Source organism: Serratia sp. Sp408, from assembly GCF_057180665.1.
The window spans coordinates 57,672-113,433 of the sequence record NZ_JBXUFT010000010.1 but is presented as its reverse complement, the minus strand read 5'-3'; the positions used below and the strand labels follow the sequence as shown (position 1 = coordinate 113,433).

Sequence of the window (55,762 nt, the reverse complement as noted above, 5' to 3'; positions counted from 1 at the left end):
GCTCAACGCCGGCCAAGGCGCCGATCTGCGTGGCGGAATAGTCACTGCCGTTGCGCCCCAACAGCACGGTTTCACCGGCGTCGTTGCGCGAAATAAACCCGGTCACCACCAGGCGTCGGCCCGGATGCTGTGCCATCAACTGCTGCAATAGCGGGTAGGAGCGTCCTTCATCCACCTGCGGCTGCGCCGCACGTTCAGCGCGCAGAAAATCGCGCGCATCCAGCCAGGCCGCTTGCATATCCAGTTTCTTCAGCACTTCCGCCATCAGGCGCGCCGACCAGATTTCACCGTGCCCCACCACTTCGGCGTAGGTCACGTCATCGACGTTGCCGTCCAGCAGCACCGCCAGACGCTCCAGATCGTGAATAAATGCCGCAATCAACGGCTCGGCGGTTTCCGGCGGTAACAGGCCGCTAATCAGCTCGCTATGGTAGCGGCGCAGCGCCTGTTGAACCTGATGCGCGGAAAGGCGATCGCTCTGGCTCAGCTTGAGCCAGTTAATCAGTTGGTTAGTGGTGCTGCCGGCCGCCGATACCACCATCAGATCGCCCGGCTGGCTGTATTCGGCCATAATTCCGGCCACCCGCAGATAACACTTCACATCCGCCAGGCTGCTGCCGCCAAATTTGTGCAGTTGACGCCCGCTGACCGGCCCTGCTACCGCAATTGCATTCATGCTTACCTCGTTGCCGCCGCCTGGAAAGCGCGTTCCAGATCGGCAATCAAATCTTCACTGTCTTCAATACCCACGGAAATACGCAGCAGGCTTTCGGAAATGCCAGCCGCCGCTCGCGCATCCGCCGCCATGCCGGCGTGGGTCATGGTCGCCGCATGCGAGATCAGGCTTTCCACCCCACCCAGCGATTCCGCCAATGTGAACAACTCCAGAGCCGACAGGAAGCGGCGCAGTACTGCCTCGTCCCCGTCCAGCTCAAAACTGAGCATCGCGCCAAAACCGCGTTGTTGCCGGCGCGCAATCTCATGGCCTGGGTTTTCCGGCAGGGAAGGATGATACAGCTTTTTGACCAAAGGTTGCTGCTGTAAATAACCGACAATCGCATCGGCGTTGTGTTGCGCCGCCTTGATGCGCGGCGACAGCGTGCGCATACCGCGCAGCAGCAGGTAGCTGTCAAACGCGCCGCCGGTGACGCCGATATTGTTCGCCCACCACGCCAGCTCCACCGCCAGCTCGGCGTCTTTGGCAATCACCGCGCCGGCAACCACGTCGGAGTGACCGTTAAGGTATTTGGTGCAGGAATGAACCACCAGATCCGCCCCCAGCGCAATCGGCTGCTGCAGCGCCGGGCTGAGGAAGGTGTTATCCACCACCGCCAGCGCACCGGCGGCATGCGCCGCCTGACAGATGGCGGCAATATCCACCACCCGCAACAGCGGGTTGCTCGGGCTTTCGATCAGCACCAACTTTGGTTTTTGCGCTAACGCCTGTTGCAACGCAGCCTCGTCGCTCTGATCGACAAACAGCACCCGATAGGCGCCACGCTTGCTCAGGCTGTCAAACAGCCGATAGCTGCCGCCGTAGCAGTCGTGCGGTGCCACCAGCAGATCGCCGGGTTGCAGTAGTACCGTCGTCACCAGATGGATCGCCGACATGCCACTGCCGGTCATCACCGCACCAGCACCGCCTTCCAGCTCGGCCAGCGCACGCTGTACCACGTCACGCGTCGGGTTGCCGCGCCGCGAATAATCATGGGCTCGCGGCTGGTTAAAGTCGGTGAAGTTATAGGTGCTGGACAGATGAATCGGCGGAACAACGCAGCCAAACTGTTGGTCATCGTTCAGGCCGCTGCGCACGGCGATGGTGGCGGGTTTACGCGTCATTAGGGGGCTCGGCTCTCGAATACGGTGAATGAGGCCTAAAGATTAATCGCAAGAAGGATGGACGTCAATACATCTGGACATCTAAACTTCTTTGCGTATAGATTGAGCATCGGCATAATACCCGCTAAAATTATGGCGATTTGATATGACGTTAAGATGTTGTTGCGCTAAGCATAGTCTAAAGCTATCGAACGACAGCAATCAGTGACTTTGGTCGCGTAAAGTTGACATTTATTTAGTGAGAACAGTGAAGATCGGGCATAATTAGCCGGTTTTTAGAATTTTGTAATTTTTCTGACAAATTTAAGGTGTCCCATGGCTGAGTGGAACGGCGAGTATGTCAGCCCTTACGCTGAACACGGTAAAAAAAGCGAGCAAGTAAAAAAAATCACGGTATCCATTCCGCTGAAGGTTCTTAAGATCCTCACCGATGAACGGACCCGTCGCCAGGTGAATAACCTGCGCCACGCCACTAACAGTGAATTACTGTGCGAAGCGTTCCTGCATGCCTTTACCGGCCAGCCGCTGCCGAACGATGAAGACCTGCGCAAAGAGCGCAACGATGAAATCCCGGAAGCCGCGAAAGTGCTGATGCGCGAACTGGGTGTGGATCCCGATACCTGGGAATATTGAATGCCGTCTGCCAACGCAGGCGACAAAAACAAAAAAGGCGCCTGAGGCGCCTTTTTTATCGGACGATAAGAAATCTTATTTCTTAGCGCCTGGTACGCTGAAACGCTTGTTGAAGCGGTCAACGCGGCCACCGGTAGCAACGTCACGCTGCTTGCCAGTGTAGAACGGGTGGCATTGACCACACACGTCCAGGTTCAGATCGTGACCCACTGTAGAGCGGATAGTGATCACGTTACCGCAAGAGCAGTTTGCAGTAACAACGTCGTATTTTGGGTGGATACCTTGTTTCATGGGGAAACCTCAGTTAAGGCCGTGTCGCTATCCAGCCCTGTTTCGCCAGACACCACACGTGATTGATGATAATTTTTTGGTATCGAATTATACCAAAGGCGGCAAATTATACAGAATAATATCACCCGCGCAATCGGATCCGTACATTTGAACGGCTAGCGTGTAAACTAGCCGACAATCTTTACCTCCTGGATGACCTCATGCCCGTTGTTCACGTTGCTTTACCGGTTCCTCTCGCTCGTACCTTCGACTATCTGTTGCCGCATGGCGTGCAACCGGTCATGGGTGCACGCGTCAGCGTTCCCTGGGGACGGCAACGCTCGATCGGCATCGTAACCGGCTGCAGTGAAGCCAGCGAGGTACCGCTGGAAAAACTGAAGCCGATCGACAGCGTCATCGATCACACCTCGCTGTTTTCACCCAGCCTGTGGCGTATTCTCAACTGGGCCAGCGAGTACTACCACTACCCGCTTGGCGAAGTGCTGTCTCATGCGCTACCGATCCTGCTGCGTCAGGGCAAACCCGCAGAGGCCGCCCCGCTATGGCAATGGTTCGCCACCGAGCAGGGGCGCGCCACCCCGCCGGAAAGCCTGAAACGCGCGCCCAAGCAGCAACAGGCGCTGGCTGCGCTACTGCAGCGGCCGGTTTACCGTCATCAGGTCAGCGAACTGGAACTGAGCGAGCCTGCGCTCCAGGCGCTGCGCGCCAAGGGGCTGGTTGACCTGCGTGCTCAGGCCGTCGCCACACAGGACTGGCGGCGCGATTTCGCCGTGTTGGGCGAGCGACTTCGGCTGAATACCGAGCAGGCCACCGCCGTCGGTGCCATACGCAGCGAGGATCAACAGTTTGCCGCCTGGCTGTTGGCAGGCGTCACCGGATCCGGCAAAACGGAAGTCTATCTCAGCGTGCTGGAAAACATTCTGGCCAAGGGCCGCCAAGCGCTGGTACTGGTGCCGGAAATCGGCCTGACGCCACAAACTATTGCCCGCTTTCGCGAACGCTTCAATGCGCCGGTCGAGGTTCTGCACTCCGGCCTCAACGACAGCGAACGTCTGGCGGTATGGCTGCGGGCGCGCAGCGGCGAAGCGGCGATTGTCATCGGCACGCGCTCTGCCCTGTTTACGCCGTTTGCCCGCTTGGGCGTGATCATCATCGACGAAGAGCACGACAGTTCGTACAAACAGCAGGAAGGCTGGCGCTATCACGCACGTGACCTGGCCGTGTTTCGCGCGCACGCAGAAAACATTCCGATGGTGATGGGCTCCGCCACCCCAGCGCTGGAAACGCTGCACAATGTGCAGTTGGGGAAATACCGCCAGTTAAAATTAACCCAGCGCGCCGGCAACGCCAAACCGGCGGCGCAGCATCTGATTGACCTGAAAGGCCTGCCATTGAAAGTCGGCCTGTCGCAGCCGTTGTTGAAAAGCATGCAGCATCATCTCAAGAACGGCAATCAGGTCATGCTGTTCCTCAACCGTCGCGGTTACGCGCCGGCGTTGCTATGCCACGAGTGTGGCTGGATAGCCGAATGCCAGCGCTGTGACCGCTATTACACGCTGCACCAGAATCATCGCCAACTGCGTTGCCACCACTGCGACAGCCAGCGCCCGGTGCCGCACCAGTGTCCACAATGCGGCTCAACCCACCTGGTATCGGTCGGCGTCGGCACCGAGCAGTTGGAAAATGAACTGACGCCGCTGTTCCCGGACACGCCAATTACCCGCATCGATCGCGATACCACCAGTCGCAAAGGCTCGCTGGAACAGCATCTGGCGGATATCCACCGCGGTGGCGCACGTATTCTGATCGGCACCCAGATGCTGGCCAAGGGGCACCACTTCCCGGACGTCACGCTGGTGGCGCTGCTGGACGTGGACGGCGCGCTGTTTTCCGCCGACTTTCGCTCCGCCGAGCGCTTTGCCCAGCTGTATACCCAGGTGTCCGGCCGAGCCGGCCGCGCCGGCAAACAGGGCGAAGTGTTGCTGCAAACCCACCACCCGGAGCACCCGTTGCTGCAAATCCTGCTGCAACAGGGTTACGACGCCTTTGCCAAACAGGCGCTGGCGGAGCGTAACAGCGTGTTTCTACCACCGTATACCAGCCATATTCTGCTGCGTTCGGACGATCACGATAATCAGCAGGCGCCGCTATTCCTCCAGCAGCTGCGCAACTTACTGGAAGCCAGCCCGCTAAAGGACGAGTCGCTGTGGATCATGGGTCCAGTGCCGGCGCTGCAATCCAAGCGCGGCGGCCGTTTCCGCTGGCAGTTGCTGTTGCAGCACCCGTCGCGACGCGTGTTGCAGCAACTGATGAAAAGTTCGCTGCCGCTGATCGGGACGCTGCCGCAGGCACGCAAAGTAAAATGGACGCTGGATGTCGATCCCATCGACAGTTGAACCCAGAAAAGTCTGATTCAGTTCCTGTTAAGCAAACGTTTACCCTTGAATTTGCGAGCGAACGCGAAAAAACCTTCCTAAGTCACATTTTTTATGCAAATTAGGTAACAAAAGCAGAACGTAATCTGTTTAGAATGTCTGCTAAGGTTTTTTGTCATTTGTGAGCATACCTGCCCGCCAACGCTGAACAGGCGACGTCAGCGAGGTCGGGTATTGCAGTAGTCGCGTTGGCATGGGGCTGGCGCAAGGAGAAAGGCGTTGGAACACAAGAAAGAACTATCCATGGCGACCATGAAAGACGTTGCCGAAATGGCGGGCGTTTCAACGGCTACCGTATCGCGTGCGTTGATGAACCCGGAAAAGGTGTCAACGCCGACGCGTCAGAAAGTGGAACAGGCCGTACTGGCCGTGGGCTACTCTCCCCATGCACTCTCACGCAACATCAAGCGCAACGAATCCCGCACCATCCTGGTGATCGTGCCGGACATCTGCGACCCGTTTTTCGCCGACGTGATCCAGGGGATCGAGCAGACCGCTGCGCAGCAGGGTTACCTGGTGCTGATCGGCGACTGCGCGCAGCAAAATCAGCAGGAACGCACCTTCGTTAACCTGATAATCACCAAACAGATTGACGGTATGCTGCTGTTGGGCTCCAACCTGCCGTTCGACGCCAGCAAGGAAGAGCAGCGCAACCTGCCGCCGATGGTGATGGCCAATGAATTTGCACCTGAACTGGAATTGCCGACGGTGCACATCGACAACCTCACTGCCGCCTTCGAAGCGGTGCACTATCTGCATCAGCTCGGCCACACGCACATCGCCTGTATCGCCGGGCCGGAGCAGATGCCACTCAGCCATTATCGTCTGCAAGGTTACATTCAGGCATTACGTCGTAATGGCATTACCGTCGAAAGCAGCTATATTACCCGGGGTGATTTCACCTACGAGGCAGGCGCGCAAGCGCTGGCGGCGCTGATGGCGCTGCCAAAACCGCCAACGGCGGTATTCTGTCACAGCGATGTGATGGCGATCGGCGTGTTGTCGCAGGCGAAGCGATTGGGCCTGCGCGTACCGCAGGATCTGTCGATTGTCGGGTTCGACGACATCAAGCTGGTGCAGTATTGCGACCCGCCATTGACCACGGTGGCGCAACCGCGCTATCAGATTGGTCAGCAGGCCATGTTACTGCTGCTGGAACAACTGCACGGACAGGCAGTCGCCAGCGGTTCCCGCTTATTGGACAGCGAACTGATCGTCAGAGGCAGCACCGCTGCTCCTAAACGCTAGTCAAATATTTTAGGGTTCAGTAACATGACGGACTTAATTCCTTATAAAGACACAGCGGAAGAATAGTGGCACAGAAAGACTATGTAAGCCGCGGGCGCTCTGGAGCGCGGCGCAAAACCCCCAGCCGTAAAAAAAGCAGTTCTCCGAAGGTATCTAAAACCGTGGTGGCGCTTGCTGTTGCCCTGCTGGTGATCTTTGTCGGTGGCCTTTATTTCATTACGCACAACAAACCGGACGACGCACCGCTGTTGCCTACGCACAGCAGCCGGCCGGGCAATGGCCTGCCACCGAAGCCGGAAGAACGCTGGCGTTATATCAAAGAGCTGGAAAACCGCCAGATTGGCGTACAGGCCCCGACCGAACCAACGGCCGGCGGTGAAGTGAACTCCAAAACCCAACTGACGCCAGAACAGCGCCAACTGCTGGAGCAGATGCAGGCAGATATGCAGCAACGGCCGACCCAACTGAACGAAGTGCCGTACAACGATGCGATGGCGGCGCAGGGCAGTAGCCGCCAGCAGATGCAGCAACGGCAACAACAGCAGCAACAGCAGCAACAGCAGCAGGTGAACCAGCCACGTAATCCGTTCAACAGCGGTTCGGCTCCGGTGCAGCAACAGCCCAAGCCGGCCGTCACGCCGCCGGTGCAGACCAAACAGCCTGAAGCAAAACCGCAGCCTAAACCGGAAGCGAAGCAGGAAACCGCCAAGCAGGAATCGAAACAGCGCTGGATGGTGCAGTGCGGCTCGTTCCGCGCCACCGATCAGGCAGAATCGGTACGTGCCCGGCTGGCGTTTGAAGGCATTGAAAGTCGCATTACCAATGGCGGCGGCTGGAATCGCGTGGTGCTCGGGCCGTTCAGCAGCCGCGCTGCAGCCGATAAAACACTTTCGCGCCTGAAGGGCGTTGGCATGTCAAGTTGCATTCCCCTCTCCGTTGGGGGTTGAAAAGCGTTAATCCTCCCCCATCTATACTCTCAATATGCCTCGTAGTGCCGGTGCCGACCGGCGCTGCGAGGGCTTCTTTCCGTCTGCAACGAGGGTCTGCTCGTGACAACAATTGTAAGCGTACGTCGCAACGGCCAGGTGGTCATCGGTGGTGATGGCCAGGCAACATTGGGAAATACGGTGATGAAGGGCAACGTCAAGAAAGTACGTCGCCTGTACAACGATAAAGTGATCGCCGGTTTCGCCGGGGGCACCGCTGACGCCTTCACGCTGTTTGAGCTCTTCGAACGTAAACTGGAAATGCACCAGGGCCACCTGGTGAAAGCCGCCGTGGAGCTGGCAAAAGACTGGCGTACCGACCGTATGCTGCGTCGTCTGGAGGCCTTGCTGGCCGTCGCCGACGAGAACGCCTCGCTGATCATCACCGGCAACGGTGACGTAGTACAGCCTGAAAATGATTTGATCGCGATCGGTTCCGGCGGCCCGTACGCCCAGTCTGCCGCTCGCGCGTTGTTGGAAAATACCGATCTGGGCGCCCGCGACATCGTCGAGAAATCCCTCGGCATCGCCGGTGACATCTGTATCTACACCAACCATTTCCTCACTATCGAAGAATTGCCTTCCAAAGCGTAAGGACCGAATACTATGTCTGAAATGACTCCGCGCGAGATCGTCAGCGAACTGGACGGTTACATTATCGGCCAGAGCAAGGCCAAACGTGCCGTCGCCATTGCCCTGCGCAACCGCTGGCGCCGCATGCAGCTCAACGAAGAGCTGCGCCATGAAGTAACGCCAAAAAATATTTTGATGATCGGCCCGACCGGCGTCGGTAAAACCGAAATCGCCCGTCGCCTGGCTAAACTGGCCAATGCGCCATTCATCAAGGTTGAAGCGACAAAATTCACCGAAGTGGGCTATGTTGGTAAAGAAGTGGATTCGATTATCCGCGATCTGACCGATTCTGCGATCAAAATGGTACGCCTGCAATCGATCGAAAGAAACCGCACCCGCGCCGAAGAAATGGCCGAAGAACGCATTCTCGACGTGCTGATCCCGCCGGCCAAGAATAACTGGGGCCAGCCGGAAGAACACCAGGAACCGTCCGCCGCGCGCCAGGCCTTCCGCAAGAAACTGCGTGAAGGCCAACTGGACGACAAGGAAATCGAGATCGATCTGGCGGCTGCGCCGATGGGTGTCGAAATCATGGCGCCTCCAGGCATGGAAGAGATGACCAACCAGTTGCAGTCGATGTTCCAAAACCTCGGCGGCCAAAAGCAGAAACCACGTAAGCTGAAGATCAAAGAAGCCTTCAAACTGCTGGTGGAAGAAGAAGCGGCCAAGCTGGTGAACCCGGAAGAGCTGAAAGAACAGGCGATCGAAGCGGTGGAACAGCACGGTATCGTGTTTATCGACGAGATCGACAAAATCTGTAAGCGCGGCGAATCTTCAGGTCCGGACGTGTCCCGTGAAGGGGTGCAGCGCGATCTGCTGCCGCTGGTTGAAGGCAGCACCGTGTCGACCAAGCACGGCATGGTGAAAACCGACCACATTCTGTTTATCGCCTCCGGCGCATTCCAGGTGGCCAGCCCGTCGGATCTGATCCCGGAATTGCAGGGTCGTTTGCCGATCCGCGTTGAACTGCAGGCGTTGAGCACTGAAGACTTCGAGCGCATCCTCACCGAGCCGAACGCCTCGCTGACCGAGCAGTACAAAGCGCTGATGGCGACCGAAGGCGTGACCATCGACTTTACCGCCGACGGCATCCGCCGCATCGCAGAGGCGGCGTGGCAGGTCAACGAAAGCACCGAGAACATCGGCGCGCGCCGTTTGCACACCGTACTGGAACGTCTGATGGAAGATATCTCCTACGATGCCAGCGAAAGTAGCGGCCAGAGCATCACCATTGATGCGCAATATGTCGGTAATCATCTGGATGAGCTGGTAGCAGATGAAGATTTGAGTCGTTTTATCCTATAATCGCTCTATCATTGTCCTGTCAGTCAATTATATGGGAGGCATCGCCTCCCATTTTTTGGCCGGGACACCGCCACCTGACCTGCTGAAGCGAAAAATGAGCTCATCTATCACTACCACCCCGGCCCGAGCCTGGTTGGAAAGTTTACGACCACGTACCCTGCCGCTGGCTTTTGCCTCCATCGTTGTCGGTTCGGCGATCGCCGCCTGGCAAGACAGCCTGAAACCGGGTGTGGCGCTGCTTGCGCTGCTGACCGCCGGTCTGTTGCAAATCCTCTCCAATCTGGCCAATGACTACGGCGACGCGGTCAAGGGCAGCGATAACGAAGATCGCATCGGGCCGTTGCGTGGCATGCAAAAAGGCATGATTAGCCAGGCGCAGATGAAACGGGCGTTGGTGATTACCGTGGTGCTCATCGCCATTGCCGGCAGTTCGCTGATTGCGCTGGCCTGCGAAAAACCGAGCGACGTGGTCGGGTTCCTGGTATTGGGTGCGTTGGCGATCGTTGCAGCGATCACCTACACCGTGGGCAATAAGCCCTATGGTTATCTGGGGTTGGGCGACATTTCGGTGCTGGTGTTCTTCGGCTGGCTCAGCGTCGCTGGCACCTATTACCTGCAAACCCACCATTTCGACAGCGTCATTATGCTGCCGGCCACCGCCTGCGGTTTATTGGCGGCGGCGGTACTGAACATCAATAATCTGCGCGATATCGAAAGCGACCGTGCCAACGGCAAAAACACGCTAGCGGTACGTTTGGGGCCGACCAATGCCCGACGCTATCATGCGCTGTTGCTGGCCGGCTCAGTGCTGTGCTTCGCCCTGTTTACCCTGTTCAACCTCAGCGGCCCATGGGGCTGGCTGTTCGTACTGGCGGTGCCGCTGCTGTGGCGTCATGCCTTGCGCGTCGTGCGCGATCCGTCGCCGGCCGGTATGCGCCCGATGTTGGAACACATGGTCAAGGCCGCGCTGCTGGCCAATGTACTGTTCGCCATCGGCGTGGTGCTCAGTTAAAAACCGATGATTTTGCCAACATGGCAAATAAAGGGATATACTGGTTATTCCAGCGGCAAACAGACGTAAAATCCTATGAAATACGATACTTCCGAACTTTGCGACATCTATCATGAAGAGGTTAACGTAGTTGAACCTCTATTCTCCAATTTTGGCGGGCGTACTTCATTTGGCGGGCAGATCACTACGGTGAAATGCTTCGAGGATAACGGCCTGCTTTTTGACCTGCTTGAAGAAAACGGCCGTGGCCGGGTGCTGTTGATCGACGGCGGTGGTTCGGTACGCCGGGCGCTGATCAACGCAGAACTGGCGCGTCTGGCAACCCAGAACGAATGGGAAGGCATCGTGGTTTACGGTGCTGTGCGTCAGGTAGACGATTTGGAAGAGCTGGATATCGGCATCCAGGCGATGGCGGCCATTCCGGCCGGCGCGCCGAGCGAAGGCGTCGGTGAAAGCGATATCCGGGTTAATTTCGGCGGCGTCACCTTCTTCTCCGGTGACCATCTGTACGCTGACAATACCGGCATTATTCTTTCCGAAGATCCGCTCGATATCGAATAAGCAGCATCCCACCATGAAAAAGGGCGCCAAAGGCGCCCTTTCTGTATTGCCGAATAATCAGACTTCTTCCATCTTGCCCAGCAGCGCGCGCAGGCGGTCTTGCCATACGTGCTGTTCTTCTTTCAGCTGTTGGTTCTCACGTACCAGCGCATCGTGATTACCGCTGGCGTTCTGAACTTCCTGAGACAGGGTATTATTCTTCTCTTTCAGCTCTTCAATTTCCATCTGCAACAGCGTGATGGTATCGATCGCCTGCTGAACTTTTGCTTCCAGTTTTTCAAATACTTCAAATGACATTCTTCAGTCCCCTCATGATAGCAAGGCGTACATCTATAAGTAGCGGCCGCAGCAAAGGCTTGCAGCTACTGCGAATATGCATCGCGCCAAGTGACACGCGCTTTTATGGAAAACGCGCCTGTCTCGATAAAACGCTCTTTCGATAAAAACGATTGTAAGTAGCCTGCCTCTCACTGTCTAGCAACATACCGGCTCATCACGCAGTCTGTTGCAAATTTCCTACCGCTACCATCAGCAAAAACTGAAAAAAACGCCGCTCCGGGTTGGTGGTTTGTTAACAACCGACTAGGAAAAAGGAATAAGCACTGTGCTTTTTGGCCTAGAAAGAACACTAAACGACGCGAATTCGCTCAATTTTATGACGAAGCACACACATTTTGATTTCGCTATTTCTCGTTTATGTTCGTTAACGATAAATTTACATCACGTCCTCCGAATAAAATTGGACGAGATAAAAAAAACTGTACCCTAGGCTACCTGGCGCCACGCGCAGAGCCTATAAACCTCTAACCGCTGTTTGCAGGACAACAACATTATGAGCCAAACCACCAGTCCGACCTTAAAAGGCCAGTGCATTGCTGAATTCCTCGGCACCGGTCTGTTGATCTTTTTTGGCGTAGGCTGCGTTGCCGCATTGAAACTGGCCGGCGCCAGCTTCGGCCAATGGGAAATCAGCGTCATCTGGGGCTTCGGGGTCGCCATGGCGATTTATCTGACCGCCGCGATCTCCGGCGCTCACCTGAACCCGGCAGTCACGCTCGCACTGTGGCTGTTCGCCTGCTTTGATGGACGCAAAGTACTCCCCTACATCGTTGCTCAGGTGGCTGGAGCCTTCTGCGCCGCAGCGCTGGTCTACGGGTTGTATTACAACCTGTTCTTTGATTTTGAAGCGGCCCACCACATGGTGCGTGGCAGCAACGAAAGCCTGGATCTGGCCGGCATTTTCTCCACCTATCCAAACCCGCATATTTCCGTGATGCAGGCGTTCCTGGTGGAAACCGTCATTACCGCGATCCTGATGTGCCTGATCCTGGCGCTGACCGACGATGGCAACGGCGTGCCGCGCGGCCCGCTGGCGCCTTTATTGATCGGTATTCTGATTGCCGTTATCGGCGCGTCTATGGGACCATTGACCGGCTTCGCGCTCAACCCGGCGCGTGACTTCGGTCCGAAAATGTTCGCCTACATCGCCGGTTGGGGTGAGGTGGCCTTCACTGGCGCACGTGACATCCCTTACTTCCTGGTGCCAATCTTTGGCCCAATCCTTGGCGCAGGTCTGGGTGCCTTCGGCTACCGCGCATTGATTGGTCGTCATCTGCCTTGCGATGTTTGCATCGAGGAAGACGAGCCCGCCGCCAAGACCCAGCAGCGCAAAGCGTGATTGGCGCAGTTTTAAATGGTTAACAACAGCAGGAATAAACCATGACCACAGCTAAAAAATTTATTGTCGCTCTCGACCAGGGAACCACCAGCTCACGCGCCGTCGTGATGGATCATGACGCCAATATCGTGGCAGTCTCACAGCGCGAATTCACCCAGGTGTACCCGAAAGCGGGCTGGGTAGAACACGACCCGATGGAAATCTGGGCGTCACAAAGCTCAACGCTGGTTGAAGTACTGGCCAAGGCCGATATCAGTTCCGATCAGATTGCCGGCATCGGCATCACCAACCAGCGCGAAACCACCATCGTCTGGGAAAAGGACACCGGCAAGCCGATCTATAACGCCATTGTCTGGCAGTGTCGCCGTACTGCAGAAATCTGCGAACAGCTCAAGCGCGACGGCCTGGAAGAGTACATTCGCCATAACACCGGTCTGGTGGTTGACCCCTACTTTTCCGGCACCAAGGTAAAATGGATCCTCGACCACGTCGAAGGGGCACGCGAACGCGCCAAGCGCGGCGAACTGCTGTTCGGTACCGTCGACACCTGGCTGGTGTGGAAAATGACTCAGGGTCGGGTGCACGTTACCGATTATACCAATGCCTCGCGCACCATGATGTTCAACATTCATGAGCTGGACTGGGACGATCGCATGTTGCAGGCGCTGGATATTCCGCGCGCCATGCTACCGAAAGTGCGCCCGTCTTCTGAAATCTACGGCCAGACCAACATCGGCGGCAAAGGCGGCACGCGCATCCCAATCGCCGGCATTGCCGGTGACCAGCAGGCAGCGCTGTACGGCCAACTGTGCGTTCAACCGGGCATGGCCAAGAATACCTACGGCACCGGCTGCTTCCTGTTAATGAACACCGGCACCGAAGCGGTAAGCTCCAGCCACGGCCTGCTGACCACCATCGCCTGCGGCCCGCGCGGCGAAGTGAACTATGCGCTGGAAGGCGCGGTGTTCATCGGCGGTGCCTCCATCCAGTGGCTGCGTGACGAGCTGAAGCTGATCAGCGACGCCACCGACTCCGAATACTTCGCCAGCAAGGTGAAGGACAGTAACGGCGTATACGTGGTGCCGGCCTTCACCGGCCTCGGCGCGCCTTACTGGGATCCGTACGCCCGCGGCGCCATCTTTGGCCTGACTCGCGGCGTGAACAGCAACCACATCATCCGTGCGACGCTGGAATCCATCGCCTACCAAACCCGCGACGTGCTGGACGCCATGCAGGCAGACTCCAACACCCGTCTGCAATCGCTGCGCGTCGACGGTGGCGCGGTGGCCAACAACTTCCTGATGCAGTTCCAGTCAGATATTCTCGGCACCCGCGTAGAGCGCCCTGAAGTACGGGAAGTTACCGCGCTGGGTGCTGCCTTCCTCGCCGGTCTGGCGGTCGGGTTCTGGAACGATCTGGACGAAGTGAAGAGCAAGGCGGTCATTGAACGCGAGTTCCGCCCAAGCATCGAAACCACCGAGCGTAACTACCGCTATAGCGGTTGGAAGAAAGCGGTGGCACGTGCCCAGGCATGGGAAGAACACGAATAAGCGCCACGGCGTATCCTTCTGAACAAACGCTGCCTGCGGGCGGCGTTTTTTTTGCCTCGCCCCGCCGGCACCCCGCTGTGGTAGACTTTGTCGATATTTTCTTCCTTCTCACTGACAGGTTCTGCCATGAAACGTGAATTAGCCATCGAATTTTCCCGCGTGACCGAAGCTGCCGCTCTGGCCGGCTACAAGTGGCTGGGGCGCGGCGACAAAAATGCCGCCGACGGCGCCGCCGTCAACGCCATGCGCATTATGCTCAATAAGGTGGATATCGATGGACGCATCGTGATCGGCGAAGGGGAAATCGATGAGGCACCAATGCTGTATATCGGCGAACAGGTTGGCAGCGGCTACGGCGACGCGGTGGATATCGCCGTCGATCCCATCGAAGGCACCCGCATGACCGCCATGGGCCAGTCCAACGCGTTGGCGGTGCTGGCGGTGGGCGATCGCGGCACGTTTCTGCACGCGCCGGACATGTACATGGAAAAGCTGGTAGTAGGGCCGGCCGCACACGGTGCCATTGACCTCAACCTGCCGCTGGCGGAAAACCTGAAAAACGTCGCCGCGCGCCTGGCCAAGCCTCTGGCACAGCTGACGGTGATTACGCTGGCGAAACCACGCCATGAGGCGGTTATTGCGCAAATGCAGCAACTGGGCGTCAAAGTGTTCGCCATTCCCGACGGTGACGTGGCGGCATCGATTCTCACCTGCATGCCGGAAAGCGAAGTGGATGTGATGTACGGTATTGGTGGCGCACCGGAAGGGGTTATTTCGGCGGCGGTGATCCGCGCGCTGGATGGCGATATGCAGGCTCGCCTGCTGCCGCGCCATCAGGTGAAGGGCGACAGCGCGGAAAACCGGCGCATCGGTGAAGAAGAGCTGACACGCTGCAAGGAAATGGGCATCGAAGCTGGCAAGCTCCTGCGGCTGGACGACATGGCGCGCAACGATAATGTGATTTTCGCCGCTACCGGCATCACCAAAGGCGATCTGTTGGAAGGCATTAGCCGCAAGGGCAATATGGCCACCACGGAAACGCTGCTGATTCGGGGCAAGTCCCGTACCATCCGCCGTATTCGCTCGACCCATTACCTCGATCGCAAAGACCCGGCGCTGCACCCGTTCCTACTGTAGTCAGCGGCCACCGCCGCCCCTGGGCCAGGCCTGCCTGGCCTGCCAGCATCAGGCGGTGTGCCCCTGGTGCTGCATCCGATTGGACAGCGGCCACCAGCACAGCAAAATCAGCAGCGCCATGGCAAACATCAACAGACCCAGACTGAACTGCCCGGTCTGCGGCAGCATGGCGGACAGCCATGTCGCCAGCCCGGACCCCATGTTTTGCATACCGCCCACCAACGCGCCCGCGGCACCGGCCAGATAGGGGAACGGCTCCATCGCGCCGGTGGTTGCCAGCGGGAACAGCATGCCGGCACCAAAGAAGAACAGCGCCGCCGGTACGATCAATGTCCAGATGTTCATCACCCCGAACCAACCGGGGATCCACATCATCAGGCCTGCCAGCAGACAGCTGATCACCGAATGCCACATCAGGCTGTGGAAGGTCTTGCCGTCACGGCCGGCATACCAGGCGCCAAAAAAGGCCGCCGGGATCGGCAGAATAAACAGAATGCTAACGGTCAGCCCGCTCAGCCCCAGCACCCCGCCCATCAATACGCCGCAGCTGGCCTCAAACACCGCAATACCCGCCAGCGCGCCAATCAGCATCACCAAGTAACAGCTGAAGGTACCATCACCCAGCAGTTGGCGAAAACTGGCCAGCATGCGGCGCTTTTCCGTTTGTTGCGGCCGCGTTTCCGGCAACCAGCGCAACATGGCAAACGCCACGCCGACGCACAGCACCAGTAGAAACGCGTAGCAGGCACGCCAACCGAACATCATCGCCAGCGCACCGCCGATCACCGGTGCCAACAACGGGCTGACCAGAATCCCCATATTCAGTAAGCTGTTGGCGTAGCGCAGCGCGCTGCCGGCATACAGATCGCGCGGCATGGTGCGCGCCATCACCCCGGCAACGCCGGTGCCCATCCCCTGGATCGCGCTGGCGGCCACCAGCATCGTCAGGCTACTGGCCATCAAGGCACCCGTCGCGCCGACGATAAATATCACCATCCCCGCCAAAATCACCGGGCGGCGACCAATACGGTCCGACAGCGGGCCGTAAATCAGCTGGGAAAACCCGTAGGTCATCAGATAAGCCGCCATCACCCGCTGTACTGCACCGTTAGGTACCGACAGGTCGTGAGCGATATCGGCAATGGTAGGAACATAAATGGTTTGCGCCATCTGACCGACGGCCACCAGCAGGATCAACATCACCAACAGGTGAAAATTTTCTAATTTTCTCATTATCTTCGTTAACGTATTAACTCGCCAAAACCGCCTGTGCAGGTATCGTTGTCCGACGCCGATGCCGCCAGCCCTTTATCGCGGCATAAGCTAACAAATCTATTTTTTTTAGCGAGTTTCCAGCAAACTTTGATCGCGCTCACACTGGCAGCAATGCCGACCAGCGTCGTAAATTAAACTGTACGACTCGCCCCGGCCGATACCCATGCCACACTTGCAGTAGCTCCGCTTTAGCATTTAATCGATAATTCTTTTCATCATCTTGAAATAAAATAACGCCATAGGGATTGGGTAGATGAAAACACCAGCGCTGATTTTATTGCAGTTAAAAACCCTGGGGCCGCACTCGGCCAAGATGCTCGCACAGCATCTGGGTATCACCCCGATGGGCATTCGCCAGCATCTGCAATCCCTGGAGCAACGCGAGCTGGTTTGCTACGAGGAAGCGCGCAGCAAAGTGGGGCGTCCGACACGCTATTGGTCGCTCACCCGCTCAGGGCACGCGCAATTTGCCGATCGGCACGCTGAGCTGGCGCAGGCGTTACTCACCACCGCCCATACGCTGTTTGGTGGTGCGGGGCTGAGCACGCTGATTGGCGCTCGTGAAGACGACCTGTTCCAGCGCTACGCCGCAGAGCTGGCGCAAGAAAGCGATCATCAGGGTAGACTGGCCCGGTTGGTGCACCTGCGGCGGCACGATGGCTATATGGCTGAACTGCTGGGGCACCCGCTCGGCACGCTGCTGGTGGAAAACCACTGCCCGATTGGCGTTGCCGCCAATAGCTGCAGCAGTTTGTGCAATTCAGAGTTACGCCTGTTTCATCGGCTGTTGGGTGGCGATTACCACATTGAGCGTACCGCGCACGCCATCGCCGGCTCGCGGCATTGCGCTTATTTGATTCAACCACGGGAGCTTTAAGATATGGCCGAATGGGTTAAAGGCAAGGTTACTCACCTGGAACAGTGGACCGACGGTCTATTCAGCCTCACCGTCGATGCACCGATTGACCCGTTCATCGCCGGGCAATTTGCCAAATTGGCGCTGGAAATTGACGGCGAACGGGTGCAGCGCGCCTATTCTTACGTGAATGCGCCGAGCGATAGCAATCTCGAGTTCTATCTGGTCACCGTGCCGGAGGGTAAACTCAGCCCACGGCTGAACCAGTTGGCGCCAGGCGCCGAGATCATGGTAACCAAACAGGCTGCCGGGTTCTTCGTACTGGATGAAGTGCCTGATTGTGACACCCTGTGGATGCTGGCTACCGGCACCGCCATTGGCCCATACCTGTCGATGTTGCAGGAAGGCAAAGGACTGGAGCGTTTTAGCAATCTGGTGCTGGTGCATGCCGCCCGCTTTGCGCGCGATTTGAGTTATCTGCCGCTGATGCAACAGCTTCAACAGCGCTACAACGGCAAATTACGTATCCAGACCATCGTCAGTCGGGAAGAGATCGCCGGCTCGCTGACCGGTCGCGTACCGGCGCTGATAGCCGATGGACAGTTGGAGTCGGCGATCGGTTTGCCGCTCGATGCCGAAACCAGCCATGTGATGCTGTGCGGCAACCCGCAAATGGTGCGCGATACCCAGCAGACGCTCAAGGATCTGCACGGCATGCGCAAGCACCTGCGGCGCAAACCCGGGCATATGACCAGCGAGCATTACTGGTAATCCATCATTCACTCGGCGCGGAACTTCACCGGCTCGGGCGGCGGGCCAAAACGGTTATCTTCAGGCGTGCCGACGAACGCCCCCAGATCGATAACCATCATCACGATAATCAACGTCGGGATAAAACGCCCGACGCCCCACTGCCAGAGCGGCGCCAGCATCTGCCAGTTGCCTGCCGCCAACATCCAGGCAAGGATCAGCAGCAACGCCCACCAACCGGCTTTGTTGCGGTCATGCAACCGCTTCACCAGCACCGCCGCCGTTGGCCACAGCAGCGCCACAATGAAAAATGCAATGGTCTGAATCGCCACCCACTGGTAATTGGCCAAGGTGAAGGCTATCGCCATCAGCACCAGCCACAACCCTATCCAGATCCAGAAGTCACGCCGTCCAATGCGCCCCTTAAACGAAAAACACCACTGTTGTATTGTCATTGAATCCTGCATCGTTAACCTGCCCATATTCTGCGCCGCAGTGTAACATAGGCAACGCAGCGGCGAGGTTTTCGCCATGCAGAATGCGTAATACCACGCAGTCTCGCTGTCAGTTGGCGTTAATCCTGCGGGATCTTTGACAAGCCCCCTCGGTTATCGCTTTAATCGGAGTCCGCTTTGCTATTGATGCCGCTACTATCATGCTGAGAAAAATCACCCTTATTGCCTGTCTGGCATATGGAATGGGCGCTGCCTGGGCCGATCCGCCAGCCGCTGCGGATGCACCACCGACGGCGCCATACCTGTTGGCCGGCGCGCCGACGTTCGATCTGACGGTGGTGAAATTCCGCGAAAAATACAACCGCGACAATCCGACGTTGCCGATTGGCGAATTCCGCGCCATCGCCGCCAGCGAAGACGATACGCCGTTGCTGACCCGCGCCGCCAGCAAACTGAATGAAAACCTGTACGCTTCCACCGCATTGGAAAAAGGTACGGGTAAAATCAAAACGTTGCAGATAACCCATCTGCCGTTGCAGGGCAACGACGCAAAAACCGCCCGAGCCATCGCGGTTAACTATATGGCGGCGCTGATGCGCCAGTTCGAACCGACGCTGTCGGTCGAACAAAGCATCATCAAGGTTAATTCGCTGCTGGAGAAAGGCAAAGGCTCCCACTTTTACTCGCAGCAGGTGGGTGCCATCCGCTACGTGGTGGCGGACAACGGCGACCAGGGCCTGACCTTTGCGGTTGAACCGGTAAAATTAACGCTGGCGGAACCGTGATTGCCGGGTAATTAATGACGAAAAGCAAAGCCTTCTCATCTTTTCATCTCTATACTGTTGGGCAGGTTGACTGCCGGTCCGGCAGTATTAATTTCGACTCTCGCGTTCCCTTGTTGGAGGAAAAAACATGCGTCATCCATTAGTTATGGGTAACTGGAAGCTTAACGGCAGCACTCACATGGTTAACGAGCTGATCGCCGGCTTGCGCAGCGAACTGAGCAGCGTAGAAGGCTGCGGCGTAGCCATCGCCCCACCGGTAATGTACCTGGATCAAGCCAAACATCAGCTGGCCGGCAGCCGTATCGCGCTGGGTGCGCAAAACGTGGACATCAACCTGTCCGGCGCTTTCACCGGCGAAGTTTCCGCCAACATGCTGAAGGACGTTGGTGCGCAATACATCATTATCGGCCACTCCGAGCGTCGCACTTATCACAAGGAAACCGATGAAGCGATCGCAGAGAAGTTTGCCGTACTGAAAGAAGCTGGTCTGATCCCGGTGCTGTGCATCGGCGAGACCGAAGCAGAAAATGAAGCGGGTAAAACCGAAGAAGTCTGTGCACGCCAGATCGATGCCGTATTGAAAACCCTGGGCGCACCGGCAATGAAAGACACCGTTATCGCCTATGAGCCAGTGTGGGCCATCGGTACCGGCAAATCTGCTACCCCTGCGCAAGCACAGGCGGTACACAAATTCATTCGTGACCACATCGCCAAGCACGACGCCGACGTTGCGGCAGGCGTGATCATCCAGTACGGCGGCTCGGTCAATGATAAAAATGCCGCAGAACTGTTCGCACAGCCGGACATCGACGGTGCACTGGTTGGCGGCGCGTCGCTGAAAGCCGACGCGTTCGCGGTGATCGTCAAGGCCGCGGCCGCAGCGAAAAAAGCCTGATAACCTACAGCGCTGAATGACAAAACCCCGGCATGCCGGGGTTTTTTATTGCGCTAACTGGCTTAACGCTTGCTGATTTCGTCGAATTTTCCGCCGCTGGCGAAGTGTTCTTTCTGCGCTTTGGTCCAACCGCCGAAGGTATCATCCACGGTGAACAGTTTCAGTTTCGGGAACTGCGTGGCAAATTTGGCCTCGACCGCCGGATCGCGTGGACGATAATAATTTTTCGCCGCGATGGTTTGGCCTTCCGGCGTGTACAGATATTTCAGATAGGCGTTTGCAACGTCTCGAGTCCCACGCTTATCGACCACCCGATCGACAACCGACACCGTCGGTTCTGCCAGAATCGACTCGCTCGGAGTGACAATTTCGAACTTATCCTTGCCCAACTCCTTTTCCGCCAGCAACGCTTCGTTTTCCCAGGCGATCAATACGTCGCCGATGCCGCGCTCAACAAAGGTGTTGGTTGAACCACGCGCGCCGGAATCCAGCACTTCGACGTTTTTATACAGGTTTTTGACAAATTCCTGCGCCTTGGCCTGATCGTTATTGTTGTGGTGCAGCGCATAGCCCCACGCCGCCAGGTAGTTCCAGCGTGCGCCACCGGAGGTTTTCGGGTTAGGTGTGATGACGGAAACGCCTGGTTTCACCAAATCCGGCCAGTCGTGAATCTGCTTCGGGTTGCCTTTGCGTACCAGGAAAACGATGGTGGAGGTATAAGGTGCGGAGTTATCCGGCAGCCGCTTGATCCAGTTTTTATCAATACGGCCACGCTCGGCAATCGCATCAACGTCATAGGCCAGCGCCAGCGTCACCACATCGGCTTCGATACCGTTAATCACCGAGGTCGCCTGCTTGCCGGAGCCACCGTGCGACTGGCGCACGGTGACGCTGTCGCCGCTCTGCTGCTGCCAGTATTTGCTGAATGCGGCATTATATTCCTGATAAAACTCACGCGTCGGGTCATACGAAACGTTCAGTAATTGAATGTCTTTCGCCACCGCCCCGGTGGTCAATAACAACAATGACAGCCCTACACCCCATTTACGCATCGCACGCTCTCCCAGGAAAATAATCGCAACCTCAATCGGTTGATATAGCCCAGAGCCTGCCAGAAACTGGCCTGATGATTAAAGACTAAAAAATTTATGACTAGACGATTCTGGAATATGCCAGCGTGAAAGCATAAAAAACCCCCGTAAACGGGGGCTTTAGGCGATAGCACCGAAAGATCAGTACAGTTTTTTGGCAGTATCCAGCCAATCACCACGGAACGGACGCTTCATGTTTTCAATCGCGTCAATGATGTCATGGTGCACCATTTTCTCGTTTTGGATGCCCACGCAACGGCCGCCATAACCTTTCAGCAGCAGTTCGATGGAATACGCACCCATGCGCGAAGCCAGGATACGGTCATACGCCACTGGGGAGCCGCCGCGTTGAATGTGGCCCAGCACGGTGGCACGGGTTTCACGCTTGGTTTCCTGCTCAATGTAAGCCGCCAGCTCATCGATGTCGCAGATGTGCTCGGTAATGGCCACGATGGCGTGTTTCTTGCCTTTGGCGATACCGGCCTTGATTTCACATACCAGATCTTCGCGGTTGAATTCTATTTCCGGCAATACGATGAATTCGCAACCACCGGCGATGGCCGCCGCCAGCGTCAAATCGCCGCAGTAACGCCCCATCACTTCTACGATGGAAATACGCTGATGTGAAGAGGAGGTATCACGCAGTCGGTCAATCGCTTCCACCACGGTTTCCAACGCGGTGAAGTAACCGATGGTGTAATCGGTACCGGCCACGTCGTTATCGATGGTGCCAGGCAGGCCGATGCATGGGAAACCTTCTTCGGTCAGGCGCTTGGCGCCCATATACGACCCATCGCCGCCGATCACTACCAGCGCATCAATGCCGCGTTTTTTCAGGTTTTCGATGGCCTTGGCGCGTACGTTTTCATCTCTGAATTCCGGGAAGCGAGCCGACCCCAGGAAGGTACCGCCACGATTGATCATATCGGACACGCTGTAGCGGTCCAACTGCTCCATGCGATCTTCGTACAAGCCAAGGTAGCCGTCGTAAATACCAAAAACGTCCAGACCTTCCGTAAGCGCGGCGCGCACAACACCACGGATCGCAGCGTTCATACCTGGCGCGTCACCGCCACTCGTCAGTACACCGATTTTCTTGATCATGACTACCTCTGAACTTGTAGATGCAATTTCTTAAGAATTTTGTATTCGCCGATTGCGCCTTCCGCGTCTCCGGTTGCAGCAACCCCGCTTTACGGATTTTATTGCTGGATATTATAACAAAAACACCCAGCTGAATTGATTCAGGTCACACTAAATCAAGGTAAAAAACCTCATCGCACGCTGAGTTAAAGCCATCTAGCCCAACGTCATATCAGCCATGCCGCATAGGCTGATTATAGCTCCCATTGCCCCTGGCGACCCGGGGGAACTACAGAGCAAGGATCCTGGTGAATAATGACATCCGCACCGGGAAAACGCTCCAGCAGGGTTTTTTCTACTCGTTCGGCCAATATGTGCGCCTGCATCAGCGGCAGATTGTCTTCCATTTCCAAATGCAGCTGGATGAACTTGGTCGGGCCGGATTGGCGAGTGCGTAAATCATGGGCGCCTTTTATCCCCGGCAATGACGATACCACCTCGATGATCGCCTGCCGCTCTTCATCCGGCAATGCGCGATCGAGCAATGATTGCACCGCTTCATAACCCATGCGCAACGCGCTGTAGAGAATGTAAACGCCAATACCCAGCGCAAACAGCGCATCTGCTCGCTGAAAGCCGTACCAGCTTAGACCAAGCGCTATAAGAATAGCACCATTCATCATGACATCTGACTGATAATGCAGCATATCTGCTCTTACCGCCTGACTGCGAGTTTTTCTTACCACCCATCGTTGATAAGTCACCAGCATCAGGGTACTGAGCAGCGCCACCAGCGTGACGGCAATGCCGACGCCAGGCTCGCGCATCGTCTGCGGGGAATAGAGATGTTGAAAGCCGGTAAGAAACAGGAACAGCGCGGAGCCGGAGATAAACATGCTTTGCGCCAGCGCAGCCAATGACTCGGCCTTACCGTGTCCGAAGGTGTGTTCCTGGTCGGCCGGCTGCAGGGAATAGCGCACCACCAGCAGATTGGTCAGCGAAGCGGCGATATCCACCAGTGAATCCACCAGCGCAGCCAACACGCTTACCGACCCGGTGATATACCAGGCAACGATTTTGATCAGCAGTAACGTTGCGGCCAATACGGTGGCGGCCAGGGCGGCAGACTTCACCAGGCGCGCATATTGCTGTTGCATAACCAGTCCCGATTGATTTTTCTCGGTTCAGTATAACGGAATGTCAGGCAAAAAAAGCCCCGCCATCATGGCGGGGAAGACAGGGATGGTGTCTATGGCAAGGAAAAACAGGGTACTACTCAGTCGCACTCAACTTCTGGGCAGAAGTTTGTTGCAAACCAGAAATCTGTTGCTCCATCTGCTGCATACGCTGCTGATGCTTCTGGTCTAAAACACTTTTTTGCTTAGGCGTCAGCAGGTTATACATCTGGTTGCGCACTCGGGCCATTTCGACCTGTCGCTTGACCTGTTCCTGAGCCATTCTTTCCGCCTGTGCATGCACGGCGGCTTCATCAAATTTGTCTGCGGTTACCAGCTTATGCATGGCTTCCATTTCAGCTACATTGACACCAGGCAGATCGTTGCGAGCCTGGCGCATCAAGTCGCGCATTTGCTGGCGCTGCTGTTCAGTCAGGCTGACACCATCAAACATGTGGTGTTGGCCGGGAAGCGTGTTGATCGCAACATGCGTAGCAGACGGGAGCGTTTCCGATATAGTCTCGGCAGCAGTGGCGGCGGAAGAACCTATCGCCAGCATTGATGCCATAACTAATGCGGTCACCTTACGCATTTTTACTCCTCGTTCTTTCCACTTTGCGAATCGACGAAGAGCAGTGTACTGCCGCACCTGCAAACATCCGTCAGGGCATGTAAAACTACGTAAAGTCATGGAATACCAACGGTTGATGACGTATTTTGCGTCAGGAGGTAAATCATAATGAACAAGATTCTGTTAGTGGACGACGACCGCGAGCTGACCTCGCTGTTGAAAGAGTTGCTTGAAATGGAAGGCTTTACCATTGTCGTTGCTCATGACGGCGAACAGGCGTTGTCACTGCTGGACAGCTCCATCGATCTCCTGCTTCTCGATATCATGATGCCGAAGAAAAATGGTATCGACACCCTGAAAGAATTACGCCAACACCATCAAACGCCAGTAATTATGCTGACCGCACGCGGTAGCGAACTGGATCGCGTACTCGGTCTGGAGCTCGGCGCTGACGACTACCTGCCGAAACCGTTCAACGATCGCGAGCTGGTGGCACGCATCCGCGCCATTTTGCGCCGTTCCAACTGGAGCGAGCAGCAACAAAACGTTGATACCAGCGCACCAACGCTGGATGTCGACGGCCTGCAGCTCAATCCGGGGCGTCAGGAAGCCAGTTTCGACGGCCAGGTGCTTGATCTGACCGGTACCGAATTTACGCTGCTCTATCTGCTGGCCCAGCATCTTGGCCAGGTGGTATCACGCGAATTGCTGAGCCAGGAAGTATTGGGCAAGCGCCTGACGCCGTTCGATCGCGCCATCGACATGCATATTTCCAACCTGCGACGTAAACTGCCCGACCGTAAAGACGGCCACCCATGGTTCAAAACCCTGCGTGGCCGCGGCTATTTAATGGTATCTGCAACATGATCAACAGTTTGACGGCACGCATCTTCGCCATTTTCTGGTTTACATTAGCGCTGGTGCTAATGCTGGTGTTGATGGTGCCCAAGCTCGACTCCCGCCAAATGACTTCGCTGCTGGACAGCGAACAACGGCAGGGGCTGATGCTGGAACAGCATGTCGAGGCCGAATTGCAACAGGATCCGGCCAACGACCTGATGTGGTGGCGGCGCCTGTTTCGCGCCATCGACAAGTGGGCACCGCCCGGCCAGCGTTTGCTGCTGGTGACCAGCGAAGGCCGCGTTATTGGCGCACAGCGCAATGAAATGCAAATCGTGCGTAATTTCATTGGCCAGTCCGACAACTCCGATCATCCCAAGAAGAAAAAGTATGGTCGCGTCGAGCTGGTCGGCCCCTTCTCGGTGCGCGACGGGGAAGACAACTATCAACTGTACCTGATTCGTCCTGCCAACAGCCCGCAATCCGACTTTATCAATCTGATGTTCGACCGACCCTTGCTGCTGCTGATTGTCACCATGCTGATCAGCGCGCCGCTGCTGCTGTGGTTGGCCTGGAGCCTGGCAAAACCGGCGCGCAAATTGAAAAACGCCGCGGATGACGTGGCGCGCGGCAACCTGAAGCAGCATCCGGAACTGGAGGCTGGGCCGCAGGAGTTCCTGGCTACCGGCGCCAGTTTCAACCAGATGGTCAGCGCGCTGGAGCGCATGATGACCGCCCAGCAGCGGCTGATTTCCGATATTTCCCACGAGCTGCGCACGCCGTTGACGCGCCTGCAATTGGCCACAGCCCTGATGCGCCGCCGTCACGGCGAAGGTCATGAATTGGCACGTATCGAAACCGAAGCGCAGCGACTGGATTCGATGATTAACGACCTGCTGGTCTTGTCCCGCGGGCAGCAAAAAAGCGAGCTGGTACGCGAATTGCTCAAGGCCAATGAACTGTGGGCCGATGTGCTGGATAACGCCGGCTTTGAAGCCGAACAGATGGGTAAACAGCTAGAGGTCGCGTCACCACCGGGGCCATGGACGCTGTTTGGCAACGCAGGCGCCCTGGACAGCGCGCTGGAAAACATTGTGCGTAATGCCCTACGTTACTCGCATACGCGCATCGTGGTGGCATTCAGCGCCGATAATCAGGGTATTACCATCGTGGTTGACGATGACGGCCCGGGCGTCAGCCCGGAAGACCGTGAGCAAATCTTCCGGCCGTTCTACCGTACCGATGAAGCACGCGATCGAGAATCCGGTGGTACCGGCCTGGGGCTGGCGATCGTCGAAGCGGCGGTCACGCAGCACCGCGGCTGGGTGAAAGCCGAAGACAGCCCGTTCGGCGGCCTGCGTCTGATCCTGTGGTTACCGTTGCACCAGCGTAAATCATCGCGCGATCATTAACCGGCGCGCGCCGCTCCGCGACAAACCCCGCTTGGATTTGCTATTCTGCGCCCCTCTCATGAGGGGCTTTTACCATGCTGAACATCGTTTTATTTGAACCCGAAATCCCACCCAATACCGGCAATATCATCCGCCTGTGCGCCAATACCGGCTTTCAGTTGCACGTGATTGAACCCATGGGCTTCCCATGGGACGACAAACGCCTGCGCCGCGCCGGGCTCGATTACCATGAGTTTACTCGCGTCAAGCGCCACGCCGATTATGCGGCATTCATGGCCAGCGAACAGCCGCAGCGCCTGTTTGCCCTGACCACCAAAGGCACACCGGCGCACAGCGCGGTCAATTATCAGCAAGGGGATTATTTGCTGTTTGGGCCGGAAACGCGCGGCCTGCCGGCGGAGATCCTCAATGCCTTGCCGCCACAGCAAAAAATCCGCATTCCCATGCAGGCGCAAAGCCGTAGCATGAACTTATCCAATGCGGTTGCGGTGGTGGTATACGAAGCCTGGCGTCAGTTGGATTATGCCGGAGCGCTGATCAAGCAATAACAAAAAGGCCGCGCTGATGGCGGCCTGAAAAGTCTGACGTCCGGTTGGCGCTCAAATGCCGTCGCCGTATTCAAACCCATGATTGGAACCGTTGAAATACTGGTCCATATCCATCGACGGTTTATCGCTTTCCGGTCTGCCGACGATGCGCGCCGGCACCCCAGCGGCCGTGGTATGCGCAGGTACCGGTTGCAATACCACCGAACCGGCGCCGATTTTTGCCCCTTTGCCGACTTCGATATTGCCGAGGATTTTCGCACCCGCGCCAATCATCACCCCTTCACGGATTTTGGGATGGCGATCGCCGCTGGTTTTGCCGGTACCGCCCAGTGTGACAGACTGCAAAATGGAAACGTCATTTTCCACCACGGCGGTTTCGCCGATGACGATACCGGTCGCATGATCGAGCATGATGCCGCAGCCGATATTCGCCGCCGGGTGAATATCCACGCCAAAAGCAACGGAGATCTGGTTTTGCAGGTAAATTGCCAGCGCCTCACGGCCTTGCAGCCACAGCCAGTGGCCGATACGGTAAGCCTGCAAGGCGTGGAAGCCTTTCAAGTACAGCAGCGGCGTAGAGTATTTGTCCACCGCCGGGTCACGCAACCGCACGGCGAGAATGTCGCGCGCCGCTGAGGCAATCATCTGCGCATCGGCACGATAGGCGTCTTCCACCACTTCGCGCACCGCAATCGCCGGCATGATCGGATTGGCCAGCTTGTTGGCCAGTATGTAACTGAGCGCGCTGCCCAGGTTTTCGTGCTTGAGCAACGTCGCATGGAAAAAGCTAGCCAGCATCGGTTCACAATCAGCCAGCGCCCGCGCCTCTGATTTAATGCAGCTCCAGACCTGTTCTAACTCTTCTGACGACATCGTTTTCCTCTCTGCCTTACAAAAACAGGCAACCCCGCCGACGCCGGCAAGGCAGCCAATTATACGTAACAGGCGCGATAATCGCGCCCGGTGGGCTCAGCGTACTGCGCCCATTGCCAGATCAGGCACTGTGTTTTTCGTCTTTCCGTGTACGCCCTAGCAGGCTCAGCGCTGCTTCGCGGGCATTTTTATTACAGTACAACACCTGGTAAATCTGTTCGGTGATGGGCATTTCCACCCCGTGACGCTGCGCCAGCGCCAGCACTTCTTTGGTATTGCGATAGCCTTCGACCACCTGGCCGATGCTCTGCTGCGCTTCTTCCACACCCTTCCCCTGCCCCAGCATAATACCGAAGCGGCGATTGCGTGATTGATTATCCGTGCAGGTTAACACCAGATCGCCCAGCCCGGCCATGCCCATAAAGGTCGACGGATCGGCACCCAGCGCGGAGCCCAGTCGGCTCATTTCTGCCAGGCCACGGGTAATCAGCGCGGTGCGGGCGTTGGCGCCAAAACCAATGCCGTCAGACATCCCGGCACCGATGGCAATCACGTTTTTAACCGCACCACCCAGTTGCACGCCGATAAAGTCCGGGTTGCTGTAAACGCGGAAACTTTTGCCGCAGTGCAGCAACTGCTGCAGATCGTCGGCAAATTGTTCGTCCGTCGCCGCCAGCGCAATGGCGGTCGGCAGGCCAGCCGCCAGCTCTTTGGCAAACGTCGGCCCGGACACCACCGCCAATGGAATGGTATCGCCAAGCGCTTCGCGTGCAACGTCCTGCAATAGCCGGCCGGTTTCCGCCTCCAGTCCCTTGGTTGCCCATACGATGCGCGCATCGGTACGCAACAGCGGCTTCAACTGGCGTAATACGTCGCCGAAGACGTGGCTTGGCACCACCACCAACACATCGCGGCTGGCCGCCAGTGCACGTGCCAAATCGGCTTCGAGCAGCAAAGTATCGGGAAACGGCACATCGGGAAGGAACGTCTGATTGCAGCGTTCGCGTTGCAGTGTGGCTATCTGGTCGGGGTTATGGCCCCATAGCACTACCGTGTGGCCGTTACGTGCCAGCGTAATGGCTAAAGCGGTGCCGTACGAGCCGGCACCGATAACGGTCATTGAAGCATTGACGGTATTCATCAGGCATCCTGATGTGGTGCGGCACCTTCGCCTTCGGCCTGCTGTTGCAGATAGTTCATGAACAGCGCATCAAAGTTGACCGGTGCCAGGTTCAACTGCGGGAACGTACCACGGGAAACCAGAGCGGTGATGCACTCGCGCGCATACGGGAACAGAATGTTCGGGCAATATGCACCCAGGCAATGCGCCAGTTGCGTACCATCGATACCGGCCACGGAGAAGATACCCGCCTGCTGCACTTCGCACAGGAATGCGGTTTCTTCGCCCAGCGACGCGGTCACGGTTACGCGCAGTACCACTTCATATACCTCATCTGCCAATTGGCTGGATGCGGTATCAAGATCAAGTTTAACTTCTGGCTGCCATTCCTGCTGGAAAACCTGTGGTGCATTTGGCGCTTCAAAAGAGATGTCTTTGGTGTAGATACGCTGGATCTGGAAAGCCATCTCGGTACTGTTTTGTTCTGACATGTGTGTAATACCCTTAGTTAAATGTCCTTATATACCCGTCATGCTTCACGCCGCCCGTTGATAGCGGTCGGCCACTCGACCGCATAGCCTGACGGCGCCAGACTGGCAAGGCGCCGTTCAGATGCCGCCCTGAGGCAACGTGAATAATGTGAGTATGAATACGCTGTTACGGCCTGCCGTCTAGAGCAGCGGGTCCAGGCCGCCACGTGCATCGAGTGCATATAAATCATCACAGCCGCCAATATGCTGACCGTCGATGAATACTTGAGGCACGGTAGTGCGCCCACTGCGCGCAATCATCTCTTCACGCTTTACGTTGTCGCCGTCGATAGCGATCTCGTTGAAAGCCGCGCCCTTGCTGTTCAGCAGCGCCTTGGCGCGATGGCAGAACGGGCAAGTCGCCTTGGTGTAGATGTCGATGTTAGCCATGGGAACCACCTCTACTACGTTAAAGAATTATTTACCGCGTGCCAAAGGCAGATTTTCACCACTCCAACCGGCAATACCGTCTTTCAGAGTCGTAACGTTGTCAAACCCGGCTTTGCTCAGGTTTTCTGCCGGCTCGCGCGACGTTGTACCGTTAGCGCACACCACAATCACCGGCTGCGCCTTGTGTTTTTCCAGCTCGCCCAGGCTGCCGCTCTTGATTTCGCTCGCCGTCAGGTTGATGGCATTGGCAATGTGACCCTTGCGGAAATCTTCACGGCTGCGGGTATCGACCACCACCGCATCTTCTTTGTTAATCAAGCGGGTAGCTTCACCACGGGTGATCTCTTTAACCTTGGAGAAACGGCTTTTGAAGGTCATCACAATCACCGCGACCAGCAGGGCAATCCAGGCCAGGCTAAGTATGGGATGATTGCTAACGAATTGCATAATTTCTTGCAGCATGGGGTGTAACAACTCCCGTCAGTTAAGGGAAAATAAGTCAAGGCTCCAGAGTATACCTGCCGAATGCGGCAATTACAGCCAATTAGCGGCTGTGATTGCAGAAACTGCGGGCTACGATAAAAAATTGTCATGTCAGCACAAAAAAGTTGCCGACAGTTCAACGCAACTTTGATCTCTCTGGGCTCTTTTTAACCCGCCGCGCGCTAGAATCCCCCGCTTTGCAGCGTGCATAGCCATCATCCCCCGCGGGCAGATGGCTATTCATACTTTATGAGGTTAATACCATGTCGAGCAATAAAAAGCCTATGGTGCTGGTGATTCTGGACGGCTATGGCCACCGGGAAGAACCGCAGGACAACGCAATTCTCAACGCCTGTACGCCGGTAATGGATCGCCTGTGGCAACAGCAGCCACATACGTTGATTGCCGCATCCGGCCTGGACGTCGGCCTGCCGGACGGACAAATGGGCAACTCCGAAGTCGGCCACGTCAATCTGGGCGCCGGACGCATCGTCTATCAGGATTTGACTCGCCTGGATAAAGACATTCAAGACGGCGGCTTCTATACCAACCCGACGCTGACGGCAGCGGTAGACAACGCCGTTCAGGCCGGTAAAGCGGTGCACATCATGGGTCTGTTGTCGCCGGGTGGCGTACACAGCCATGAAGAGCACATCCTGGCAATGGTGCAACTGGCCGCACAACGTGGCGCCAAAGCGGTTTACCTGCACGCCTTTCTGGACGGTCGCGATACCCCGCCACGCAGCGCCGAAGACTCTCTGCAACGCTTTAGCGACGCATTCGACGCGCTGGGAACCGGGCGCATTGCGTCGATCGTCGGCCGTTACTTCGCCATGGATCGCGACAACCGCTGGGATCGCGTGCAATTGGCCTATGACCTGCTGACTCAGGCAAAAGGCGAGTTTCATGCCGACAGCGCCGTCGCCGGGCTGCAAGCCGCCTACGCTCGCAATGAAAACGACGAATTCGTCAAACCCACGGTGATTCGCGCAGCCGGTGAAGCCAGCGCGGAAATGCAGGATGGCGACGCGTTGATTTTCATGAACTTCCGCGCCGACCGCGCACGCCAGATCGCTCGCGCCTTTGTCAACGCCGACTTCAACGGCTTTCCTCGTGCCAAAATCGTCAAGCTCGCGGATTTCGTGATGCTGACCGAATACGCCGCCGACATCCACACCGCCTGCGCCTATCCGCCAGCGTCGCTGGTGAATACCTTTGGTGAATGGCTGATGAAGCACGACAAAACCCAGCTGCGCATCTCCGAAACCGAAAAGTACGCCCATGTTACGTTCTTCTATAACGGCGGCGTGGAACAACCGTTCACCGGTGAAGATCGGGTGCTGATCAATTCGCCGCAGGTCGCCACCTACGATCTGCAACCGGAAATGAGCTCGGCCGAATTGACCGACAAGCTGTTGAATGCCATCGCCAGCGGTAAATACGACGCCATTATCTGCAACTACCCGAACGGCGACATGGTCGGCCACACCGGTATCTATGACGCCGCAATCCAGGCGGTTGAAACACTGGACGGCTGCATGGCAAAAATCGTCGACGCGGTAAAAGCCGTTGACGGCCAACTGCTGATCACCGCCGATCACGGCAACGCCGAGCAAATGCGGGACCCGGCCACCGGCCAGGCACACACCGCGCATACCAGTCTGCCGGTGCCGCTGATTTACGTTGGCAAACCGGCCACGGCAGTCAGTGGCGGCAAGCTTTCGGATATCGCGCCGACCATGCTGACGCTGATGGGAATGGAAATCCCGCAAGAGATGACTGGTAAGCCGCTGTTCATCGTGGAATAATCCCTCTCCATGAGGGAAAAGGCGTATTTTGCACTATCAAGGGTAACCCGAAGCGCAAACGCAGGCAGCCAATCGCTGCCGCTTCGCAGTGCGCCAAGGAAGTTGACCACACTGTGCGCCAGCGTATTTTGCGCTGGCGTCTTGTTGTTGCCGCTATTCGGCCATGCTGCCAACGACAGCAAATCCGAGCTGAAAGACATTCAGCAAAGCATTGCTGAAAAAGAAAAAGCGGTTAAGCAACAGCAACAACAACGCAACACGTTGCAGGATCAACTCAAGTCACAGGAAAAAACCATCGCGCAGGCCAGTCGTTCTCTGCGTGATACCCAGAGCTCGTTAAACGCCCTGGGCAAGGATATTTCCGGCTTGAATGCCTCGATCGCCAAACTGCAGCAACAACAAAGCACGCAACAAGACATACTGGCCAAACAGCTGGATGCCGCCTTCCGTCAAGGGCAGCACAGTGCGGTGCAGTTGATCCTCAGCGGTGAAGAAAGCCAGCGCAGCGAGCGCATTTTGGCTTACTTTGGCTATCTGAACGAAGCACGCCAAAAAACCATCGAGCAGTTGAAGCAAACGCGCATCGAGCTGGCCGCACAAAAGACCACGCTGGTCGCCAAGCAGAACCAGCAAAAAACCTTGTTAAGCGCCCAACAGACACAGCAGCAAAAGCTGGAACAGGCGCGCAGCGCACGTAAGAAAACCCTGACCGCACTCGAAGCGTCGCTGGATAAAGATCAGCAACGTCTGAGCGAGCTACGCCAGAACGAAAGCCGTTTGCGCGACAAAATCGCCCGTGCCGAACGTGAAGCCCGCGCCCGTGCCGAACGCGAAGCGCGCGAAGCCGCCCGAGTACGTGAGCAGGTACGCAAGAAAGAGCAACAGGCGAAGAAAACCGGCTCCAGCTACAAGCCAAGCGAAAGCGAACGCTCGCTGATGGCCCGCACCGGCGGCCTTGGCCGACCAAATGGCCAAGACTACTGGCCGGTACGCGGCAGCACCCTGCACCGCTTTGGCGAAACGCAGCAAGGTGAGTTACGCTGGAAAGGCATGGTGATTTCTGCACCTGAAGGCAGCGAAGTCAAAGCCATCGCCGATGGTCGTGTGCTGATGGCCGACTGGCTGCAAGGCTACGGCCTGGTGGTGGTGGTCGAGCACGGCAAGGGTGACATGAGCCTGTACGGCTACAACCAGAGTGCGCTGGTCAACGTCGGTGCCCAGGTACGCGCCGGCCAGCCAATCGCCTTGGTGGGTACCAGCGGAGGCCAGGGATCGCCTGCGCTCTATTTCGAAATTCGCCGCCAGGGTCAGGCGGTTAACCCACTGCCGTGGTTGGGAAAATAAGATTTGCATTACATCAAAACGCGAAGCGCCGCACTGATTGGCGCCCTGCTGCTGGCCAGTGCCGCACAGGCAGGTAAACTGTCGATTGTGATTGATGATGTGGGCTACCGCCCACATGAAGAAAACGCCGTGTTGCAGATGCCGCTGGCCATTTCGGTAGCAGTGCTGCCCAATGCGCCACACGCGCATTTAATGGCGACCCGCGCCCACAGCCAGGGCCGGGAAGTGCTGATTCATATGCCGATGGCGCCGCTCAGCAAGCAGCCATTGGAACGCGACACGCTGCAACCCTCGATGAGCAGCGACGAGGTACAGCGCATCATTCGCAATGCGGTTAATAACGTGCCATATGCGGTTGGCATGAACAACCACATGGGCAGCGCCATGACCTCCAGCCTGCCGGCAATGCAAAAAGTGATGCAGGCGCTGGAAAGCTACAACCTCTATTTTCTCGACAGCATGACCATCGGCAACAGCCAGGCAACCCGTGCGGCCGCCGGTACCGGCGTGAAAGTGATCAAACGTCGGGTATTTCTTGACGACACTGCGAGCGAAGCCGATATTCGCCATCAGTTCAACCGGGCGGTAGAGCTTGCGCGACGCAACGGTTCGGCCATCGCCATCGGTCACCCTCGGCCGGCGACCGTCAAGGTACTCCGGCAGATGCTGGCAACCCTGCCGTCCGATATCGTGCTGGTGCGGCCAAGCTCGCTGCTCAATGCGCCGCAGTCAGGCGGTAGCGGTTATCTGCCGCCGGCCAAGCCACAGCATCCACAGTCGAAGAACCCGTTCAAGGGCGGTATCAAACAGTGCAAGGTGAAACTGCCGCAGGAAAAAGCCAACGCCGGCAGCGCGTTGAAGGTGATTGGTGAAAGCCTGGCGCAATCACCGGCCGTAACGTTCATCAAAAATCAGTGGCAGCGCTGGGTGACAACGCCGGAGCGGAAATCATAGGGTCCGGCGAGCCGGACCCTGAGGACAAATCGCCGGAATTAATCCCAGCTTAACACCACTTTCCCGGACTGGCCGGAGCGCATGGCGTCGAAGCCCTGCTGGAACTCGTCAATCGAAAAGCGGTGGGTGATGATTGGCGTCAGATCCAGTCCTGACTGGATCAGCGCCGCCATCTTGTACCAGGTTTCAAACATCTCACGACCGTAAATCCCTTTGATAAACAGCCCTTTGAAGATCACCTGATTCCAGTCGATCGACATGTCGGACGGCGGAATGCCAAGCATGGCGATACGCCCACCGTGGTTCATGGCGTTGAGCAACGTACGGAACGCCGGTGGAGCACCTGACATTTCCAGCCCGACATCAAAACCTTCGGTCATACCCAGCTCGGTCATCACGTCGCTGAGATTTTCCTTGCTCACATTGACCGCGCGGGTGACGCCCATTTTGCGCGCCAGATCCAGCCGGTATTCGTTAACGTCGGTAATCACCACATGACGTGCGCCCACGTGCTTGCAAACCGCGGCCGCCATGATGCCGATCGGGCCGGCGCCGGACACCAGCACGTCTTCGCCGACCAGGTCAAACGACAGCGCGGTGTGCACGGCGTTGCCGAACGGGTCGAAAATCGCCGCCAGTTCATCCGGAATGTTGTCGGGGATTTTGAAGGCGTTGAAGGCCGGGATCACCAGATATTCGGCAAAGGAACCAGGACGGTTAACGCCGACGCCAATGGTGTTGCGGCACAGATGAGTGCGACCGCCACGGCAGTTGCGGCAATGCCCGCAGGTAATATGGCCTTCGCCGGAAACCCGATCGCCGATAGTGAAGCCTTTGACCTCCTGGCCAATCGCCACTACTTCACCGACATACTCATGACCAACCACCATCGGAACCGGGATGGTCTTCTGGGACCATTCATCCCAGTTATAAATATGCACATCGGTGCCGCAGATCGCGGTTTTACGAATTTTAATCATGACATCGTTGTGGCCCAGCTCCGGCTGCGGCACGTCGGTCATCCAAATCCCTGCTTCCGCTTTCAATTTTGACAATGCTTTCATGGGTTTACCTTATGCAATAACGCCAAGATCTTTACCGATACGAGTAAACGCCTCAACGGCGCGCTCAATTTGTTCCGGCGTGTGGTCGGCAGACATTTGGGTGCGGATACGCGCCTGGCCTTTCGGCACCACCGGATAGAAGAAACCTGTTACGTAAATGCCTTCCTTGAGCAACGCATTGGCGAAATCCTGCGCCAGTTTCGCTTCCCCCAGCATCACCGGGATAATGGCGTGGTCGGCCCCGGCCAGTTCAAAGCCGGCTGCGGTCATTTTTTCACGGAACAGACGGGCGTTGGACCACAAGCGATCGCGCAACGCATCCCCCTGCTCCAGCAGTTCCAGCACCTTGATCGAGGCCGCCACGATCGCTGGTGCCAATGAGTTGGAGAACAGATATGGACGCGAGCGCTGACGCAGCCATTCCACCACTTCTTTCCTGGCGGCGGTGTAGCCACCGGAAGCCCCGCCCAGCGCTTTACCCAGCGTACCGGTGATAATGTCGACACGGCCCATCACGTCGCAATATTCATGCGTACCACGCCCGTGCGCGCCAACGAAACCGACGGCGTGCGAATCGTCGACCATCACCAGCGCCTGATATTCGTCGGCCAGGTCGCATACGCCTTTCAGGTTGGCGATCACCCCATCCATTGAAAATACACCATCGGTAGCAATCAGAATGTGCCGTGCGCCATCGGCTTTGGCCTGTTTCAACTGCGCTGCCAGCTCGCCCATGTGGTTGTTGGCGTAGCGGTAGCGTTTGGCCTTGCACAGTCGCACGCCGTCGATGATCGACGCGTGGTTCAGCGCATCGGAAATGATGGCGTCTTCCGGACCCAGCAGCGTTTCGAACAGGCCGCCGTTGGCGTCAAAACAGGAGGAATAGAGGATGGCATCTTCCATGCCGAGAAAGTCGGCCAGCTTCTGCTCCAGCTGCTTGTGGCTGTCCTGGGTACCGCAGATAAAACGCACCGATGCCATACCGAAACCGTGGCTGTCCATGCCCGCCTTTGCGGCCTCAATCATCGCCGGGTGATTCGCCAGGCCAAGGTAGTTGTTGGCGCAAAAGTTGATGACGTGGCTCCCGTCTGCCACGGCGATATCGGCCTGTTGCGCAGACGTAATAATACGTTCTTCTTTGAACAACCCTTCAGCTCGGGTAGTGGCAAGCTGTTGTTCCAACTGCTGATAAAAAGACGCGGACATTCGGTTATCTCCAGGATGGGCTTATTTCCGGCATATTTTACTGATTTGTTGGCTGACTGACGACAATAGGCAGGAGAGAATATGAAAAATGCAGCAGATATCACGGCGATGTAGCGTCAGACGCGGGTTGGCAACAGAATAAGAGCCCATCCGATGTTTGCTGCGACACGAAATGCTATTATAGCCAACATATAGCGTGGGGCATTGTGCACCACCAGGCAGAATGACAGGGGTAAGCCCAATGATTATCGTCACTGGCGGCGCCGGCATGATCGGCAGCAATATCGTTAAAGCATTGAATGATAGCGGGTATCGCGACATTCTTGTGGTAGACAACCTGAAAGACGGCACCAAGTTCGTCAACCTGGTCGATCTGGATATTGCCGACTATATCGATAAGGAAGATTTTATCGCCAGCATCATGGCCGGCGACGATCTCGGCGACATCGACGCGGTATTCCATGAAGGCGCCTGTTCAGCCACCACCGAGTGGGACGGCAAGTACATGATGGATAACAACTATCAGTACTCCAAGGATCTGCTGCACTATTGCCTGGATCGCGAGATCCCGTTCCTGTACGCCTCGTCCGCCGCCACCTACGGCGGCCGCAGCGAAAACTTCATCGAAGAGCGTCAGTATGAACAACCGCTGAACGTTTACGGTTACTCCAAATTCCTGTTCGACCAGTACGTGCGTGAAATCCTGCCGCAGGCGGATTCGCAAATCTGCGGTTTCCGTTACTTCAACGTCTACGGCCCGCGCGAAGGGCACAAAGGCAGCATGGCCAGCGTGGCGTTCCATCTGAACGGCCAGATCAATCGCGGTGAAAACCCGAAACTGTTCTCCGGCAGCGAAAACTTCAAGCGCGACTTCATTTACGTTGGCGACGTGGCGGCAGTCAACCTGTGGTTCTGGAAGAGCGGCGTGTCAGGCATCTTCAACTGCGGTACCGGCCGGGCGGAAACCTTCCAGGCGGTGGCCGATGCGGTGGTGGAATACCATCAGCAAGGCGCGGTGGAATACATCGAATTCCCTGAAAAACTGAAAGGCCGTTACCAGGCTTACACCCAGGCCGACCTGACCAAGCTGCGCGAAGCCGGTTATGACGCGCCATTCAAAACCGTCGCCGAAGGCGTCAAAGAGTACATGGCCTGGTTAAACCGCACCGCCTAAGCTGAAGGAAATCTGCACGGTATGAAAATACTGGTTATCGGCCCTTCCTGGGTTGGCGATATGATGATGTCGCAAAGTCTCTACCGCACCCTGAAGGCCGAGTACCCGTCAGCAGAGATCGATGTGATGGCACCGGCCTGGTGTCGTCCATTGCTGGCGCGCATGCCTGAGGTCAGTCAGGCGCTGTCGATGCCGCTTGGCCACGGGGCCCTGGCGATCGGCGAACGGCGGCGTCTCGGCCGCGAGCTGCGCGCCAATCGCTACGATCGCGCCTATGTGCTGCCAAACTCGTTCAAATCGGCCCTGATACCATTTTTCGCCAACGTGCCACAGCGTACCGGTTGGCGCGGCGAAATGCGTTACGGTCTGCTGAACGATATTCGCGTACTGGATAAAGCCGCCTTCCCGTTAATGGTGCAACGCTACGTTGCGCTGGCCTATGACAAACAGCAGATTCGGCGCGCGGAAGATCTGCCGCAGCCGTTGCTATGGCCGCGATTACAGGTCAGCGACGAAGAGATCGCCGAAACCGCCTCAGCCTTCAACCTTACCGACCAACGACCGACCATCGGGTTTTGCCCTGGCGCTGAATTCGGCCCCGCCAAGCGCTGGCCACACTATCACTATGCGCAATTGGCGCAGATGCTGATCGACCAAGGCTATCAAATCGCGCTGTTCGGTTCCGCCAAAGACCATGAAGCCGGTGAACAAATCCGCGCAGCACTGGTCGAAGAAGCGCGAGATTACTGCGTCAATCTGGCCGGTGAAACCCAGCTGGAGCAGGCGGTAATTCTGATTGCCTCCTGTCGGGCGGTGGTCAGCAACGACTCCGGATTGATGCACGTTGCGGCGGCGTTGAACAAGCCTCTGATAGCCTTGTACGGCCCAAGCAGCCCCGACTTTACCCCGCCGCTATCTGACAAGGCCCGGGTCATCCGCCTTATCAGCGGTTATCACAAAGTACGCAAAGGCGATGCCGACCAGGGTTATCATCAAAGCCTGATCGACATCCAGCCACAGCAGGTGTTGGACGCGCTGACGCCGTTGCTTGCCGCCAGCGAGGAATAATCATGCAGGTGCTGATCGTTAAGACCTCTTCCATGGGGGACGTGCTTCATACGTTGCCGGCATTGACCGACGCCATGAATGCCATTCCCGGCATCCGTTTCGACTGGGTGGTGGAGGAGAGCTTCAGCCAGATCCCAAGCTGGCATCCGGCGGTCGATCGCGTTATTCCGGTGGCTATCCGCCGTTGGCGCAAAAACTGGTTCGGTAGCGAAACCCGACAGCAGCGCTGCGATTTCAAACGTCAGCTGCAGGCACGCAACTACGATGTGGTCATTGATGCCCAGGGGCTGATGAAAAGCGCGGCGCTGATCACCCGCATCGCCAAAGGCAGCAAACATGGGCAAGACTGTAAAAGCGCGCGCGAACCTTTCGCCAGCTGGTTTTACAACCATCGCCATGACATTGACAAGCAGCAACATGCGGTGGAACGCACCCGTGAACTGTTCGCCAAGAGTCTGGGTTATCCAAAACCGACGACCCACGGCGATTATGCCATTGCCGCCCGTTTCCTTGGCGATCCACCAGCGGATGCCGGGCAATACCTGGTGTTTTTGCACGCCACCACGCGCGATGAGAAACACTGGCCAGAAGCAAACTGGCGTGAACTGATTGCACTGATCGAGCCGACCGGGCTCGGTATCAAGCTGCCGTGGGGTGCGGAGCATGAACATCAGCGAGCACAGCGGCTGGCAGACGGTTTCCCGCACGTCGAGGTGCTGCCAAAGCTCAGCCTGCAACAGATAGCCGAAGTACTGGCCGGTGCGCAAGGCGTGGTGTCGGTCGATACCGGACTCAGCCACCTGACCGCCGCGCTCGATCGCCCGAACATTACGCTGTTCGGCCCTACCGACCCGGGATTGATTGGCGGCTATGGGCAAAACCAACGGTCGCTGGTATCAGCGGATAAGACCATGGCTACCATCAGCGCCGAATCGGTTTGGGCAGCATTGCAAAAGGATATGTGATGAAGAAATTGCACATCATCAACCTGGAAAAAATGGGCGGCGTAGAACGCCTGTTTTTGCAGTATCTCAACGACACCACCGACGGCAGCAACCAGGTCATTTGCATCAGCAGCGAGGTGGGTGAAGAGATCCGCAAAAAGATGCCACAGCAGAAAGTGACGTTTGCCAATCGCCTGTTCAATGCCTTTTCTCTGCGCTGCCCGCAGTTTCTGCGCAAATACCTATTGAAATGGAAAGTTGAGCGCGCCGACGCCGATGTAGTGATCGTCTGGGACCTGATCCCGGGCCTGGTGGCGAAACCCAAGCGCGGCAAACTGATTTATTACGACCACGGCTGTTCGTGGCGTTATGCCAAAAACGGCAAAACGCTGCGCTTCTTCGCGATGCTCGATGGGGTTATCTCAGCCTCTTATGCCTCAAAACGCGTGATGGAAATGCGCTTTAACCTGCCTTGTCCCAATCCGGTGGTGATTAATCGAATCAAGACGCCAGCCGGGATCGACAGCGAACCCAAAACGCTGGCGACGCCGCTGCGGATCGGTACCGCCTCCCGCCTGGTCACACTAAAGGGGATCAGCGTTTCCCTGTTGATGATGCAAGAACTGCTGCGTCGTGGGCATGACGTGACGCTGGAAATTGCCGGCAAAGGCCCTGACCAGCCGGCATTCGAAGCGCTGGCCCAGCGTCTGCAACTGGGCGATCGCGTGCGGTTCAGCGGTTTTCAGGACAACGTCGCGGATTTCTTCAACCGTACCCATATTTATATGAGCACGCCGATAACCGAACCCTTTGGCTTATCCTGCATGGAATCGCTGTATTTTGGCGTGCCGGTGATCTTCCCTCTGGTTGACGGCCAGCCGGAAGCCGTCAAAGACGGCGTATGCGGTATCGGCCTGACGCCGTCGGTCACCATTGAAGAACACCAACAGCTTACCGGCCTCAAGGTCGATTTCCCGCATCAGGTCTATGATCCGGTGCAGGATTGCCTGGTGACGCCCAAACTGGTGTCGCACCTGGATTGCGCCGATGCGGTGGAAAAAATGCTGCAGCCTGCAACCTATCGCAGCATGAGCGCCAATGCCCGCCAATTTACTGCCGAACATTTTGATTATTCGGTCTTCAAGACCGAGTTCGACCGTTCGCTCGAATCGTTTTAACTCTAGAATAAAGTAAGCCGGAACCCGACCCATGCCAAGTGAGAAACGTCCACATCCTGCTTTTAGCTACCTGATCTTTTTAGGCTGCGCGATCGCTTTTTGCACCATTCCTTTTGGCGTTGAGACAGGGCGAAACATTTTTTATATTTCTAGCTACATCTCTTTTATCGCCCTGTGTTTTAACTTCAGGTTTTATACCAAAAACAAAGTCCACCTGACGCTATTCTTATCCCTGTGCCTGTTGGGAGCCGCAAGCATGATCTGGGCTCCACTCAATAAACAGCCGGATGATTATGTAAATATTTACCGCAGCTATTTCTCTACCGGCAAATTACAGCTGGCCACCGCATTTATTTTGCTTATTGCGCTGAATGAACGCCTGGATTTTCAAAAAAGCTATATCGCCGTTGCCATTGGCGGCGCGCTGGCCGTCAACGCTTACGCCATCTACCAGGGGTTATGGCTGCATTATCCGCGCGTACAGCTCAACTTCGATCGCGCCACCATCGTTGCCTATATCATCACCGCCATTAATCTCGTCATGCTGCATGCGGTATTGCTGCTGAAAACACGCTATCGGTTGATGCTGTTCCTGTTGGCGTTTATCGTCAGTTTCTCGGTGATCGGCCTGACCGGCACGCGGGCTGCGATGCTGGTGTTCCCGGTGATGGTGGCTATTTTCGTCTTCACGTCGCGCGAGTTTTTCTCGCGTCGCCAGAAAATGACCATCGCCTTGGCTTTCCCGTTGCTGTTGCTGCTGAGTGCGATGATCTTCAAGTCGCAAATAGAACAACGCATTCACGACTTCCATCAGGATATGGCGTCGATCAACGATCCGCAGAAAGACAATTCCATCATGTCACGCCTATCGATGCAGCGCACCGGCTTCCATGCCGGCAACCAGGCCCTGCTGGGTCAGTCAGCCGAGCAGCGGGCCAAAGAAATAACCGCCATGGTCAAACAGGATCCTGAACTGATGGGGGTCATGCCTTACCTGACCGTGCATTTGCATAACGAACTTATCGAAGCCTATTCGTTGAAAGGTATTGTGGGTGCCGTGCTGCTGCTGACGTTTTATTTGACCTACATTTTTGCCGCGTTAAGAATATATAACAACGTCTTGCTGTTTACCGTCATGCTGAGCCTTATTGCCTTTGGCCTTACCGACGTTATTTTCTTCAGTACCGAAGGCACCGTCATGTTCTGCCTGGCGATTATTGCCAGCGTCATATCCATGAAAAAAACGCCTGATGCACAGGATCTTCGTCAATGAGCCAACGCCCCTATTTACTCAGTTTCATTGTGCCGTTTTACAACAATGCCGACTTTGTGGTGGAGAGCTTACGCTCGCTGTTCAGCCAGATGACCGATGATATCGAAGCAGTCATCATTGATGACGGTTCAACGGATGATTCTGCGCGCCTGGTGAAGCAATTGCTGGACGAGTATCAACCCGCCGGCGTAACGCTGATTAGCCAGCCGAACGGCGGAATTGCCCATGCCCGTAACGTCGGGTTGGCTAATGCCCATGGCCGCTACGTCACTTTTCTTGATGGCGATGATGCCCTCAGCCGCCATTACCTGCGCCTGCTGCGCCCGATACTGCTGGGCGACGAATACGACCTGATCGATTTTAATTATCAGAAGTTTTCGACAACGGTGCCAGATCATCCGATCGATGACGCCGTCGGACTCAGCCCCTACCCGATAGAAAATAACCAACTGGCATGTCTGGCGCCGTTATTTTCCCGTTCGATGTGGCACCTGTGGAACCGGGTCTACAAACGCAGCCTATTGGCGGGTGAGTCCTTTGCCACCGGCCGCCGCTACGAAGACGTCATTTTTACCCCGTTCCTGTATTTCAAAACGCAAAAGATCGCGCGCCTGAATCAGGTACTCTATTTTTATCGGGACAACTGTCAGGGCATCACTCGCAATAACACCGCCAAGGACATTGAAGACCTGCGCTTCGCGATGAACAAGATGGTTTGCTTCGCATTGCAGCATGAAAATAAAGCGCAAATACGCCCGCTGGCAGCGCTGATGATTGCCAACTGCTTCAGTGAAATAAAGAATATGTCCAAATCTGTGCATGGCTATTACTACTATACGCCGGCACTGCTGGACGATTTTCGGCGCGCGGCCGATGTGTGCCGGGGCACCGCAGTGCCCCGCAAGAAAATATGCCAGATGCGTTATCCGCAAATTGACACGCTGTTGTCAAAGCTGCGCCGTCAGCAAAAGTAACGCCGTTCTCAGGCGTTATCGCCGCCCGCTTCACGGTGTGCGGGCAGTAAGTTCGCATGCGCCACCACCTCGTGATACACCCGCTGCGGCTGAATGACGCCCATCGGACCTTCAGCCTCCAGTGGCAGCGTATAGCCGGAACGCGAGGCGTGAACAATCCGGTGCAGTTCAAGATCCTGAATCGGCCCGGTGGTACGCGGATCGGCGGTGACAAACAGGCTGACGGTTTTTACCTTCAGCGCGACCGCCAAATGCAGCGGCCCGGTATCGCCGGTGACCAACAGTTCGAAACTGCCCAGCAGCGTCAGTAATTGTCGCAAACCGGTTTTGCCGATACGGTTATCCACCCGTTCACGGGTTCTGTCTTGCACCAGCTGCAAGAATTGCTGCGCTTTGCCCTCATCAAACGGCGCACCGATCAGCACAATGCGAACGTTGTCATGCTGCGCCGCCAGTTGATCCGCCAGGCTGGCAAAATGCGACACCGGCCAGCAACGCGATTCCGTTGAAGCCCCCAGTTGAAAACCGATGGTGCATAACGCGGGATCTTTTTCCCCTGCGGGGAACGGCGCCGGTACCTCCATGCTCGGATCGTCGGTGCGGCACCCCAAAATGGAAATCAGCTCCAGCTTACGGCGAATAAAGTGCCCGTAATAGTCAAATACATAGTTGGTCAGCCACGGCTCCAGGCCGCAAATACCGTTACGGTAATTATCGCGAATAATGTATTTGGCTCCGGCCAATACCGCGCTGATAACGTCATAAGGCTGATGGGAATGCAGAATCAACGCCAAATCGGGTTCAAATTGGCGCAACGATTTCAGCAACGGCCCCATGCTTTTGAATTTACTGTCCCAGTACACCACGCGGTTAAAGTAGCGGCCGTTTTCCACCAGCTCCTGATTCTTTTTATGCACCACCAGCGTGATATGCGCGTCGGGATAACGTTCGCGCACTGCGCGGATTGCCGGCGTGTTAAACATAAAATCGCCAAGCGCCGTGGTGGAATAAATCACGATATTGGCAAACTGCATGCCGGGATCGAAAGTGGCCTTATCCTGAAAACGCCCACGTTTTGCGACGTATCGCCGTAAAAACCAGTCCGCGAACTTTATTTTCCATTTCTTCGACATGTCAATTCACTTTACGTTGATAGTACTCGGCCAGCGTCATTCCCACCGTTCGTGAGTGCAGCCAGGCAAATAATTGTTCTAAATCGCGGTACAGCGCCTCGATATCCTGCTCGGTTTTAAACGTTGGGCTGCCACCGGGCATAAACTCGGAGGAATGCAGCATAAATTCAACGTAGTCATGCCCCTCGGCCAGCGACTGTTCGGCGACCCGCTGCATGTGATTCAGGTTGTTACCGGTTGGGCGTAGCCAATGCACCGAAGGTGAACGCCGTTTGCCGCGCAGGCGATCGTACCCCTGCTTCAGCGCGTTCATCATCCCCGAATGTTTGTACTGAATGCTCATCGGAACTTCCAGCAGACGCGACTGACCCGGACGGGCAATATTCTGCGGATCGATAAAATAGGCATGCGCCGGAAAATGGCGATAATCGGTACCGCCGTTGCCGTGCGGACTACCAGGAGAAAATTGCCAGTTGACCCGCGGTGTAACGGAACAATCGACCTGATAGCCGTATTCCAGCAGTAAACCGGCATAATATTCGTTGAACGCCCAGCGCCCGGCGCGGTGGCTGAGCATTTTGGTTTGAAAGGTGTCTTCCAGCAACTGGGTCATGTGATCGACTTTGGCGCGGATCTGGTCAACTGGATACTCAATCAGATAGGGCTTGTGGCGCCAATCGTCATCGGTCAGCGGCGTCAACGGCGGGCTGTTCCAGGCGTGCAGATGCATGCCGATCTCACCCGCGCCGCGCGCTATCACATCGCGCGCGAATTCGACGTACTGCGGGTCTACCGCCATTTCATAGTTGGTCAGATAAACCGGCTTAAAGGCGTATCGCTCGCACAGCGCCTGGAAACGCGGTAGAAAACGGGTGTTTTCCGTCGAAATACGATCGTGATTTTGCCACAGATTGTCGCCTTCGGTATCAATAGTGATGAGAAATGCCGGTTTAGTCATGAATATCGTGCCTGATATCAATAGAATGCATTATGTTACGCAGCCCGCGTGTCCAGGGCAAACGACTTCGCTGCGAGGTTTGGACAACGTTGAGGCGCATTTGTCGCGCACCGGCCGCTGTTTTTTGCTTCACGGCAAGAAAAACCGGCAACAGTAGCCACATGGGATAGTGTCATTTAGAATCATCCATTGGTTTCCCATATAGCGAATGATGATGAACGACGCGCCAGCACAGATCCCTGCCACTCCTCCACAGCGTATTTTGATCGTCAAGCTGCGCCACCACGGTGACATGCTGCTGACGACACCGGTTATCAACACGCTGAAAGCCAATTACCCCGAGGCGCAGATCGATGTGCTGCTGTATAAAGAAACCCAGGACATGCTGGCCGACAACCCGGCGTTGACGCAGGTGTTCATCATCGATCGCCAATGGAAAAAACAGGGCACCAGAGCCCACCTGGCGCAAGAATGGCGCCTGATCCGTCAATTGCAGGCCCGGCAGTACGATCTGGTGGTCAATCTGGCCGATCAGTGGCGCAGCGCGCTGGTTACTCGCCTCACCGGCGCAGCGGTTCGCCTGGGGTTTGATTTCCCCAAGCGACGCGGGGCGCTGTGGCGTCACTGCCATACTCACCTGGTGCCGGTCGACGACCACGCCAATCTTCATACCGTCGAGCAGAACCTGTCGCTGCTGCAACCGCTGGGCCTGAAAATCACCAACAGCCAGGTCACCATGAGCTACGCGCCGCAAGACTGGCAGGCGTGCGCCACGCTGTTGCAGCAGCACGGCATCAGCGACGGTTACATCATGGTGCAACCTACCTCTCGCTGGTTTTTTAAATGCTGGAGTGAGGAAAAAATGGCCGCCACCATCAGCGCGCTGCACGCCGATGGTCACACCATCGTCATTACCTCCGGTCCGGACGCTAAAGAACGCCAGATGGTCGAGCGTATTGTGGCCCAGAGCCCGCCGCAGGGTGTGGTGTCGCTGTCCGGCCAGTTGACACTGCGGCAACTGGCCGCGCTTATCGATCATGCCAAACTGTTTATCGGCGTAGATTCGGTGCCCATGCATATGGCGGCGGCGCTGCAAACGCCGTGCATCGCGCTGTTTGGCCCGTCCAAACTGGTGTTTTGGCGCCCGTGGCAGGCCATCGGCACCGTTATCTGGGCCGGCGATTATGGCACCCTGCCCGATCCGGATGATATCAATACCGGCACCGATGAACGCTACCTTGACCTTATTCCTACAGACGCGGTGATTGCAGCCGCGCGGAGCCAGCTTGCATGAAAGCATTTCGTTTGGCGATTGTGCGCCAAAAATATCGACCGGACGGCGGAGCCGAGCGTTTCGTTTCCCGAGCGCTGGAGGCTCTGGAGCAACAGGACCTCGAACTGAACGTGATCACCCGTGAATGGCAGGGTGACGCTAACCCAAATTGGCATATTCATTTATGTAACCCAATGAAGTTCGGCCGCATCAGTCGTGAACGCGGTTTCGCCGAAGCGGCACGCGCGCTCTGGCAGAAAGAACGGTTCGATCTGGTGCAGAGCCATGAGCGGATTGCCGGCTGCGATATTTATCGTGCCGGCGATGGGGTACACCGGCGCTGGCTGTTGCAACGTGCGCGCCTGTTGCCGGAATGGCGGCGCAAGTGGCTGTTTTCCAATCGTTACCACCGTTATGTGATGTGTGCTGAGCGCGCGATGTATGCTGCACCGGAACTGAAGGCGGTCATCTGCAACGCAGAAATGATCAAGCAGGAAATCATTGCCGACTTCGGCGTGCCGGCGGATAAAATCACCGTTATTTACAACGCGATCGATAACCAGAAATTCCTGCCGGCCAATCAGCAGCTCAGACAGCAGCTGCGTCAGCAGTACCAGATCCCGCAACAGGCGCACTGTCTGATTTTTGTCGGTTCCGGTTTTGAGCGCAAAGGCTTGGCAACGGCGATCCGCGCCGTCGCCGCCACCGACAGCTATTTGCTGGTGGTTGGCAAGGACAAGGCGGAAAAGCGCTACCGCGCACTGGCGCAGTCGTTAGGTTGTGGTGAACGGGTGCGTTTCATGGGGGTACAAAAGCAGACGCTGCCGTTCTACCAGAGTGCCGACGCGCTGTTACTGCCGACGCTGTACGATCCCTTCCCCAACGTGATTCTGGAGGCAATGTCCTGCGGGCTGCCGGTGATCACCAGCAACACCTGCGGCGGCAGCGAGTTTATTACGCCAGGGCAGAATGGCTATGTCACCGATGCGCTGGACGTCACGGCGATTGCCGAGGCCATCCGCGCGTTGCCACGCCAGGCCATCGGCTCATCGATGGGCGAAGCGGCGCGGCTGGGCATTATGTCGGCAACGCCGGCGCGACTCTCCGAACAACTGGTTTCGTTGTATAACCGACTACTGGATTAACCTATGCGTATCCTGATGATTATCGACGGGCTGCCCGGCGGCGGAGCAGAAAAGGTGGTACTGACCCTGTGTCAGGGCATGCAGCAACTGGGTCATGAGGTCAGTCTGATCTCCTTGCGCGACGTATGTAACTACCCGATCCCCCCAGGCATTCACTATCAGGTAGTGGCAGATCGCAGCCGCGCGCCGTGGCGCAAGCTGACCGAGCTTTCACGCCGTGCCGCACAGCTGGACCAGGCCGTCACCGCCAACGAGCGGCAGCATGGCGCATACGATTTGGTATTTTCCAATCTGCACAAAACCGATCGTATCGTCAGCCGCAGCACGCTGCTTGGCGGCGATCGAGTCTGGTTCTGCATTCACGGCATGCTGTCCACCTCCTATCTCGGTCACCGCAGCGGACTGGACCGCTGGCTGAAGCAGCGCAAGATTGCCAAGGTTTACCACCAGCGCAATATCGTGGCCGTTTCACGCGCGGTGGGCGACGATCTGCAACAGAATCTGCCCATTCGCGCCAAACAGCTGGCGGTGATCAACAACCCGTTTGATATCGCCGCCATTGAACAGTTGGCCGCGCAACCGTGCGAGCTGGCCGGCCAAGACTATCTGCTGCATGTCGGACGCTTCCACCCGCACAAGCGCCACGATCGGCTGCTGAAGGCCTATGCGCTATCCGGCATTGAGGCGCCTCTGGCGTTGATTGGCGCGGGTAAAGAGAGCGAGCTCGACGCCGTCAGGCAGTTGGCGAGCCAGTTGGGTATCGAACAGCGCGTCCTGCTGCTCGGCTTCCAGGAAAATCCGTACCCGTTTATCAAGCATGCGGCTCAGTTGGTGCTCAGTTCAGACAGTGAAGGGTTCGGCAACGTGTTGGTGGAAGCGCTGCTGTGCGGCACGCCGGTGGTCAGTACCCGCTGCCCGGGTGGTCCGGCGGAGATTCTGGAAAATGCCGGCATGACCGACGCATTGGCGGAGCTGAATGAAAACTCGCTGGCGGAGAAAATGGCGCTGATATATCGTCAGCCGCCAGAAATAAATCACCAACGGCTGATGCGCTACGGTCTACAGCCTATTTGCGAGCAATATCTGGCACTGAAAAAATAATCGCGGCAGGGGTTAGCCCCCTGCCCAGAATAATTAACCGAGCGCCTGTATCCGTTGCCAGACGTCCTCCACCGGCACGTCAATACAGTCACCGGATTCGGTTTGCAATATTTCATATTGCCCTGACCAGGGATGCCAGGATTCTTTATCGGTATCGCCAAAGAACACCACCTGGGTTTTATTCAACGCCGCCGCCAAATGCATTTGCCCACCGTCGCTGCACAACACCAAGTGGCATAAATCGAATGCCGCGAGCAGCTCGCGCACCGAGGCCGTCGGATACAGGGCAACGCGTTCGCTTTGGCATTGCGCCAGCAACTGCTCCGCACGCTTTTGATCGCCGATGTCGTCCGGCGCCAGCGTGCCCTGCGGCGACCAGAAAATCAGCACGGCATTATCGCTATCGACGGTCAAGCGGCGCACGATCTCGGCATAACGCTCCAGCGGCCAGCGACGATTGGCAATACGGCTGCTGATATGCACCGCGTAAATACGCGTGGCGTCCGGCAGCAGTCGCTGCCGCCGTTGTTGCGCCAACTGCTGCTCTTCGGCGGTCAAATACACCCGCACCGGTGGAATGGCGATCGGTTTATCGGTAATGGCAGACAGATAGCTGAAGGTGTGCTCTACCTGATGCTTACCGGAAAAATCGTCATGTTTAAACGGGCGGGTTATTTCCGGCGTGCCCAGATCGGCACCGATAATATGTTTGGCTCCCGCCATTTTCGCCAGTCGTAAACTGTATTTACAGGGCACCGGGTTGGCGAGAATCGCCGCATCGAAGTTAATTTTACGCAGTTTGAGAAAAATCATCAGGCGTTCAAGATAAACCCCCAGCGTGGTTTCATTTTTCGCCTTGTGCTTGGCTTTCTTATAAACAAAAACCCGTTCGATATGGGGATTATTCTTAACGACGTCCTGACTGATTTTATTGATTAACAGGTAGAGTTTGGCCTCGGGATAGGCAATTTTTACCGCTTCAATCAGCGGGGTCGTACAAACCAGATCGCCAATGTTGTCGCGGCGAATAATTAAAATATTTTTCATACCAAGCCTATCGACGAAAACGCTCGCCTGTTGTCTGAAACTGCCACCCAAGGTTACCAAATTAGCGCCTTTCCCTTCCAGTTATGGTACTATTCCGATTAACCCATATAAATGAAATTGATAGAATGTTGCTGCGTTTATATCAGGTACTACTCTACCTCATCCAACCCCTGATCTGGCTCCGCTTATTACTGCGTAGCCGCAAAGCGCCAGCCTACCGAAAACGCTGGGCAGAGCGCTATGGCTTCTGCGCCGGCAAAGTGGTGCCGGGCGGTATCATGCTGCATTCCGTTTCTGTCGGTGAGACACTCGCCGCCATCCCGCTGGTACGCGCGCTGCGTCACCGCTACCCTTATTTGCCGATTACTGTGACCACAATGACGCCGACTGGTTCAGAGCGCGTTCAGTCCGCCTTCGGCAAAGACGTCCATCACGTTTATCTGCCCTACGATCTGCCCGGCTCAATGCGTCGTTTCCTCGATCAGGTGAATCCCAAATTGGTGATCATCATGGAAACCGAGCTGTGGCCAAACATGATCAATGCGCTGCACCAGCGCCAAATCCCGCTGGTGATCGCCAACGCGCGTCTTTCCGCCCGTTCTGCGGCGGGCTACAAGAAAATTGGCGGCTTCGTGCGTGATATGCTGCGGCGCATTACGCTGATTGCCGCACAAAATCAGGAGGATGGCGAGCGCTTTATCGAGCTGGGTCTCAAGCGTTCGCAACTGACGGTCACCGGCAGCCTGAAGTTTGATATTTCCGTCACGCCGGAACTGGCGGCACGAGCCGTCACGCTGCGGCGACAATGGGCGCCGCGTCGCCCAGTGTGGATAGCCACCAGCACCCACGAAGGCGAAGAGGCCATTCTGCTGGCGGCGCACCGCAAGCTGCTGGAGCAACACCCCGAGCTGCTGTTGATTTTGGTACCCCGCCATCCGGAACGCTTCCCCACCGCCAAAGAGCTGACGCAAAAAGCCGGCTTCAGTTACATCACCCGCAGCAGCGGCGAGATCCCCTCTGGTAGCACGCAGGTGGTTATCGGCGACACCATGGGCGAACTGATGCTGCTGTACGGTATTGCCGATCTGGCCTTCGTCGGCGGCAGCCTGGTGGAGCGTGGCGGTCATAACCCACTGGAAGCCGCGGCGCACGCCATTCCGGTGCTGATGGGACCGCATACTTTCAACTTCAAGGATATCTGCGCCAAGCTGTCACAGGCCGAAGGGCTGATTACCATCACCGATGTCGATTCACTGGTCAAAGAAGTGGCAACACTGCTGACCGATGAAGACTACCGCCGTTACTATGGCCGCCATGCCGTGGAAGTACTGTATCAAAATCAGGGAGCGCTCCAGCGCCTGCTGCAACTGCTGGAGCCCTATCTGCCGCCTCGGAGTCACTAATGAGCAACCGCAAAAGCCTGTCGGTAGTCATGATTGCGAAAAACGAAGCCGACCTGCTACCGGATTGCCTGCAATCGGTGCAATGGGCCGATGAAATCATCGTGCTTGACGGCGGCAGCCAGGACGCAAGCCGCGCCATCGCCGAAGGCCTGGGCGCCAAAGTACTGGAGAACAGCGACTGGCAAGGCTTTGGCAAACAGCGCCAACTCGCCCAGCGCTACGCCAGCTGCGATTACGTTTTTATGATCGATGCCGACGAGCGCGTCACCCCGCAATTGCGTCAGTCGATTGAACAGACGCTGAGCGCCGCTGACGACAACGTGGTTTACAGCATCGGCCGCCGTAACCTGTTTCTCGGCCGCTTTATGCGCCACAGCGGCTGGTATCCAGACCGCGTCAATCGTCTGTACGCCCGTGAACGCTACCGCTATAACGACCACCTGGTGCATGAGTCGCTGGCCATCGGCAGCGCCCGCGTAGTGCCGTTAAGTGGCGATCTGCTGCACCTGACCTGCCGTGACTTCTTCGCCTTCCAGCGCAAGCAGCTGCATTACGCGCAGGAATGGGCCAATCAACGCCATGCGGCCGGCAAGCACTGTGGCTATGCGTCGATTCTCAGCCATACGCTGGGTGCCTTCTGCAAAACCTGGCTGCTGCGTGCGGGCTTCCTTGACGGCAAACAGGGGTTGCTGTTGGCGGTGGTTAACGCGCAATATACCTTCAATAAATACGCCGCCCTGTGGGCGTTGGGCCGTAACAACGCTGAGAAGTGAATATGACCAGTAAAGCCATCTATCCCGGTACCTTCGATCCGATGACCAACGGTCATCTGGATTTGGTCACCCGCGCGTCGCTGATGTTCGATCGTGTGATCCTGGCCATTGCCGCCAGCCCAAGCAAAAAACCGCTGTTTACCCTGGAGGAGCGCGTAGCGCTGGCGACGCAGGTCACCTCGCATCTGGACAATGTCGAAGTGCTGGGCTTTAGCGAACTGATGGCCCATTTCGCCGCCCATCAGAACGCCAATATTCTGGTGCGCGGCCTGCGGGCGGTTTCGGACTTTGAGTATGAATTGCAGTTGGCCAACATGAATCGCCACCTGATGCCCCAGTTGGAGAGCGTGTTTCTGATGCCGTCGGAAGAGTGGTCATTCATCTCCTCGTCGCTGGTAAAAGAAGTGGCTCGTCACGGTGGAGACATTTCACCGTTCTTGCCGGATGTCGTCACCCAGGCGCTGATGGCAAAACTGTCGACCCAGTGATCAATGCTGGCAGCGGCGGCAAAAGAAAGTGCTGCGCTGCCCGTGTTTGGCGCTTTCAATCGGCGTGCCGCAAACACGGCAAGGTTCCCCCGCTCGCCCATACACCTGCAATTCCTGCGCAAAATATCCCGGCTTGCCGTCTGATTGCAGGAAATCCCGCAACGTGGTGCCACCCTGCTCGATCGAACGCAGTAATACCGCCTTGATGGTCTCCGCCAGCAGGTCAGCTTCGGCCCGCGTCAACGACCCGGCCTGACGGTCGGGCAGAATTCCAGCGGTAAACAGCGATTCGCTGGCATAAATATTACCGACGCCCACCACCAGTTTGTTATCCATCAGCCAGGGTTTGATCAGGGTGCGCTTGTTACGTGATTTATCAAAAAGATACTGGCCGTCAAACGCTTCGCTCAACGGTTCCGGCCCCAGGTGGGCCAACACGTTGCTGGCTGCCAGATCGTCACACCATAACCAGGCACCGAAACGACGTGGATCGGTGTAGCGCAGGATCATGCCGTTGCTCATTACCAGGTCAACGTGGTCATGCTTGCCCGCCTCACTCTCTTCCGCCAGCATACGCAGGCTGCCTGACATGCCGAGATGTACGATTATCCAGCCGTGATCCAGCTCAATCAGCAGGTATTTGGCACGACGCTGTACGCTGCGCACCGGCCGGTCGCTCAATGCCAGGATTTGTTCTGAGACAGGCCAGCGCAAACGTGCATTGCGCACCACGGCGTACTGAATACTGTGGCCAACAAGATAAGGCTCGATACCACGACGGCTGGTTTCAACTTCTGGCAATTCAGGCATGGCGTGCTCTCCCTCAGACTTAACCCTTTATTATAAAACAAAAAACCCGGCCGAAGCCGGGTTTCAATTAATCCGCTAAATTAACGATTACTTAATTTTAGCTTCTTTGTAGATCACGTGTTGACGGACAACTGGATCGAATTTCTTCAGTTCCAATTTTTCCGGCTTAGTACGCTTGTTCTTCGTGGTGGTATAGAAGTGACCAGTACCAGCAGAAGAAACCAGCTTGATCTTCTCGCGAACACCTTTAGCCATGATGCAGTTCCTTAATACTTCTCACCACGGGCACGCAGATCGGCCAAGACCGTCTCAATACCCTTCTTATCAATAACACGCATACCTTTAGCAGATACACGCAGAGTTACAAAGCGCTTCTCAGCCTCAACCCAAAAACGGTGTGAGTGCAGGTTTGGCAGAAAACGGCGTTTGGTCGCGTTCATTGCGTGGGAACGGTTGTTACCGCTCACCGGGCGCTTGCCAGTAACTTGGCAGACTCGGGACATGTCTATTCTCCAAAAATCAAATCAGCTCGAGCTTCGTATAGGGTATGGCCGCCTCGTCAGGCTTTAGAGCCCATCTCAGCAAACTTCATACTGAGGAGACTCTCGTCATCAGGTCAGAAACCGCACACCAGGTCAGAAACCTGCTGAGATAGGCTCTTAACGCCAAACCCAAGATTCTCAAAGGTGGCGTAGTATACGCTCTGAAGCGTAAGTGCTCAAGTCCCGAACAGCTAAAGATCCCGCAAGGATCGCGAAAAATTTGCCTAAAGCCATCCGCGCTCGGCGAAAGAGACACATTCACCCCGGCCAATCACCAAGTGATCGAGCACTCGGATCTCCAATAATTGACAGGCGTTCGCCACCTGTTCCGTAATCAGACGGTCGGCATGACTGGGTTCGGCCTTACCCGAAGGATGATTATGCGCCAGAATGATCGCGGCCGCATTAGCCTTCAGCGCTTCGCGCACGATTTCCCTCGGGTGGACGACGACGCTGCTGATGGTACCAGTAAACATCTCTTGATGGCGAATGACCCGGTGCTGGTTGTCCAAAAACAGCACCAGAAATACTTCGCGCTCGCGGTGAGCCAGCAAACTTTGCAGGTAATGGCGGGTAACCTTTGGGTTCAGCAATGCGTTTTCCTGCGCCAATTGACAGGCAAAACAGCGGAAAGCCAGCTCCGAAATGGCCTGCAGCTGACTGTAAGTGGCGTCACCCACGCCCTTCTGACTGCAAAACTGCGCATAATCCGCGGCAATCAACTGATGCAACGAACCAAACTGGAGCAACATTTGCTCCGCCCGCTGCATCACATGCACCCCGGGTAATCCGGTTCGCAGAAAAATCGCCAACAGCTCGACGTCCGACAAGGCCGCCGCGCCATCACGCAACAGCTTTTCCCTTGGCGCCAGCTCCCCTGGCCATAACGACATATCCTCACAGCTCATCATCGGCCTCCCTGACAGCGCCAAATCATGCCATGCCAACGATGGTGCAACGACAAGTGATTGATAACCTTGCGAGGCAACGCGCAAAGCCAGATGTAACGATTTGCACGCACCGCAGAAGCGCTCACCTGCCCGGCGGTTATGCTAAAATGGCCTATCCTTCGGTTTTCAATCGGACAATGATGATGACGGGACTTTCCGGCAAACGTATTGTACTGGGCATTAGTGGCGGCATCGCTGCCTATAAATGTCCGGAACTGGTACGCCGTCTGCGAGACAGAGGCGCTGAGGTGCGCGTGGTGATGACGCATGCGGCCAAGGCATTTATTACCCCACTGACGCTACAGGCGGTGTCGGGTTATCCGGTGTCGGACGATCTGCTGGATCCCGCCGCGGAAGCCGCCATGGGTCACATCGAACTGGGCAAATGGGCCGATCTGGTGATTCTGGCGCCGGCGACCGCCGATTTGCTGGCGCGCGTTGCCGCCGGTATGGCCAACGATCTGCTGACCACCGTTTGCCTGGCCACCGCCGCACCGATCGCCGCAGCACCGGCCATGAATCAGCAGATGTACCGCGCCGCCGCAACCCAGGCAAACCTGCAAACGCTACAGGCGCGCGGCATGCTGCTGTGGGGGCCGGACAGCGGTAACCAGGCCTGTGGCGACGTCGGCCCGGGCCGCATGCTGGATCCGCTGGATATTATCGATCTGGCGAACGCCTATTTTTCTGCGCCGCAGGATCTGACACATTT

58 protein-coding genes (2 of these 58 only partly in view) are annotated in these 55,762 nt (G+C 56.6%); 34 read left to right on the top strand and 24 right to left on the bottom strand.

Features of this window, described 5'->3' with window-relative positions; genetic code table 11:
* Positions 1-676, bottom strand: partial view of a bifunctional aspartate kinase/homoserine dehydrogenase II gene (locus tag AC2AXP_RS21415; protein ID WP_088499835.1) — the 5' portion only. Its footprint begins 1,760 nt before the window's first position; the window shows 676 of its 2,436 coding nt (coding positions 1-676); it begins with the start codon at positions 674-676; the stop codon falls past the left edge of the window.
* A gap of 2 nt (positions 677-678) precedes the next feature.
* Positions 679-1,839, bottom strand: a complete 1,161-nt coding sequence (metB, locus tag AC2AXP_RS21410; RefSeq protein ID WP_004956494.1) for a cystathionine gamma-synthase — start codon at positions 1,837-1,839, stop codon at positions 679-681.
* A 315-nt stretch (positions 1,840-2,154) separates the two neighbouring features.
* Here metB and metJ point away from each other — a divergent pair, with 315 nt between their 5' ends.
* The gene (gene metJ / locus AC2AXP_RS21405; protein WP_004956495.1) at positions 2,155-2,472 is read left to right on the top strand and encodes a met regulon transcriptional regulator MetJ; all 318 of its coding nucleotides are present in this window, start codon (positions 2,155-2,157) and stop codon (positions 2,470-2,472) included.
* Between the two features lie 75 nt (positions 2,473-2,547).
* Here metJ and rpmE read toward each other — a convergent pair whose 3' ends face one another.
* A complete protein-coding gene (gene rpmE / locus AC2AXP_RS21400; RefSeq protein ID WP_004956496.1) occupies positions 2,548-2,763 on the bottom strand; it encodes a 50S ribosomal protein L31 in 216 nt (71 codons plus the stop codon).
* 200 nt (positions 2,764-2,963) lie between these two features.
* Here rpmE and priA point away from each other — a divergent pair, with 200 nt between their 5' ends.
* The 7 genes from priA (at position 2,964) to rraA (ending at position 10,943) form a co-directional block, all read left to right on the top strand.
* Positions 2,964-5,159: a primosomal protein N' gene (gene priA / locus AC2AXP_RS21395; protein ID WP_004956499.1), complete on the top strand. Its 2,196-nt coding sequence runs from the start codon at positions 2,964-2,966 to the stop codon at positions 5,157-5,159.
* A 258-nt stretch (positions 5,160-5,417) separates the two neighbouring features.
* Positions 5,418-6,446: a DNA-binding transcriptional regulator CytR gene (gene cytR / locus AC2AXP_RS21390; RefSeq protein ID WP_198773832.1), complete on the top strand. Its 1,029-nt coding sequence runs from the start codon at positions 5,418-5,420 to the stop codon at positions 6,444-6,446.
* Positions 6,447-6,511: 65 nt separating this feature from the next.
* The gene (gene ftsN, locus AC2AXP_RS21385) at positions 6,512-7,393 is read left to right on the top strand and encodes a cell division protein FtsN (RefSeq protein WP_484381918.1); all 882 of its coding nucleotides are present in this window, start codon (positions 6,512-6,514) and stop codon (positions 7,391-7,393) included.
* A 102-nt stretch (positions 7,394-7,495) separates the two neighbouring features.
* Positions 7,496-8,026 carry an ATP-dependent protease subunit HslV gene (gene hslV / locus AC2AXP_RS21380; protein ID WP_039991409.1) on the top strand — a complete coding sequence of 177 codons (531 nt, stop codon included), beginning with the start codon at positions 7,496-7,498 and terminating at the stop codon, positions 8,024-8,026.
* Between the two features lie 12 nt (positions 8,027-8,038).
* Positions 8,039-9,370 (top strand): ATP-dependent protease ATPase subunit HslU, encoded by a 1,332-nt coding sequence (gene hslU / locus AC2AXP_RS21375; protein WP_004956505.1) that lies wholly within the window; start codon positions 8,039-8,041, stop codon positions 9,368-9,370.
* A 94-nt stretch (positions 9,371-9,464) separates the two neighbouring features.
* A complete protein-coding gene (locus AC2AXP_RS21370) occupies positions 9,465-10,382 on the top strand; it encodes a 1,4-dihydroxy-2-naphthoate polyprenyltransferase (protein WP_039991411.1) in 918 nt (305 codons plus the stop codon).
* A gap of 75 nt (positions 10,383-10,457) precedes the next feature.
* Positions 10,458-10,943, top strand: a complete 486-nt coding sequence (rraA, locus tag AC2AXP_RS21365) for a ribonuclease E activity regulator RraA (RefSeq protein WP_004956507.1) — start codon at positions 10,458-10,460, stop codon at positions 10,941-10,943.
* Between the two features lie 57 nt (positions 10,944-11,000).
* On the opposite strand, the gene zapB is transcribed toward rraA, so the two are convergent.
* The gene (gene zapB, locus AC2AXP_RS21360; RefSeq protein ID WP_004956509.1) at positions 11,001-11,240 is read right to left on the bottom strand and encodes a septal ring assembly protein ZapB; all 240 of its coding nucleotides are present in this window, start codon (positions 11,238-11,240) and stop codon (positions 11,001-11,003) included.
* A gap of 535 nt (positions 11,241-11,775) precedes the next feature.
* Here zapB and AC2AXP_RS21355 point away from each other — a divergent pair.
* The 3 genes from AC2AXP_RS21355 to glpX all read left to right on the top strand — a co-directional run bounded on the left by AC2AXP_RS21355 (position 11,776) and on the right by glpX (position 15,308).
* Positions 11,776-12,621, top strand: a complete 846-nt coding sequence (locus tag AC2AXP_RS21355; RefSeq protein WP_004956510.1) for an MIP/aquaporin family protein — start codon at positions 11,776-11,778, stop codon at positions 12,619-12,621.
* Positions 12,622-12,662: 41 nt separating this feature from the next.
* Positions 12,663-14,171 carry a glycerol kinase GlpK gene (gene glpK / locus AC2AXP_RS21350; protein ID WP_004956511.1) on the top strand — a complete coding sequence of 503 codons (1,509 nt, stop codon included), beginning with the start codon at positions 12,663-12,665 and terminating at the stop codon, positions 14,169-14,171.
* 126 nt (positions 14,172-14,297) lie between these two features.
* The gene (glpX, locus tag AC2AXP_RS21345) at positions 14,298-15,308 is read left to right on the top strand and encodes a class II fructose-bisphosphatase (protein ID WP_004956512.1); all 1,011 of its coding nucleotides are present in this window, start codon (positions 14,298-14,300) and stop codon (positions 15,306-15,308) included.
* A gap of 48 nt (positions 15,309-15,356) precedes the next feature.
* Here glpX and emrD read toward each other — a convergent pair whose 3' ends face one another.
* The gene (emrD, locus tag AC2AXP_RS21340) at positions 15,357-16,541 is read right to left on the bottom strand and encodes a multidrug efflux MFS transporter EmrD (RefSeq protein ID WP_273871593.1); all 1,185 of its coding nucleotides are present in this window, start codon (positions 16,539-16,541) and stop codon (positions 15,357-15,359) included.
* Positions 16,542-16,836: 295 nt separating this feature from the next.
* Between emrD and AC2AXP_RS21335 the strand changes: the two genes are divergently transcribed.
* Together AC2AXP_RS21335 and fpr are read left to right on the top strand one after the other, a co-directional pair.
* Positions 16,837-17,460: a helix-turn-helix transcriptional regulator gene (locus AC2AXP_RS21335; RefSeq protein WP_484381917.1), complete on the top strand. Its 624-nt coding sequence runs from the start codon at positions 16,837-16,839 to the stop codon at positions 17,458-17,460.
* Positions 17,461-17,463: 3 nt separating this feature from the next.
* Positions 17,464-18,210, top strand: a complete 747-nt coding sequence (fpr, locus tag AC2AXP_RS21330) for a ferredoxin--NADP(+) reductase (protein WP_004956515.1) — start codon at positions 17,464-17,466, stop codon at positions 18,208-18,210.
* A gap of 8 nt (positions 18,211-18,218) precedes the next feature.
* On the opposite strand, the gene AC2AXP_RS21325 is transcribed toward fpr, so the two are convergent.
* Entirely contained in the window at positions 18,219-18,644 is a 426-nt protein-coding gene (locus AC2AXP_RS21325; protein ID WP_039991413.1) for a DUF805 domain-containing protein, read from the bottom strand.
* A gap of 200 nt (positions 18,645-18,844) precedes the next feature.
* On the opposite strand from AC2AXP_RS21325, the gene AC2AXP_RS21320 reads away from it, so the two are divergent.
* The gene (locus AC2AXP_RS21320; RefSeq protein ID WP_484381916.1) at positions 18,845-19,429 is read left to right on the top strand and encodes a DUF1454 family protein; all 585 of its coding nucleotides are present in this window, start codon (positions 18,845-18,847) and stop codon (positions 19,427-19,429) included.
* Positions 19,430-19,556: 127 nt separating this feature from the next.
* Positions 19,557-20,324, top strand: coding sequence for a triose-phosphate isomerase (gene tpiA, locus AC2AXP_RS21315; protein ID WP_039991414.1), 768 nt, complete (start codon positions 19,557-19,559; stop codon positions 20,322-20,324).
* Between the two features lie 62 nt (positions 20,325-20,386).
* Here tpiA and AC2AXP_RS21310 read toward each other — a convergent pair whose 3' ends face one another.
* From AC2AXP_RS21310 to cpxP, 4 genes are all read right to left on the bottom strand, one after another.
* Entirely contained in the window at positions 20,387-21,376 is a 990-nt protein-coding gene (locus AC2AXP_RS21310; RefSeq protein WP_198773836.1) for a sulfate ABC transporter substrate-binding protein, read from the bottom strand.
* Positions 21,377-21,556: 180 nt separating this feature from the next.
* Positions 21,557-22,519: a 6-phosphofructokinase gene (pfkA, locus tag AC2AXP_RS21305; protein WP_004956523.1), complete on the bottom strand. Its 963-nt coding sequence runs from the start codon at positions 22,517-22,519 to the stop codon at positions 21,557-21,559.
* A gap of 233 nt (positions 22,520-22,752) precedes the next feature.
* Entirely contained in the window at positions 22,753-23,655 is a 903-nt protein-coding gene (gene fieF / locus AC2AXP_RS21300) for a CDF family cation-efflux transporter FieF (protein WP_004956524.1), read from the bottom strand.
* Positions 23,656-23,770: 115 nt separating this feature from the next.
* Positions 23,771-24,265 (bottom strand): cell-envelope stress modulator CpxP, encoded by a 495-nt coding sequence (cpxP, locus tag AC2AXP_RS21295; RefSeq protein WP_004956624.1) that lies wholly within the window; start codon positions 24,263-24,265, stop codon positions 23,771-23,773.
* A 147-nt stretch (positions 24,266-24,412) separates the two neighbouring features.
* On the opposite strand from cpxP, the gene cpxR reads away from it, so the two are divergent.
* The 3 genes from cpxR to trmL all read left to right on the top strand — a co-directional run bounded on the left by cpxR (position 24,413) and on the right by trmL (position 27,044).
* A complete protein-coding gene (cpxR, locus tag AC2AXP_RS21290; protein ID WP_004956627.1) occupies positions 24,413-25,111 on the top strand; it encodes an envelope stress response regulator transcription factor CpxR in 699 nt (232 codons plus the stop codon).
* Complete coding sequence (gene cpxA, locus AC2AXP_RS21285) at positions 25,108-26,496, top strand: envelope stress sensor histidine kinase CpxA (RefSeq protein ID WP_004956628.1); 1,389 nt, start codon at positions 25,108-25,110, stop codon at positions 26,494-26,496. The genes cpxR and cpxA overlap by 4 nt, the downstream gene beginning before the upstream one ends.
* Positions 26,497-26,570: 74 nt before the next feature.
* Entirely contained in the window at positions 26,571-27,044 is a 474-nt protein-coding gene (gene trmL / locus AC2AXP_RS21280) for a tRNA (uridine(34)/cytosine(34)/5-carboxymethylaminomethyluridine(34)-2'-O)-methyltransferase TrmL (RefSeq protein ID WP_004956630.1), read from the top strand.
* Between the two features lie 51 nt (positions 27,045-27,095).
* On the opposite strand, the gene cysE is transcribed toward trmL, so the two are convergent.
* The 5 genes from cysE to AC2AXP_RS21255 all read right to left on the bottom strand — a co-directional run bounded on the left by cysE (position 27,096) and on the right by AC2AXP_RS21255 (position 30,419).
* On the bottom strand, positions 27,096-27,917 hold the full coding sequence (gene cysE, locus AC2AXP_RS21275) for a serine O-acetyltransferase (protein WP_004956632.1): 822 nt from the start codon (positions 27,915-27,917) through the stop codon (positions 27,096-27,098).
* Positions 27,918-28,038: 121 nt separating this feature from the next.
* Positions 28,039-29,058 (bottom strand): NAD(P)H-dependent glycerol-3-phosphate dehydrogenase, encoded by a 1,020-nt coding sequence (gene gpsA / locus AC2AXP_RS21270; protein WP_198773843.1) that lies wholly within the window; start codon positions 29,056-29,058, stop codon positions 28,039-28,041.
* Positions 29,058-29,528, bottom strand: a complete 471-nt coding sequence (gene secB, locus AC2AXP_RS21265; protein WP_004956637.1) for a protein-export chaperone SecB — start codon at positions 29,526-29,528, stop codon at positions 29,058-29,060. Before secB ends, gpsA begins: the two co-directional genes overlap by 1 nt.
* 180 nt (positions 29,529-29,708) lie before the next feature.
* The gene (gene grxC / locus AC2AXP_RS21260) at positions 29,709-29,957 is read right to left on the bottom strand and encodes a glutaredoxin 3 (protein WP_004956639.1); all 249 of its coding nucleotides are present in this window, start codon (positions 29,955-29,957) and stop codon (positions 29,709-29,711) included.
* 27 nt (positions 29,958-29,984) lie between these two features.
* Complete coding sequence (locus AC2AXP_RS21255; RefSeq protein ID WP_004956643.1) at positions 29,985-30,419, bottom strand: rhodanese-like domain-containing protein; 435 nt, start codon at positions 30,417-30,419, stop codon at positions 29,985-29,987.
* A 284-nt stretch (positions 30,420-30,703) separates the two neighbouring features.
* On the opposite strand from AC2AXP_RS21255, the gene gpmM reads away from it, so the two are divergent.
* Genes gpmM through AC2AXP_RS21240 form a run of 3 tightly spaced genes read left to right on the top strand, consistent with a single transcriptional unit; the run spans position 30,704 to position 34,546 of the window.
* Positions 30,704-32,248, top strand: a complete 1,545-nt coding sequence (gpmM, locus tag AC2AXP_RS21250) for a 2,3-bisphosphoglycerate-independent phosphoglycerate mutase (RefSeq protein WP_004956646.1) — start codon at positions 30,704-30,706, stop codon at positions 32,246-32,248.
* A gap of 9 nt (positions 32,249-32,257) precedes the next feature.
* Positions 32,258-33,592 carry a murein hydrolase activator EnvC gene (envC, locus tag AC2AXP_RS21245; RefSeq protein WP_371902183.1) on the top strand — a complete coding sequence of 445 codons (1,335 nt, stop codon included), beginning with the start codon at positions 32,258-32,260 and terminating at the stop codon, positions 33,590-33,592.
* Positions 33,593-33,595: 3 nt separating this feature from the next.
* The gene (locus AC2AXP_RS21240; RefSeq protein WP_004956653.1) at positions 33,596-34,546 is read left to right on the top strand and encodes a divergent polysaccharide deacetylase family protein; all 951 of its coding nucleotides are present in this window, start codon (positions 33,596-33,598) and stop codon (positions 34,544-34,546) included.
* A gap of 38 nt (positions 34,547-34,584) precedes the next feature.
* Here AC2AXP_RS21240 and tdh read toward each other — a convergent pair whose 3' ends face one another.
* Positions 34,585-35,610, bottom strand: a complete 1,026-nt coding sequence (tdh, locus tag AC2AXP_RS21235; protein WP_004956657.1) for an L-threonine 3-dehydrogenase — start codon at positions 35,608-35,610, stop codon at positions 34,585-34,587.
* 9 nt (positions 35,611-35,619) lie between these two features.
* Positions 35,620-36,816, bottom strand: coding sequence for a glycine C-acetyltransferase (kbl, locus tag AC2AXP_RS21230; RefSeq protein ID WP_004956662.1), 1,197 nt, complete (start codon positions 36,814-36,816; stop codon positions 35,620-35,622).
* A 241-nt stretch (positions 36,817-37,057) separates the two neighbouring features.
* Here kbl and rfaD point away from each other — a divergent pair, with 241 nt between their 5' ends.
* Genes rfaD through AC2AXP_RS21200 form a run of 6 tightly spaced genes read left to right on the top strand, consistent with a single transcriptional unit; the run spans position 37,058 to position 43,427 of the window.
* A complete protein-coding gene (gene rfaD, locus AC2AXP_RS21225) occupies positions 37,058-37,990 on the top strand; it encodes an ADP-glyceromanno-heptose 6-epimerase (protein WP_004956667.1) in 933 nt (310 codons plus the stop codon).
* A 21-nt stretch (positions 37,991-38,011) separates the two neighbouring features.
* Positions 38,012-39,058: an ADP-heptose--LPS heptosyltransferase RfaF gene (rfaF, locus tag AC2AXP_RS21220; protein WP_273871612.1), complete on the top strand. Its 1,047-nt coding sequence runs from the start codon at positions 38,012-38,014 to the stop codon at positions 39,056-39,058.
* Positions 39,059-39,060: 2 nt separating this feature from the next.
* A complete protein-coding gene (gene rfaC / locus AC2AXP_RS21215) occupies positions 39,061-40,023 on the top strand; it encodes a lipopolysaccharide heptosyltransferase RfaC (RefSeq protein ID WP_004956674.1) in 963 nt (320 codons plus the stop codon).
* Positions 40,023-41,180: a glycosyltransferase gene (locus AC2AXP_RS21210; protein ID WP_371902182.1), complete on the top strand. Its 1,158-nt coding sequence runs from the start codon at positions 40,023-40,025 to the stop codon at positions 41,178-41,180. Before rfaC ends, AC2AXP_RS21210 begins: the two co-directional genes overlap by 1 nt.
* 31 nt (positions 41,181-41,211) lie before the next feature.
* A complete protein-coding gene (locus AC2AXP_RS21205; protein ID WP_004956680.1) occupies positions 41,212-42,453 on the top strand; it encodes an O-antigen ligase family protein in 1,242 nt (413 codons plus the stop codon).
* The gene (locus AC2AXP_RS21200; protein ID WP_198773844.1) at positions 42,450-43,427 is read left to right on the top strand and encodes a glycosyltransferase family 2 protein; all 978 of its coding nucleotides are present in this window, start codon (positions 42,450-42,452) and stop codon (positions 43,425-43,427) included. Before AC2AXP_RS21205 ends, AC2AXP_RS21200 begins: the two co-directional genes overlap by 4 nt.
* Before the next feature lie 8 nt (positions 43,428-43,435).
* Here AC2AXP_RS21200 and AC2AXP_RS21195 read toward each other — a convergent pair whose 3' ends face one another.
* Positions 43,436-44,560: a glycosyltransferase family 9 protein gene (locus tag AC2AXP_RS21195; protein WP_198773845.1), complete on the bottom strand. Its 1,125-nt coding sequence runs from the start codon at positions 44,558-44,560 to the stop codon at positions 43,436-43,438.
* Position 44,561: 1 nt separating this feature from the next.
* Positions 44,562-45,518, bottom strand: coding sequence for a polysaccharide deacetylase family protein (locus AC2AXP_RS21190; RefSeq protein ID WP_004956691.1), 957 nt, complete (start codon positions 45,516-45,518; stop codon positions 44,562-44,564).
* A gap of 211 nt (positions 45,519-45,729) precedes the next feature.
* On the opposite strand from AC2AXP_RS21190, the gene rfaQ reads away from it, so the two are divergent.
* From rfaQ to AC2AXP_RS21175, 3 genes are read left to right on the top strand one after another with little or no spacing between them, the layout of a single operon-like run.
* The gene (gene rfaQ / locus AC2AXP_RS21185) at positions 45,730-46,812 is read left to right on the top strand and encodes a putative lipopolysaccharide heptosyltransferase III (protein ID WP_198773855.1); all 1,083 of its coding nucleotides are present in this window, start codon (positions 45,730-45,732) and stop codon (positions 46,810-46,812) included.
* Complete coding sequence (locus AC2AXP_RS21180; protein ID WP_004956702.1) at positions 46,809-47,936, top strand: glycosyltransferase family 4 protein; 1,128 nt, start codon at positions 46,809-46,811, stop codon at positions 47,934-47,936. Before rfaQ ends, AC2AXP_RS21180 begins: the two co-directional genes overlap by 4 nt.
* Before the next feature lie 3 nt (positions 47,937-47,939).
* The gene (locus AC2AXP_RS21175; protein WP_004956704.1) at positions 47,940-49,037 is read left to right on the top strand and encodes a glycosyltransferase; all 1,098 of its coding nucleotides are present in this window, start codon (positions 47,940-47,942) and stop codon (positions 49,035-49,037) included.
* A 33-nt stretch (positions 49,038-49,070) separates the two neighbouring features.
* On the opposite strand, the gene AC2AXP_RS21170 is transcribed toward AC2AXP_RS21175, so the two are convergent.
* The gene (locus AC2AXP_RS21170) at positions 49,071-50,084 is read right to left on the bottom strand and encodes a glycosyltransferase family 9 protein (protein WP_004956706.1); all 1,014 of its coding nucleotides are present in this window, start codon (positions 50,082-50,084) and stop codon (positions 49,071-49,073) included.
* A 125-nt stretch (positions 50,085-50,209) separates the two neighbouring features.
* Between AC2AXP_RS21170 and waaA the strand changes: the two genes are divergently transcribed.
* Genes waaA through coaD form a run of 3 tightly spaced genes read left to right on the top strand, consistent with a single transcriptional unit; the run spans position 50,210 to position 52,748 of the window.
* Entirely contained in the window at positions 50,210-51,487 is a 1,278-nt protein-coding gene (waaA, locus tag AC2AXP_RS21165; RefSeq protein WP_039991430.1) for a lipid IV(A) 3-deoxy-D-manno-octulosonic acid transferase, read from the top strand.
* Positions 51,487-52,260, top strand: a complete 774-nt coding sequence (locus tag AC2AXP_RS21160; RefSeq protein ID WP_004956711.1) for a glycosyltransferase family 2 protein — start codon at positions 51,487-51,489, stop codon at positions 52,258-52,260. The genes waaA and AC2AXP_RS21160 overlap by 1 nt, the downstream gene beginning before the upstream one ends.
* Before the next feature lie 2 nt (positions 52,261-52,262).
* Positions 52,263-52,748, top strand: a complete 486-nt coding sequence (coaD, locus tag AC2AXP_RS21155; RefSeq protein ID WP_004956712.1) for a pantetheine-phosphate adenylyltransferase — start codon at positions 52,263-52,265, stop codon at positions 52,746-52,748.
* Here coaD and mutM read toward each other — a convergent pair whose 3' ends face one another.
* The 4 genes from mutM to radC all read right to left on the bottom strand — a co-directional run bounded on the left by mutM (position 52,749) and on the right by radC (position 54,993).
* Positions 52,749-53,558 carry a bifunctional DNA-formamidopyrimidine glycosylase/DNA-(apurinic or apyrimidinic site) lyase gene (gene mutM / locus AC2AXP_RS21150; protein ID WP_004956715.1) on the bottom strand — a complete coding sequence of 270 codons (810 nt, stop codon included), beginning with the start codon at positions 53,556-53,558 and terminating at the stop codon, positions 52,749-52,751.
* An 87-nt stretch (positions 53,559-53,645) separates the two neighbouring features.
* Positions 53,646-53,813, bottom strand: coding sequence for a 50S ribosomal protein L33 (gene rpmG / locus AC2AXP_RS21145; RefSeq protein WP_004392084.1), 168 nt, complete (start codon positions 53,811-53,813; stop codon positions 53,646-53,648).
* Between the two features lie 11 nt (positions 53,814-53,824).
* Positions 53,825-54,061 carry a 50S ribosomal protein L28 gene (gene rpmB, locus AC2AXP_RS21140; RefSeq protein ID WP_004931195.1) on the bottom strand — a complete coding sequence of 79 codons (237 nt, stop codon included), beginning with the start codon at positions 54,059-54,061 and terminating at the stop codon, positions 53,825-53,827.
* Positions 54,062-54,324: 263 nt separating this feature from the next.
* Positions 54,325-54,993 carry a RadC family protein gene (radC, locus tag AC2AXP_RS21135; protein WP_039992473.1) on the bottom strand — a complete coding sequence of 223 codons (669 nt, stop codon included), beginning with the start codon at positions 54,991-54,993 and terminating at the stop codon, positions 54,325-54,327.
* Between the two features lie 197 nt (positions 54,994-55,190).
* Here radC and coaBC point away from each other — a divergent pair, with 197 nt between their 5' ends.
* Positions 55,191-55,762, top strand: the 5' end (the start) of a protein-coding gene (gene coaBC, locus AC2AXP_RS21130) for a bifunctional phosphopantothenoylcysteine decarboxylase/phosphopantothenate--cysteine ligase CoaBC (protein WP_182646430.1). It continues 646 nt past the right edge of the window; 572 of the gene's 1,218 nt are visible here — the first part of the coding sequence; the start codon lies at positions 55,191-55,193; its stop codon lies beyond the right edge, outside the window.

Excerpts from the sequence above, each read along its gene's own strand:
- metB (WP_004956494.1), bottom strand. The coding sequence starts at position 1,839 with ATGACGCGTAAACCCGCCACCATCGCCGTGCGCAGCGGCCTGAACGAT.
- metJ (WP_004956495.1), top strand. The coding sequence starts at position 2,155 with ATGGCTGAGTGGAACGGCGAGTATGTCAGCCCTTACGCTGAACACGGT.
- rpmE (WP_004956496.1), bottom strand. The coding sequence starts at position 2,763 with ATGAAACAAGGTATCCACCCAAAATACGACGTTGTTACTGCAAACTGC.
- priA (WP_004956499.1), top strand. The coding sequence starts at position 2,964 with ATGCCCGTTGTTCACGTTGCTTTACCGGTTCCTCTCGCTCGTACCTTC.
- hslU (WP_004956505.1), top strand. The coding sequence starts at position 8,039 with ATGTCTGAAATGACTCCGCGCGAGATCGTCAGCGAACTGGACGGTTAC.
- AC2AXP_RS21370 (WP_039991411.1), top strand. The coding sequence starts at position 9,465 with ATGAGCTCATCTATCACTACCACCCCGGCCCGAGCCTGGTTGGAAAGT.
- rraA (WP_004956507.1), top strand. The coding sequence starts at position 10,458 with ATGAAATACGATACTTCCGAACTTTGCGACATCTATCATGAAGAGGTT.
- zapB (WP_004956509.1), bottom strand. The coding sequence starts at position 11,240 with ATGTCATTTGAAGTATTTGAAAAACTGGAAGCAAAAGTTCAGCAGGCG.
- AC2AXP_RS21355 (WP_004956510.1), top strand. The coding sequence starts at position 11,776 with ATGAGCCAAACCACCAGTCCGACCTTAAAAGGCCAGTGCATTGCTGAA.
- glpK (WP_004956511.1), top strand. The coding sequence starts at position 12,663 with ATGACCACAGCTAAAAAATTTATTGTCGCTCTCGACCAGGGAACCACC.
- glpX (WP_004956512.1), top strand. The coding sequence starts at position 14,298 with ATGAAACGTGAATTAGCCATCGAATTTTCCCGCGTGACCGAAGCTGCC.
- emrD (WP_273871593.1), bottom strand. The coding sequence starts at position 16,541 with ATGAGAAAATTAGAAAATTTTCACCTGTTGGTGATGTTGATCCTGCTG.
- AC2AXP_RS21335 (WP_484381917.1), top strand. The coding sequence starts at position 16,837 with ATGAAAACACCAGCGCTGATTTTATTGCAGTTAAAAACCCTGGGGCCG.
- fpr (WP_004956515.1), top strand. The coding sequence starts at position 17,464 with ATGGCCGAATGGGTTAAAGGCAAGGTTACTCACCTGGAACAGTGGACC.
- AC2AXP_RS21325 (WP_039991413.1), bottom strand. The coding sequence starts at position 18,644 with ATGACAATACAACAGTGGTGTTTTTCGTTTAAGGGGCGCATTGGACGG.
- AC2AXP_RS21320 (WP_484381916.1), top strand. The coding sequence starts at position 18,845 with ATGCTGAGAAAAATCACCCTTATTGCCTGTCTGGCATATGGAATGGGC.
- tpiA (WP_039991414.1), top strand. The coding sequence starts at position 19,557 with ATGCGTCATCCATTAGTTATGGGTAACTGGAAGCTTAACGGCAGCACT.
- AC2AXP_RS21310 (WP_198773836.1), bottom strand. The coding sequence starts at position 21,376 with ATGCGTAAATGGGGTGTAGGGCTGTCATTGTTGTTATTGACCACCGGG.
- pfkA (WP_004956523.1), bottom strand. The coding sequence starts at position 22,519 with ATGATCAAGAAAATCGGTGTACTGACGAGTGGCGGTGACGCGCCAGGT.
- fieF (WP_004956524.1), bottom strand. The coding sequence starts at position 23,655 with ATGCAACAGCAATATGCGCGCCTGGTGAAGTCTGCCGCCCTGGCCGCC.
- cpxP (WP_004956624.1), bottom strand. The coding sequence starts at position 24,265 with ATGCGTAAGGTGACCGCATTAGTTATGGCATCAATGCTGGCGATAGGT.
- cpxR (WP_004956627.1), top strand. The coding sequence starts at position 24,413 with ATGAACAAGATTCTGTTAGTGGACGACGACCGCGAGCTGACCTCGCTG.
- cpxA (WP_004956628.1), top strand. The coding sequence starts at position 25,108 with ATGATCAACAGTTTGACGGCACGCATCTTCGCCATTTTCTGGTTTACA.
- trmL (WP_004956630.1), top strand. The coding sequence starts at position 26,571 with ATGCTGAACATCGTTTTATTTGAACCCGAAATCCCACCCAATACCGGC.
- cysE (WP_004956632.1), bottom strand. The coding sequence starts at position 27,917 with ATGTCGTCAGAAGAGTTAGAACAGGTCTGGAGCTGCATTAAATCAGAG.
- gpsA (WP_198773843.1), bottom strand. The coding sequence starts at position 29,058 with ATGAATACCGTCAATGCTTCAATGACCGTTATCGGTGCCGGCTCGTAC.
- secB (WP_004956637.1), bottom strand. The coding sequence starts at position 29,528 with ATGTCAGAACAAAACAGTACCGAGATGGCTTTCCAGATCCAGCGTATC.
- grxC (WP_004956639.1), bottom strand. The coding sequence starts at position 29,957 with ATGGCTAACATCGACATCTACACCAAGGCGACTTGCCCGTTCTGCCAT.
- AC2AXP_RS21255 (WP_004956643.1), bottom strand. The coding sequence starts at position 30,419 with ATGCTGCAAGAAATTATGCAATTCGTTAGCAATCATCCCATACTTAGC.
- gpmM (WP_004956646.1), top strand. The coding sequence starts at position 30,704 with ATGTCGAGCAATAAAAAGCCTATGGTGCTGGTGATTCTGGACGGCTAT.
- envC (WP_371902183.1), top strand. The coding sequence starts at position 32,258 with ATGAGGGAAAAGGCGTATTTTGCACTATCAAGGGTAACCCGAAGCGCA.
- tdh (WP_004956657.1), bottom strand. The coding sequence starts at position 35,610 with ATGAAAGCATTGTCAAAATTGAAAGCGGAAGCAGGGATTTGGATGACC.
- kbl (WP_004956662.1), bottom strand. The coding sequence starts at position 36,816 with ATGTCCGCGTCTTTTTATCAGCAGTTGGAACAACAGCTTGCCACTACC.
- rfaD (WP_004956667.1), top strand. The coding sequence starts at position 37,058 with ATGATTATCGTCACTGGCGGCGCCGGCATGATCGGCAGCAATATCGTT.
- rfaF (WP_273871612.1), top strand. The coding sequence starts at position 38,012 with ATGAAAATACTGGTTATCGGCCCTTCCTGGGTTGGCGATATGATGATG.
- rfaC (WP_004956674.1), top strand. The coding sequence starts at position 39,061 with ATGCAGGTGCTGATCGTTAAGACCTCTTCCATGGGGGACGTGCTTCAT.
- AC2AXP_RS21210 (WP_371902182.1), top strand. The coding sequence starts at position 40,023 with ATGAAGAAATTGCACATCATCAACCTGGAAAAAATGGGCGGCGTAGAA.
- AC2AXP_RS21205 (WP_004956680.1), top strand. The coding sequence starts at position 41,212 with ATGCCAAGTGAGAAACGTCCACATCCTGCTTTTAGCTACCTGATCTTT.
- AC2AXP_RS21200 (WP_198773844.1), top strand. The coding sequence starts at position 42,450 with ATGAGCCAACGCCCCTATTTACTCAGTTTCATTGTGCCGTTTTACAAC.
- AC2AXP_RS21195 (WP_198773845.1), bottom strand. The coding sequence starts at position 44,560 with ATGTCGAAGAAATGGAAAATAAAGTTCGCGGACTGGTTTTTACGGCGA.
- AC2AXP_RS21190 (WP_004956691.1), bottom strand. The coding sequence starts at position 45,518 with ATGACTAAACCGGCATTTCTCATCACTATTGATACCGAAGGCGACAAT.
- rfaQ (WP_198773855.1), top strand. The coding sequence starts at position 45,730 with ATGATGAACGACGCGCCAGCACAGATCCCTGCCACTCCTCCACAGCGT.
- AC2AXP_RS21180 (WP_004956702.1), top strand. The coding sequence starts at position 46,809 with ATGAAAGCATTTCGTTTGGCGATTGTGCGCCAAAAATATCGACCGGAC.
- AC2AXP_RS21175 (WP_004956704.1), top strand. The coding sequence starts at position 47,940 with ATGCGTATCCTGATGATTATCGACGGGCTGCCCGGCGGCGGAGCAGAA.
- AC2AXP_RS21170 (WP_004956706.1), bottom strand. The coding sequence starts at position 50,084 with ATGAAAAATATTTTAATTATTCGCCGCGACAACATTGGCGATCTGGTT.
- waaA (WP_039991430.1), top strand. The coding sequence starts at position 50,210 with ATGTTGCTGCGTTTATATCAGGTACTACTCTACCTCATCCAACCCCTG.
- AC2AXP_RS21160 (WP_004956711.1), top strand. The coding sequence starts at position 51,487 with ATGAGCAACCGCAAAAGCCTGTCGGTAGTCATGATTGCGAAAAACGAA.
- coaD (WP_004956712.1), top strand. The coding sequence starts at position 52,263 with ATGACCAGTAAAGCCATCTATCCCGGTACCTTCGATCCGATGACCAAC.
- mutM (WP_004956715.1), bottom strand. The coding sequence starts at position 53,558 with ATGCCTGAATTGCCAGAAGTTGAAACCAGCCGTCGTGGTATCGAGCCT.
- rpmG (WP_004392084.1), bottom strand. The coding sequence starts at position 53,813 with ATGGCTAAAGGTGTTCGCGAGAAGATCAAGCTGGTTTCTTCTGCTGGT.
- rpmB (WP_004931195.1), bottom strand. The coding sequence starts at position 54,061 with ATGTCCCGAGTCTGCCAAGTTACTGGCAAGCGCCCGGTGAGCGGTAAC.
- radC (WP_039992473.1), bottom strand. The coding sequence starts at position 54,993 with ATGTCGTTATGGCCAGGGGAGCTGGCGCCAAGGGAAAAGCTGTTGCGT.